The 56,526-nt window shown below is 67.6% G+C and carries 53 protein-coding genes and 1 pseudogene (2 of these 54 running past the window's edge); 24 read left to right on the top strand and 30 right to left on the bottom strand.

Going from position 1 to position 56,526, the window contains the following annotated elements:
- The 4 genes from CXZ05_RS15810 to CXZ05_RS15795 all read right to left on the bottom strand — a co-directional run.
- On the bottom strand, window positions 1–149 hold the 5' portion of the coding sequence (locus CXZ05_RS15810; protein ID WP_102973492.1) for an Ig-like domain-containing protein. It extends 1,573 nt beyond the left edge of the window; only the first 149 of its 1,722 coding nucleotides appear in the window; its start codon is at window positions 147–149; its stop codon lies off the left edge, out of view.
- A 202-nt stretch (window positions 150–351) separates the two neighbouring features.
- Complete coding sequence (locus tag CXZ05_RS15805; protein WP_102973491.1) at window positions 352–1,221, bottom strand: hypothetical protein; 870 nt, start codon at window positions 1,219–1,221, stop codon at window positions 352–354.
- Between the two features lie 202 nt (window positions 1,222–1,423).
- Window positions 1,424–2,620, bottom strand: a complete 1,197-nt coding sequence (locus tag CXZ05_RS15800; protein ID WP_102973490.1) for a Vms1/Ankzf1 family peptidyl-tRNA hydrolase — start codon at window positions 2,618–2,620, stop codon at window positions 1,424–1,426.
- Between the two features lie 5 nt (window positions 2,621–2,625).
- On the bottom strand, window positions 2,626–2,859 hold the full coding sequence (locus CXZ05_RS15795; RefSeq protein WP_102973489.1) for a hypothetical protein: 234 nt from the start codon (window positions 2,857–2,859) through the stop codon (window positions 2,626–2,628).
- A 185-nt stretch (window positions 2,860–3,044) separates the two neighbouring features.
- Here CXZ05_RS15795 and CXZ05_RS15790 point away from each other — a divergent pair, with 185 nt between their 5' ends.
- The gene (locus CXZ05_RS15790; RefSeq protein WP_102973488.1) at window positions 3,045–6,452 is read left to right on the top strand and encodes a DEAD/DEAH box helicase; all 3,408 of its coding nucleotides are present in this window, start codon (window positions 3,045–3,047) and stop codon (window positions 6,450–6,452) included.
- On the opposite strand, the gene CXZ05_RS15785 is transcribed toward CXZ05_RS15790, so the two are convergent.
- From CXZ05_RS15785 to CXZ05_RS15750, 8 genes are all read right to left on the bottom strand, one after another.
- The gene (locus tag CXZ05_RS15785) at window positions 6,442–6,906 is read right to left on the bottom strand and encodes a hypothetical protein (RefSeq protein WP_258006610.1); all 465 of its coding nucleotides are present in this window, start codon (window positions 6,904–6,906) and stop codon (window positions 6,442–6,444) included. The genes CXZ05_RS15790 and CXZ05_RS15785 overlap by 11 nt on opposite strands.
- Window positions 6,907–7,157: 251 nt before the next feature.
- The gene (locus tag CXZ05_RS15780) at window positions 7,158–9,506 is read right to left on the bottom strand and encodes a bifunctional SulP family inorganic anion transporter/carbonic anhydrase (RefSeq protein ID WP_102973487.1); all 2,349 of its coding nucleotides are present in this window, start codon (window positions 9,504–9,506) and stop codon (window positions 7,158–7,160) included.
- A 368-nt stretch (window positions 9,507–9,874) separates the two neighbouring features.
- Window positions 9,875–10,735: a phosphogluconate dehydrogenase C-terminal domain-containing protein gene (locus CXZ05_RS15775; RefSeq protein WP_102973486.1), complete on the bottom strand. Its 861-nt coding sequence runs from the start codon at window positions 10,733–10,735 to the stop codon at window positions 9,875–9,877.
- Window position 10,736: 1 nt separating this feature from the next.
- Entirely contained in the window at window positions 10,737–11,555 is an 819-nt protein-coding gene (locus CXZ05_RS15770; RefSeq protein WP_102973485.1) for a sugar phosphate isomerase/epimerase, read from the bottom strand.
- Entirely contained in the window at window positions 11,552–12,403 is an 852-nt protein-coding gene (locus tag CXZ05_RS15765; protein WP_102973484.1) for a triose-phosphate isomerase family protein, read from the bottom strand. The genes CXZ05_RS15770 and CXZ05_RS15765 overlap by 4 nt, the downstream gene beginning before the upstream one ends.
- Window positions 12,387–12,857, bottom strand: coding sequence for a ribose-5-phosphate isomerase (locus CXZ05_RS15760; RefSeq protein WP_102973483.1), 471 nt, complete (start codon window positions 12,855–12,857; stop codon window positions 12,387–12,389). The genes CXZ05_RS15765 and CXZ05_RS15760 overlap by 17 nt, the downstream gene beginning before the upstream one ends.
- Window positions 12,854–14,623 (bottom strand): dihydroxyacetone kinase family protein, encoded by a 1,770-nt coding sequence (locus CXZ05_RS15755; RefSeq protein ID WP_102973482.1) that lies wholly within the window; start codon window positions 14,621–14,623, stop codon window positions 12,854–12,856. Before CXZ05_RS15755 ends, CXZ05_RS15760 begins: the two co-directional genes overlap by 4 nt.
- A 98-nt stretch (window positions 14,624–14,721) precedes the next feature.
- Entirely contained in the window at window positions 14,722–16,086 is a 1,365-nt protein-coding gene (locus CXZ05_RS15750; RefSeq protein ID WP_102973481.1) for an MFS transporter, read from the bottom strand.
- Between the two features lie 213 nt (window positions 16,087–16,299).
- On the opposite strand from CXZ05_RS15750, the gene CXZ05_RS15745 reads away from it, so the two are divergent.
- The 4 genes from CXZ05_RS15745 (at window position 16,300) to CXZ05_RS15730 (ending at window position 18,751) form a co-directional block, all read left to right on the top strand.
- The gene (locus CXZ05_RS15745; RefSeq protein ID WP_102973480.1) at window positions 16,300–17,043 is read left to right on the top strand and encodes a FadR/GntR family transcriptional regulator; all 744 of its coding nucleotides are present in this window, start codon (window positions 16,300–16,302) and stop codon (window positions 17,041–17,043) included.
- 73 nt (window positions 17,044–17,116) lie between these two features.
- Window positions 17,117–17,332 (top strand): sigma factor-like helix-turn-helix DNA-binding protein, encoded by a 216-nt coding sequence (locus CXZ05_RS23130; RefSeq protein ID WP_180987416.1) that lies wholly within the window; start codon window positions 17,117–17,119, stop codon window positions 17,330–17,332.
- Between the two features lie 130 nt (window positions 17,333–17,462).
- Entirely contained in the window at window positions 17,463–17,825 is a 363-nt protein-coding gene (locus tag CXZ05_RS15735; protein ID WP_102973478.1) for a cupin domain-containing protein, read from the top strand.
- A gap of 68 nt (window positions 17,826–17,893) precedes the next feature.
- A complete protein-coding gene (locus CXZ05_RS15730) occupies window positions 17,894–18,751 on the top strand; it encodes a prephenate dehydratase (RefSeq protein ID WP_102973477.1) in 858 nt (285 codons plus the stop codon).
- Here CXZ05_RS15730 and CXZ05_RS15725 read toward each other — a convergent pair.
- Window positions 18,748–19,980, bottom strand: coding sequence for a benzoate/H(+) symporter BenE family transporter (locus CXZ05_RS15725; protein WP_102973476.1), 1,233 nt, complete (start codon window positions 19,978–19,980; stop codon window positions 18,748–18,750). The two genes, CXZ05_RS15730 and CXZ05_RS15725, sit on opposite strands and share 4 nt — an antisense overlap.
- A gap of 110 nt (window positions 19,981–20,090) precedes the next feature.
- Here CXZ05_RS15725 and CXZ05_RS15720 point away from each other — a divergent pair, with 110 nt between their 5' ends.
- From CXZ05_RS15720 to CXZ05_RS15705, 4 genes are all read left to right on the top strand, one after another.
- A complete protein-coding gene (locus CXZ05_RS15720) occupies window positions 20,091–20,942 on the top strand; it encodes a Rieske 2Fe-2S domain-containing protein (protein WP_102973475.1) in 852 nt (283 codons plus the stop codon).
- Window positions 20,943–21,051: 109 nt separating this feature from the next.
- Window positions 21,052–21,420 carry a DUF4440 domain-containing protein gene (locus CXZ05_RS15715; protein ID WP_258006609.1) on the top strand — a complete coding sequence of 123 codons (369 nt, stop codon included), beginning with the start codon at window positions 21,052–21,054 and terminating at the stop codon, window positions 21,418–21,420.
- A 156-nt stretch (window positions 21,421–21,576) separates the two neighbouring features.
- Window positions 21,577–22,005, top strand: coding sequence for a YciI family protein (locus tag CXZ05_RS15710; RefSeq protein WP_102973473.1), 429 nt, complete (start codon window positions 21,577–21,579; stop codon window positions 22,003–22,005).
- A 55-nt stretch (window positions 22,006–22,060) separates the two neighbouring features.
- A complete protein-coding gene (locus CXZ05_RS15705) occupies window positions 22,061–23,317 on the top strand; it encodes an RNA polymerase sigma factor (RefSeq protein WP_258006608.1) in 1,257 nt (418 codons plus the stop codon).
- Between the two features lie 21 nt (window positions 23,318–23,338).
- Here the strand turns inward: CXZ05_RS15705 and CXZ05_RS15700 are convergent, their stop codons facing one another.
- Both CXZ05_RS15700 and CXZ05_RS15695 read right to left on the bottom strand, forming a co-directional pair.
- A complete protein-coding gene (locus CXZ05_RS15700) occupies window positions 23,339–23,893 on the bottom strand; it encodes a cysteine hydrolase family protein (RefSeq protein ID WP_102973472.1) in 555 nt (184 codons plus the stop codon).
- 23 nt (window positions 23,894–23,916) lie between these two features.
- Window positions 23,917–24,207 carry a hypothetical protein gene (locus CXZ05_RS15695; RefSeq protein WP_102973471.1) on the bottom strand — a complete coding sequence of 97 codons (291 nt, stop codon included), beginning with the start codon at window positions 24,205–24,207 and terminating at the stop codon, window positions 23,917–23,919.
- 151 nt (window positions 24,208–24,358) lie between these two features.
- Between CXZ05_RS15695 and CXZ05_RS15690 the strand changes: the two genes are divergently transcribed.
- Complete coding sequence (locus tag CXZ05_RS15690) at window positions 24,359–24,940, top strand: adenylate kinase (protein WP_102973531.1); 582 nt, start codon at window positions 24,359–24,361, stop codon at window positions 24,938–24,940.
- A 31-nt stretch (window positions 24,941–24,971) separates the two neighbouring features.
- On the opposite strand, the gene CXZ05_RS15685 is transcribed toward CXZ05_RS15690, so the two are convergent.
- Window positions 24,972–25,640 carry a response regulator gene (locus CXZ05_RS15685; RefSeq protein WP_102973470.1) on the bottom strand — a complete coding sequence of 223 codons (669 nt, stop codon included), beginning with the start codon at window positions 25,638–25,640 and terminating at the stop codon, window positions 24,972–24,974.
- A gap of 12 nt (window positions 25,641–25,652) precedes the next feature.
- Window positions 25,653–27,227 (bottom strand): sensor histidine kinase, encoded by a 1,575-nt coding sequence (locus CXZ05_RS15680; protein ID WP_102973469.1) that lies wholly within the window; start codon window positions 27,225–27,227, stop codon window positions 25,653–25,655.
- Window positions 27,228–27,504: 277 nt separating this feature from the next.
- Here CXZ05_RS15680 and CXZ05_RS15675 point away from each other — a divergent pair, with 277 nt between their 5' ends.
- The 6 genes from CXZ05_RS15675 (at window position 27,505) to CXZ05_RS15650 (ending at window position 32,500) form a co-directional block, all read left to right on the top strand.
- Window positions 27,505–28,515 (top strand): tripartite tricarboxylate transporter substrate binding protein, encoded by a 1,011-nt coding sequence (locus CXZ05_RS15675; RefSeq protein ID WP_102973468.1) that lies wholly within the window; start codon window positions 27,505–27,507, stop codon window positions 28,513–28,515.
- On the top strand, window positions 28,512–29,015 hold the full coding sequence (locus tag CXZ05_RS15670) for a tripartite tricarboxylate transporter TctB family protein (protein ID WP_102973467.1): 504 nt from the start codon (window positions 28,512–28,514) through the stop codon (window positions 29,013–29,015). Before CXZ05_RS15675 ends, CXZ05_RS15670 begins: the two co-directional genes overlap by 4 nt.
- Entirely contained in the window at window positions 29,016–30,701 is a 1,686-nt protein-coding gene (locus tag CXZ05_RS15665; RefSeq protein WP_102973466.1) for a tripartite tricarboxylate transporter permease, read from the top strand.
- A complete protein-coding gene (locus CXZ05_RS15660; protein ID WP_102973465.1) occupies window positions 30,698–31,093 on the top strand; it encodes a universal stress protein in 396 nt (131 codons plus the stop codon). Before CXZ05_RS15665 ends, CXZ05_RS15660 begins: the two co-directional genes overlap by 4 nt.
- A gap of 103 nt (window positions 31,094–31,196) precedes the next feature.
- A complete protein-coding gene (locus CXZ05_RS15655) occupies window positions 31,197–31,508 on the top strand; it encodes a hypothetical protein (protein WP_102973464.1) in 312 nt (103 codons plus the stop codon).
- A 29-nt stretch (window positions 31,509–31,537) separates the two neighbouring features.
- On the top strand, window positions 31,538–32,500 hold the full coding sequence (locus CXZ05_RS15650) for a D-2-hydroxyacid dehydrogenase family protein (RefSeq protein WP_102973463.1): 963 nt from the start codon (window positions 31,538–31,540) through the stop codon (window positions 32,498–32,500).
- Between the two features lie 92 nt (window positions 32,501–32,592).
- Here the strand turns inward: CXZ05_RS15650 and CXZ05_RS23470 are convergent, their stop codons facing one another.
- From CXZ05_RS23470 to CXZ05_RS15615, 8 genes are all read right to left on the bottom strand, one after another.
- On the bottom strand, window positions 32,593–32,766 hold the full coding sequence (locus CXZ05_RS23470; RefSeq protein WP_374754664.1) for a PEP-utilizing enzyme: 174 nt from the start codon (window positions 32,764–32,766) through the stop codon (window positions 32,593–32,595).
- A gap of 653 nt (window positions 32,767–33,419) precedes the next feature.
- A complete protein-coding gene (locus CXZ05_RS15645; RefSeq protein WP_258006607.1) occupies window positions 33,420–35,306 on the bottom strand; it encodes a PEP/pyruvate-binding domain-containing protein in 1,887 nt (628 codons plus the stop codon).
- Window positions 35,307–35,446: 140 nt separating this feature from the next.
- The gene (locus tag CXZ05_RS15640; RefSeq protein ID WP_102973530.1) at window positions 35,447–35,869 is read right to left on the bottom strand and encodes a heat shock protein transcriptional repressor HspR; all 423 of its coding nucleotides are present in this window, start codon (window positions 35,867–35,869) and stop codon (window positions 35,447–35,449) included.
- Window positions 35,870–35,884: 15 nt separating this feature from the next.
- Complete coding sequence (locus CXZ05_RS15635; RefSeq protein ID WP_180987415.1) at window positions 35,885–36,859, bottom strand: DnaJ C-terminal domain-containing protein; 975 nt, start codon at window positions 36,857–36,859, stop codon at window positions 35,885–35,887.
- Between the two features lie 180 nt (window positions 36,860–37,039).
- Window positions 37,040–37,711 (bottom strand): nucleotide exchange factor GrpE, encoded by a 672-nt coding sequence (locus tag CXZ05_RS15630; protein WP_102973462.1) that lies wholly within the window; start codon window positions 37,709–37,711, stop codon window positions 37,040–37,042.
- A 2-nt stretch (window positions 37,712–37,713) separates the two neighbouring features.
- Window positions 37,714–39,576: a molecular chaperone DnaK gene (gene dnaK, locus CXZ05_RS15625; RefSeq protein WP_102973461.1), complete on the bottom strand. Its 1,863-nt coding sequence runs from the start codon at window positions 39,574–39,576 to the stop codon at window positions 37,714–37,716.
- Between the two features lie 235 nt (window positions 39,577–39,811).
- Window positions 39,812–40,198, bottom strand: a complete 387-nt coding sequence (locus tag CXZ05_RS15620) for a hypothetical protein (protein WP_102973460.1) — start codon at window positions 40,196–40,198, stop codon at window positions 39,812–39,814.
- A gap of 128 nt (window positions 40,199–40,326) precedes the next feature.
- Window positions 40,327–41,049 carry a TetR/AcrR family transcriptional regulator gene (locus CXZ05_RS15615; RefSeq protein ID WP_102973459.1) on the bottom strand — a complete coding sequence of 241 codons (723 nt, stop codon included), beginning with the start codon at window positions 41,047–41,049 and terminating at the stop codon, window positions 40,327–40,329.
- A 151-nt stretch (window positions 41,050–41,200) separates the two neighbouring features.
- On the opposite strand from CXZ05_RS15615, the gene CXZ05_RS15610 reads away from it, so the two are divergent.
- The gene (locus tag CXZ05_RS15610) at window positions 41,201–42,181 is read left to right on the top strand and encodes an NAD-dependent epimerase/dehydratase family protein (protein ID WP_102973458.1); all 981 of its coding nucleotides are present in this window, start codon (window positions 41,201–41,203) and stop codon (window positions 42,179–42,181) included.
- Here CXZ05_RS15610 and CXZ05_RS15605 read toward each other — a convergent pair.
- Entirely contained in the window at window positions 42,178–44,358 is a 2,181-nt protein-coding gene (locus CXZ05_RS15605) for an efflux RND transporter permease subunit (protein WP_102973457.1), read from the bottom strand. The genes CXZ05_RS15610 and CXZ05_RS15605 overlap by 4 nt on opposite strands.
- 153 nt (window positions 44,359–44,511) lie before the next feature.
- Here CXZ05_RS15605 and CXZ05_RS15600 point away from each other — a divergent pair, with 153 nt between their 5' ends.
- The 5 genes and pseudogenes from CXZ05_RS15600 (at window position 44,512) to pabB (ending at window position 49,446) form a co-directional block, all read left to right on the top strand.
- Entirely contained in the window at window positions 44,512–45,027 is a 516-nt protein-coding gene (locus CXZ05_RS15600) for a MarR family winged helix-turn-helix transcriptional regulator (protein WP_102973456.1), read from the top strand.
- A gap of 52 nt (window positions 45,028–45,079) precedes the next feature.
- Window positions 45,080–45,892, top strand: coding sequence for a methyltransferase domain-containing protein (locus CXZ05_RS15595; protein WP_102973455.1), 813 nt, complete (start codon window positions 45,080–45,082; stop codon window positions 45,890–45,892).
- 55 nt (window positions 45,893–45,947) lie between these two features.
- Window positions 45,948–46,571 carry a LysE family transporter gene (locus CXZ05_RS15590; protein ID WP_102973454.1) on the top strand — a complete coding sequence of 208 codons (624 nt, stop codon included), beginning with the start codon at window positions 45,948–45,950 and terminating at the stop codon, window positions 46,569–46,571.
- A 116-nt stretch (window positions 46,572–46,687) separates the two neighbouring features.
- Window positions 46,688–47,215, top strand: a pseudogene (locus CXZ05_RS15585) (low molecular weight protein-tyrosine-phosphatase); the annotation flags it as partial.
- 128 nt (window positions 47,216–47,343) lie between these two features.
- The gene (pabB, locus tag CXZ05_RS15580) at window positions 47,344–49,446 is read left to right on the top strand and encodes an aminodeoxychorismate synthase component I (RefSeq protein WP_102973453.1); all 2,103 of its coding nucleotides are present in this window, start codon (window positions 47,344–47,346) and stop codon (window positions 49,444–49,446) included.
- Between the two features lie 91 nt (window positions 49,447–49,537).
- Here the strand turns inward: pabB and cls are convergent, their stop codons facing one another.
- On the bottom strand, window positions 49,538–51,010 hold the full coding sequence (cls, locus tag CXZ05_RS15575; RefSeq protein ID WP_102973452.1) for a cardiolipin synthase: 1,473 nt from the start codon (window positions 51,008–51,010) through the stop codon (window positions 49,538–49,540).
- Window positions 51,011–51,106: 96 nt separating this feature from the next.
- Between cls and CXZ05_RS15570 the strand changes: the two genes are divergently transcribed.
- Together CXZ05_RS15570 and CXZ05_RS15565 are read left to right on the top strand one after the other, a co-directional pair.
- Window positions 51,107–52,039 (top strand): aminodeoxychorismate lyase, encoded by a 933-nt coding sequence (locus tag CXZ05_RS15570; RefSeq protein WP_102973451.1) that lies wholly within the window; start codon window positions 51,107–51,109, stop codon window positions 52,037–52,039.
- A gap of 163 nt (window positions 52,040–52,202) precedes the next feature.
- Complete coding sequence (locus tag CXZ05_RS15565) at window positions 52,203–53,303, top strand: EAL domain-containing protein (protein ID WP_102973450.1); 1,101 nt, start codon at window positions 52,203–52,205, stop codon at window positions 53,301–53,303.
- A gap of 1 nt (window position 53,304) precedes the next feature.
- On the opposite strand, the gene CXZ05_RS15560 is transcribed toward CXZ05_RS15565, so the two are convergent.
- The 3 genes in view from CXZ05_RS15560 to CXZ05_RS15550 are tightly spaced (at most 52 nt apart) and all read right to left on the bottom strand, a layout consistent with a single transcriptional unit that may run on beyond the window.
- Entirely contained in the window at window positions 53,305–54,354 is a 1,050-nt protein-coding gene (locus CXZ05_RS15560; RefSeq protein WP_102973449.1) for a PLP-dependent cysteine synthase family protein, read from the bottom strand.
- On the bottom strand, window positions 54,351–56,024 hold the full coding sequence (locus CXZ05_RS15555; protein WP_258006606.1) for an aromatic amino acid ammonia-lyase: 1,674 nt from the start codon (window positions 56,022–56,024) through the stop codon (window positions 54,351–54,353). Before CXZ05_RS15555 ends, CXZ05_RS15560 begins: the two co-directional genes overlap by 4 nt.
- A 52-nt stretch (window positions 56,025–56,076) precedes the next feature.
- On the bottom strand, window positions 56,077–56,526 hold the end of the coding sequence (locus tag CXZ05_RS15550) for an NtaA/DmoA family FMN-dependent monooxygenase (RefSeq protein WP_102973448.1). It continues 846 nt past the right edge of the window; 450 of the gene's 1,296 nt are visible here — the last part of the coding sequence; its start codon lies beyond the right edge, outside the window; it ends in the stop codon at window positions 56,077–56,079.

Raw genomic sequence — 56,526 nt, 5'->3', positions numbered from 1 at the left:
TCCCGTTCCGGGAAAACGGTGATGATGTGTGTACCCGGGTCGCTGATGACGGCGAAAGCCGGAACAACCGTGGTCGGAACGGCCAGCGCCACCAGCGCGCCAGCCGTGATGGCGGCTGCCAGACGCGGACGATTTCTTGCAGGTTTCATGGAAAGCTCCCCTCAAAGGCCCCAGACTTCACCCGGCCGAGACCCAGCGAGGTGATCCTCTTCAGGTCCATGGTCTGAAGAGGATGCCAGTATCCGGACGCCACGCTGGGGAAACCTTTAACCAAAAGCTGCGGGACCCCTCAACGAGGGGTCCCGCAGGACCGGGGTTCGACAAGGCACCCGCCCGGTTTGCCCCGCGGCGCTACGCCTCCACGAGGTCCTCGTCCAGTTCTCCGCCCAGTTCTTCGAACTCGACGGCGGCCACGATTTCCTTGGTATCCGGGTTGAGCATGAAGGCCTCGTCGTCGTCCTCGATCATGAGAAAGTCGCCGTGGTCGGTGCTGAAGCACCACGCGAGCACCTTCTCGCCGTTGTGGTCGTAGTTCGGATCGCCCATGGTGATTTTGTGCAGCTCGTACCCGGCGATGTCGCACAGCTCGCGGATGATGACCTCGAATTCCGGGGCGTTTTCCAAGGCCTCATCCTCGGCCTCGGCGCGCCGCTCTTCGAGGTCCGGCAGCGCCGCCACACGCTTGGCGATGTGTGCGGTGAGCTCGTCATCGTCCAGGACCAACAGGTCTTCCTGTCCACGCAGCCACGCCGCGTTGAGGGCCACAATGTCTTCCGCTTCGAGGAGCGATTCGAATTCGGCGTCGAGGTCCTCCATGGCCTGCACGCCTTCCGGGAGCTCGGCGCCGGCCTCGCCGTCCAGGTAAATGTCCGCTTCCTCCTCCGACAGGGAGTCGAATGCCTCCACGGTGCGGTCGAAGAGGTCAACGTTCCCGGCGGCGCCCATGCCTTGCAGGCCCTCGCGGATGTAGGCGTCAAGCTCCTCACGGTCCGGGGCCGTGAAGACGTACTGCGCAAAGCCTCCGCCCAGGGACTGCGTCAGGTAGAAGTCCACGAAGTAGCTGCGCAGGGCGTTAGGCGCGATCTCCCCCGGGCCGAGGAGCTCCCGGTACATGGCGTTCACCACGGCGACGTTGGAATCAACGACCTCTGCGTCACTGGCACTGCCGTCGCCTGCTGCGCCTTCGACGGTCAGGACAACGGGGTATTCACTGGAAGTCATGGGAAATCCTTACTGCAGAAAGCCGGTGATGCTCAGGACTCTCTCAACGTACGCGCCACCGGCAGCCCGCAGGTTGAGGGCGAAGTGAACGTCAGGCGAAGTTTGCGCCGTGGCCTTTCGGGGGAGCCCCGCCTGCAGGGCAGCACGACGGCGGGAGGCCCCCTTGAGAGGCGACCTCCCGCCGTCGGACTTGTCTTTCGTCTTATTGCCCGCCGGGAACAGCGGGGCCGGTTTCCCAACGCAGCAGGGCAGCAGCAGGGGCTCCGCCGGGAATGGCGGCCGCGGGCACGAACTCCACTTCCGCGTCTGTGAGAACCGCAGCCCTGATGAGGGCGGCGGGCGCCGGAGCCTCACCCAGGACGTCAGCGCCCACAGCTTCTTCCGGTGCCGTGGCGATCCACGGGCTCGCCCCGAGGACCAGCATGCTCCGCGCCGGGCGGCTTTCCGGATCCGTGGCTGTGTTTCCGGCCCCGGGATCCGCTGTCAGCTGGTCGCTGAGCACCAGGGTCTGGACTTGCGCCTGCTGCAGCGCCTGGACCACGCGTCCGACGCCGAATGCCGCTCCGGCGCTGTTCTGCCCCTTTTCCTCCGACAGCTTTTCCAGCAGCTGCTGCTGGGAGCGCGCCTGGGCTTCGGCCAGCGACTTTTCGACGGCGGTGTTCATCGCTTCCGGGTCCGCGCCGGACGCCCGGGTGTGCGTTTCGACGGTGGTGGCGATGGCACGGCTGCGCTTGGACAGCTGGTCGAGAACCAGGTCGCGCGCGCGGATGTCCCCGCCGATGACCACTACAGCGGGACGTTCCTTTTCCACGAGGCGGTCTATTTCCGCAGCCACCTCCTCGGTGTTCCTCCGCCAGATCTCCTCGGTGCGATGCTGGAACCTGCCTTGCGCCCAGCCCCCGCCGGGGACCTTCTTGATGTTTTCCGTGCTCCCCTGAGTGGTTTCGCTGAATGCCTTTCCCCCGCCGCCGGCAGCATGCCTGCCGTAGGACAGGGTGATGTCCGCACCCGTCCGGTCCACACTGGCCGCCACAGCGGCAACGCCGAGGTCGGCATGGCGGATGAGTGGCAGCAGGTCCGGAATGATGCCGACGTTTAAATACGGATTGTCCACGCGCTCCCCGGGGAGCACCTCGTCGACTTCCACGCGCCCGTCATGCGCTATGAGGAAGCGTGCCACAGGATTCGGCACTCCCTCCACGGGCTGCACGGCCTGCTCAACGGCCTCCGCGTCCGCTTTCGACGCCCCGGCGGCAAGCAGGTCATCCCTGATGCGCTCCGGCCTGGCGTCCGCAGCCTGAAGGGAATCCACTGTGCCCGTGCCGGCATCCGTCAGCACGGTGCACCAGGCTCCGTTCCCGTCAAAGAGCTTTGAGTACTTGGACAGCGCCACAGCCATTACGCTCAGGCCTCCCGGTCAGGTACGCTGCCGGTGTTGCCCGCCTCCGGGGCTTCCGGCGGCAGGTTTTCACGCACGGCCTCCCGGACCTCCTGGCTGTCGGTGTCGTCCGGAAGCGGTTCGGTCTCCCGGAATTCCTCGACGTGGCCTGAACGGCTGCCTTGGCGCAAGGCCTGGGTCTCGTGCTTCATTTGGTCGTCCAGTTCGGACCCGTGCTTAGCGTTGCCTCGCTCAACCATTTCGATCTCCTATCCCTTTGAACCGTGCTCAAACCGTGGATGAAATGTGCCGTAAATCACTTCCCACCGTAGCACCGGGGCCATTCCGGGTGAACCGCTCTGCGAAGTTTCAGAGGCTCTCCCGGCTGACTAAGATGGATCAGATAACCTGCAGATTTTCGACCTGCCGAAAGTAGCGCGCACCCATGCCTTCCCAACCGGACGACAGTGCGGCACTGGCAATCCAGACCCCCGCGATCAACGACCGCTCCCTCGCGGCCGGGCTCGCCTATGCCATGGGCGGCCGTGTCTCCGGGATCTCGTTCGACTCCGCCACCGGCCTGATGCTCGGCAAGGTCCGGGGCGGCTCCGAGGTGCCCTACTCCACGACGGCCAAGCTGGTCCGAAAGGGCGGCGGCTGGAGCTGCACGGTGGGCGTCTGCAGCTGCCCGGTCCGCAAGGACTGCAAGCACGTGGCCGCGCTCCTGTTCGCGGCCGAAGACAACCCTGCCGTGAGGGTGCAGCTGCTGTCCCCCGCCGACGTCTCGCGGGTGTCGCGGGAAAAGTCGGTCCCAGCACTCTCGGACTGGGAGCAGGCGCTCAGCCCCCTGATTTTGCAGGCCGGCCCCGCGCTGCAGGGCGGCGGCACTCCCCTGGCCCTGCAGTTAGAGGTGGAGGAACCGGCCCCGCACTTTTCCTACACGGGCCGCCGGGATCCGCTCCGCAGTGTCCGCCAGCTAAAGGCCCGCCCCGTGATCATGGGTGCCAAGGGCAAATGGATCCGCGGCGACGTCTCGTGGAACACGCTGAGCTACTTGAGCTTCAAGCGCGAATGCAACCAGGCGCATGTCGAGTGGATGCAGGCCTTCCTCGCCGCGCACACCGCCGGCGCGAACCGCGCCTACTCGTCGTCGTCCCTCTGGCTGGGGCTGAACACCTTTGCCGGCAAAAACATGTGGGGCCTGCTGGAAGAGGCCAGGCAGATCGGCGTCGCGCTGGTCCACAGCCGCGGCCAGGAACCGGTGAAGGTGGCGGCGGAGCCGGCCGCGGTCGGACTCAACCTGGGCCGCTACGGAAACGACGGGCAGGAAGGGGGCCTGGAGCTCGCGTCCACCATCACGGTCGACGGCACCGAGGTTGATCCGGCGTCGGTGGGCACCATCGGGCGCCCGGCGCACGGCATTTTCCTCACCTCCAGCGGGGACGCGCTGCCCGGGGTCGCCGCGGACGAGACCATCACCCTCGCCCCGCTCGAGAGCGGACTCAGCGAGGAGCTGCTGGCCTTCGTCACGGCGGGGAGCACGCTGCACATCCCGGCACGGGATGAGGGCCGCTTCCTCACCGGCTTCTACCCCAAGCTGAAGCAGACCGCGCGCGTGACGGCGGCGGACGAATCCGTCGAGCTGCCCGAGCTCGCCCTGCCGACGCTCTCGCTGCTGGCCAACTACGGCGCCGACCACCGCGTGCGCCTGCACTGGGAATGGCACTACAAGTCCGGCACCATCGTTACGGCCCAGCCGCTCTGGCGCCACCCCGGCGACCACGGCTACCGTGACGATGCGGCCGAGGCCCGGATCCTGGAGGCGGTGGGCCAGCCGTGGGACGCGGTGCCCAAGCTGGGCGAGTCAGCCACCGGCGGCTGGGGCACGCCGCGGCTCGCGGCCACCGCGGAGCTGAGCGGGCTGGACACGCTCGCCTTCACGGAGGAGGTGCTCCCCCGGCTGCGGAACACGCCCGGCGTCGATGTGGACACCTCCGGTGACATCGCGGACTACCGGGAGGCCGAAGAGGCGCCGGTGGTGGCGATTTCCACGAAGGCCACAGACCAGCGCGACTGGTTCGACCTTGGCATCGTGATCACCCTCGAGGGCCAGCCGGTGTCCTTCGCGGCCCTCTTCTCCGCCCTCGCCGCAGGGCAGACGCGAATGCTGCTGCCCAGCGGCGCGTACTTCTCCCTGGACCTGCCGGAGCTGCACCAGCTGCGGGCATTGATCGACGAGGCCCGCTCCCTTCAGGACAACCCCGGCGACAAGGACGCTCCCCTGCAGATCAGCCGGTTCCAGGCCGGCCTCTGGGATGAACTTGCCCAGCTGGGAATCGTGGACGAGCAGGCGGCCGCCTGGCGCGTAGCGGTCGGCGGCCTGCTGGAGGAGGGCGTCCAGGGCCTGCCGCTCCCGGCCACGCTGAACGCTGAGCTGCGCCCGTACCAGCTGGAGGGCTACAACTGGCTGAGCTTCCTGTACCGCCACGGTCTGGGCGGCGTGCTCGCCGACGACATGGGCCTGGGAAAGACCGTGCAGGCGCTGGCCCTGATGTGCGCGGCCAAGGAGCACGCCGCGTCTTCCGCCGAGGTTAAGGAAGGGGACGACGGCGGGACGCCCTTTTTGGTGGTGGCGCCCACCAGCGTCGTGGGTAACTGGGAGGCCGAGGCCGCGCGGTTCGCGCCGGGCCTTACCGTCCGCGCCATCGGTGAGACGTTCGCCAAGAGCGGCGCCGATCCCGCCGAGGCCATGGCCGGGGCGGACATCGTCATCACGTCCTACGCGCTGTTCCGGATCGACTACGAGTCCTATGCGGGACGGCACTGGGCCGGACTGATGCTGGACGAGGCCCAGTTCGTCAAGAACCACCAGTCCAAGGCCTACCAGTGCGCCCGCAAGCTTCCGGCAGCGTTCAAGCTGGCCATCACGGGAACCCCGCTGGAGAACAACCTCATGGAGTTCTGGGCCCTGACGTCCATCGTGGCGCCGGGGCTGTTCGCGAGCCCGTCACGGTTCGCCGAGTACTACCAGAAGCCGGTGGAGAAGAACGGTGACAAGGGGCAGCTGGACAAGCTCCGCCGTCGGGTCCGCCCGCTCATGATGCGCCGCACCAAGGAGCAGGTCATCAAGGACCTGCCGCCCAAGCAGGAACAGATCCTCGAGGTGGTGCTCAATCCGCGGCACCAGAAGGTCTACCAGACGCACCTGCAGCGCGAGCGGCAGAAGATCCTGGGCCTCATCGAGGACGTGAACAAGAACCGCTTCACCATCTTCCAGTCCCTGACGCTGCTGCGCCAGCTCAGCCTGGACGCCTCACTGGTGGACGAGTCGCTGTCCGGCGTGCGGTCAAGCAAGCTGGACGTGCTGTTCGAGCAGCTGGAGGACCTCGTGGCCGAAGGCCACCGCGCCCTGATTTTCAGCCAGTTCACCGGCTTCCTGGGCAAGGTCCGCGAGCGCCTCACCGAGGAGAACATCGAGTTCTGCTATCTCGACGGCGGCACCCGGAACCGTACCGACGTCGTCAATGAGTTCAAGAACGGCACGGCGCCCGTGTTCCTGATCAGCCTCAAGGCGGGCGGGTTCGGCCTCAACCTGACCGAGGCCGACTACGTATTCCTGCTCGATCCGTGGTGGAATCCCGCGTCAGAGGCGCAGGCGGTGGACCGCACGCACCGCATCGGCCAGGCCAGGAACGTCATGGTCTACCGGCTGGTGGCCAAGGACACCATCGAGGAGAAGGTCATGGCGCTCAAGGCGAAGAAGTCCCAGCTGTTCGCCGACGTGATGGAGGGCGATGCGCTCTCCGGTGGTGCACTCACCGCGGAGGACCTGGCGGGGCTCTTCAACGACTGACGGCCACGGTGGGGCACGTCTCCGGCTGACGCCCGCTTGGCCGTCCGTCGAGGAATAGCGCCGCGGCGGGGGCGGGGCGCAACCCGAATGCAGTCCGCTTACTGAACCACCGCCCAAGCGCCTTTCCCTTGCCCTTCCACCAGCTGTCCTCGTCCGTGTCGGTGCGCCACCGGTAGATCAGGACCACCAGCACAAACATCCCGGCCGTGACGTTTGGCCAGGCGCCGGAGGCCGCGTCGAGCAGCGCCTTGAGCGCGGCGGCCAGGATAGCCGGCAGGGCCAGGGTGCGGAAGACAGTGTTGGCCAGGTACCGCCGGTGGGAGCGCGGCACTGAGAGCAGACGGACCATGTCGGAGCAGGCGCACACCACCACCACGGCCTGTCCCAGCGTGAGCAGGATGGACCCCGGCAGGGACCCGGCGAACTGTACCGCTGACGCCAGCCCGGAACTCATGGCCTGCACCCTTCCATGCCGTCTCCTCCGTCGCTTGCGCTGTTCCTTGCACTGTTTCCTGTACCCCGGTGTGGGTCAGACCATTCAACGGCTTCCGTCCACCTTGAGTCACGGGGGTCGGCTACCCGTCTTTGCCGCCGGCATCACTCGCCTCTACACAGCGGTACGCAGTTCGGCGGCTGGTCGTTGCGTGGCCGCCGAACTGCGTACTCTGTTCGGATGTAAACCAGGTCAGATGTGAATCAGGCCCGTCAGGCCGGGGCCAGCTCTCCGGCCCGCGGCAGCGGATCCAGGTGGCTGATGCCCGTGGGCGTGATCTGCAGGACCCGGGCCGTGGCGATGTCATAGAAAAGGCCCGTCACATGGACGTCACCGCTCCGGACGGTGTCCTGCAGGCTGGCGTGCTGCTGCAGCCGTTCGAGCTGGACGGCCACGTTGACCATGGCCAGCTGGTCCACCGCGCCGTACCCGGCTTTCTCGGCTGCAACCTGGACGGGGTGGCCCGCATGGAACGACTCCAGGCTCGGCCGTCCGTGGTCCAGCCAGGACTCGACGGGGCAACGTTCTTCCTGGCCTTCCGGACTCTGGTCCGAGGCTTTCTGGTCTAAGCCCTGCTGGTCTGCGGCAGGTCCGGCGAGCAGGGCGGTCATGGCGCCGCAGCCGGAGTGGCCGCAGACCACCACCGATGTGACCGACAGCTCGTCGAGGGCGAACTTCAGGGAAGCCTCGACCGACGGTTCGAGGCGGTCGCTTCCCACCATGTTGCCCACGTTCCGGACCGTGAACAGGTCCCCCGGGCCGCTGCTGGTGATCAGGTTGGGCACCAGCCGGGAGTCGGCGCAGGTGATGAACAGCGTGTCGGGGTCCTGGAACGTGGACAGCTCCTGGACGTGCGGACGCAGCAGGTGGGCGTGGCGGCGGTGGTAGCTGTCCACGCCGTTGAGCACCGAGCGCACGGGGGCCGGGACGTGTCCGGCTGCCTCTGCGGCCAGCGGCGCAGCGTCCCGCTGCCAGCTCCGCCACGGCGCGAAGCCGCCGCGCAGTGCGGAGCGCGACGAGCCGCGTGTGGGAGTTCCCGCCACGGCGGCGTGGAGCGTGGCGGTGCCGGTTTCCTCGATCTCGACACTGCCGCCGTTGTTCACGTGCCGCACGCGCCAGGCCTCGAGGGTGTCATGCACCGGGTGGTCGAGGTAGTCGACATCGAGCTCCACCGTGACAGGCGCCGCCGGCGGCACCGCGGCCAGCACCTTGCTCAGGCGGGGAAGCGACAGGAACGTGCAGGAGCCGTCGATGACCACGCGCCAGCGGCCCTCAGCTGTTCCGCCGAGGGGCTCCGCGTGGATGCTGGCCCGGACCACACGCCACAGGACCAGCAGCACTGCCAGCGCAAGCCCGATCAGCACCCCGGCCAGGAGGTTAACGAACACCACCGTGAGCAGCGTCGCGGCATAGACGGCCAGGTCACCGGTGACGCGTGCCGTCTGGAAATCGGCCACCTTCACGAGGCGGATGCCGATCATGATGAGCAGCCCGGCAAGCACGGCCTGAGGCACCAGCTGGATGACGCCCGCCAGCAGCAGGGAAAAGACCAGAACCCAGATGCCGTGGAGGACGGCGGACTTGCGGGTGTGCGCCCCGGCCTCGACGTTGGTGGCACTGCGGACGATCACACCGGTGACCGGCAGGCCGCCCAGCATGCCTGACGTCACGTTGGCAGCACCCTGGCCGAGCAGTTCGCGGTTGAAATTTGTACGCTCGCCGTGGTGCATCTTGTCGACGGCGACGGCGGACAGCAGCGACTCCACGCTCGCCACCAGGGCGATGGTGACGACGCCGACGGCAATGGCGGTCCACTCCCCCTGCGGCAGGTGCGGGAGGGCGAGGGCGTCCAGCAGCGAACCGTCAAAGGTGATCCGGTCGACGTCGGAATTGAACGGGAGGGACAGCAGCGTCGCGGCCACCACGGCCACCAGCGGGCCGGGCACGCGCCGGACGGCGGCCGGCATGTGCTTCCAGCCGGCCAGCAGCGCGATCACCACAGCCCCCAGGAACGCGGCCTGCGGATCCACGGCGGCCAGGCTGTCCGGCAGCGCCACAATATTGTGCAGCGCCGCCTCGCCGGCTTCGCTGCCGAGCATCACATGCAGCTGCTGCAGGACGATGATGATGCCGATCCCGGCAAGCATCGCATGCACCACCACCGGCGCAATGGCAAGCGCCACCCGCCCCACCTTGGCCATGCCAAGCAGTACCTGGAGGACGCCGGCGGCCACGGTGATGGCGCAGGTGACGGGCCAGCCGAACTGCTCAATGAGGCCGGCGACGATGACGGTAAGGCCAGCTGCCGGTCCGCTGACCTGCAGCGGCGAGCCGCCAAGGCTGCCGGCAACGATGCCTCCCACTGCGGCCGCGATCAGTCCCGCCATCACCGGTGCACCCGACGCCGCGGCGATGCCGAGCGACAGTGGAACGGCAACGAGGAACACCACGAGGGACGCCGGCAGGTCCCAGCGGAGGCCCGATGCCAGGCGTCCCAGGACTGGTATGCGGCTCCTGCCGGGGTGGATGGGTTGTGGATCCGTGGCGGCTGGCGAGGGCATATAAGTCCTTAGCTCGTTCGAAGGGTCCTTATCCACGCTATTGACGCCCCGATAGGGGCCGCAAGGATACGGCCCGTGAGAAGAAACACGAGGTCAGGTGGGTCATAATGCGAAAACTAGGGCACTAATCCATTCGTTTGCATAAAGGCCGTGCTGCTTTGCCAGGGGTGGTCCCCCATGCCGCAAGGGGTCCCGGCCGGGCAGGAAAACGGGTCGCCGTTCAAGTCACATTGGGGCCGGACATGCCCGACGGCGGATCAGCCGGCAAAGATTTAACATGCCGGAAATCTTTGGCGGCAGCGCTTAAATGGCAATGGATCCATCCGGGGATGGATCCATTGCCTAAGCCGGTTTGCCGGCTGGCAGTTTTAGCGCTTGACGGCGTCCAGCTTCAGCATCTTGGCGATAACGCTGTCGAGCTCGGAGTCGTCGAAGATCTTCTTCCAGTCGTCCTTGATGATGGTGTCCTTGCCGTACTGGATGGCGATTTCGCAGGCCTCGGAGAACGGGTTGGAGCCGCGCAGGGCGTTGGTGAGGGCGATCTGCACGTGGCCGAACAGCATGGCCTTGGCAGCTTCCTCGGGCACACCGGCGGTGTGGACGGTCTCGTGCAGCGCCTCGTTGAGCAGGGTGCCGATCATGCAGGCAACGGTCTCCACGAGGGTGGGCTCGAGGATGGCGAGCTGCTTCACGGTGACCCAGTGGACGTCGATCACGGGGGCGTAGATGACCTTGACGGTCGCCTCGGCGGCGGCGCGGGCGGCCTCAGTGGCGTCCTCGTCGATCGCGGCGACGACGTTCTGGGGGGCGCCCTCGCCGCCGAAGGTATCGGCCCATTCCTCCTGGGTGGTGCGCTCCAGGAACACGGACGGGTGGCAGGGGTGGGCCACGGCCTGGACGACGTCCTCGCGCTGGGCGAGCAGGCCGGCGTAGGCGGCGGCCGGGTCGAGCGTGAGGAGGATGGCGCCGGCCTTCATCTGCGGGACGACGCCTTCGGACACGACGCCCAGGACGGTGTCCGGAACGGCGAGGATCACGACGTCGGCGCCCTTGACGGCCTCGTCGGTGGCGGTGATTTCACGGCCTTCGGCGCGGACGCGGTCCTGGCCGGCCGGTGAGTTCTCGGAGTAGAACACGGTGTGGCTGGACTTCTGGAGGTTGCGGGAAACGCGCATCCCCATCTTGCCTCCGGCTCCGATAACGGCGACGGTCAACTGTTCTGCAGACATTTCATTTGCTCCTTAGGAAATCGAGGCTTTGCTGGGTCCACTGGTTTTCGAGGCGGATGGTTTCGTCCTCGGAGTCCTGCCACGGCAGCCAGTGTTCGACGATCTGATTGATGTTTCTTTCTTTGGGCTGAAGTTTCCGGGCCATGTAGTCGTAGTCCAGAAGGCCTTCGCCGAGCGGCGCGCCGGAGTATGTGAACCCGACCCACCCCTCCTTGCGGCTGAACGCAAAGTCTTTGATGTGCATGTTCAGGACATGGGGTGCGACGGCGTCAATCACCTCACGCGGCGGCTCCAGGGCCGCCACGGTGTTGGCCGGGTCACTGCACACGCCCAGGTACAGGCTTCCGACGCGCTCCACGACCTCCAGGATCCGGGACGTGGGCACCTGCTCATAGGTCTCCACCGCGATCCGCACCCCGGCCGCCTTGAACTCGGGCAGGACCTCGCTGAAGATCTCCACGGCCTCATCCGCCGTCGGGGTGTGGCCCGGGACGTTGAACATGGTCCGCAGCAGCGGCGCACCCAGGATCTTGGCGATGTGCAGGAACCGGCGCAGGTGCTCCGGCCGGATGCCCTTGGTGCCCAGCTCCAGGCTGATCCCGAGCGAGTCCGCGGTGGCCCGCACGGCCCGCAGGTCGTCGTCGGTCATGGTTTCCAGCGGCGCGTAGTCGCAGATCTGGAACAGGTCCACACCCAGCGCCGCGGTCCGCTCGAGCGCCTCGTGGATGCTCAGCGGACGGGAAACCCGGTCCGAAAGCTGCCAGAAGAAGGCGTAGCTGCTCAGGCCAATCCTTGAACCCTGGCCAGCCGTGGCGCTCATGCCCGGCCCCCAACGGGTTCCAGCGGGCCGGGTTCCGTGAGTCCAAGACGCGCTGCGGCCTCGTCCAGGATGTCCCGCACCGCGGACGGGTTGTGGGCGAAGCGGCCCAGGAACAGTCCGCTGACGGCGGGGCCGAGCTGGCTGATGAGGCCGGGGCCGGCGCTGCCGCCGTAGATGACCCGGCTGTCTTCCTGGCCCGCGCGGCTGCGGAGGTGGGCGTCCAGTCCGGTGATGACTTCGCTGATGAACTCCGGCGTGGCCGGTTCGGCTGCCCCGATGGCCCACTGTGGCTCGTAGGCCACGATGGTGCGCCCGGTGCTGCCGAGGCTTCCGGCCCGGTTCAGGACGCCGTCGATTTCACGGATGCAGTGCTTGATGGCGTCCGCCGCGGTGCCGCTGTCGGGTTCGCCCACGCACAGCACCGGGGTGAGGCCGTTGCGGTAGGCGGCAGCGGCCTTCAGTCCGACCACGTCGTCGTCCTCGCCGAAGATGCGGCGCCGTTCGGCGTGGCCAACCTCGGCGTACCGGCCGCCGGTTTCGGCCACCATCTTGCCGCTGACCTCGCCGGTGAAGGCGCCCTCGTCCTCCCAGAACATGTCCTGGGCACCGGCGGCCGCACCGGCGGCGGACAGGATCCGCGCGCACTCGGGCAGCACCGGATGGGCCGGCAGTGCGAACAGTTCAATGTCGCCGCTGCGGACGGCAGGGTGGGCCGAGGCGATCGCGGCCACGTCCCGGCACCAGTCCAGGGTGCGCTCGTAGCCGAAGTACATCTTCAGGCTGACGCCGATGATCGCCTTTGGCTGCGCAGTGCCGCCGGCGGCGGAGGGGTTAGCAGGAAGTGACACCTTCGTAGTCCTTAATCAGGGTGACTTTCTCGGCGGAGGCCGAGGACTCGTCAAAGGTGTAGGTCAGCCATTCCTTGGCGAGGCGGCGGGCGAGTTCCAGGCCCACGACGCGCTGGCCGAAGGTGAGGACCTGGGCGTTGTTGGACAGGATGGAGCGTTCAACGGAGAAGGAGTCGTGCGCGGTGACGGCGCGGACGCCGGGGACCTTGTTCGCGGCGATCGCCACGCCCAGGCCCGTGCCGCAGACCAGCAGGGCGCGGTCGGCCTTGCCGGCGGCGATGAGTTCGGCGGCGGCGATGGCCACGGACGGGTATGGCGTGTGGCTGGTGGCGTCCACTCCGACGTCCTGCACCGACTCGACCAGTTCACTGGCTTCCAGGTCCGCCTTCAGGGCTTCCTTGTACTCGAATCCGGCGTCGTCGGAACCGACGATCAGGCGCAGTTTGGCGCTCATGCGTTCTCCTTAGTGGTGGTTGCTGCAGCTTTCGCCTCGGCGAAGGTGTTGTGGATTGCGCGGACGATCAGGGCCATGGATACGGCGCCCGCGTCCGGGGTGCCGAGGCTCTTCTCGGCGTGCGGGCGCGCCCTGCCCATGAGGGGCAGCAGGTTGGCGGTTTCCTCGGCGGCCTGCTGGGCCACGGCGGCTGCCGCGCCCCAAGCGTCCGTGAGGGACTGCCCGGAGCCGACGGCGGCGGCCAGGGCGTCGCGGAACGGAACCAGCACGTCCACGAGGGTCTTGTCTCCCACCTTGGCCTTGCCAAAGCCCATGATCGAGGCGGCGGCCTCCGCCACTCCGGCAGCGACAGCGCCGGCGTCGGGCGTGCTGCTGTCCCCGATCGCGTCCCCGACTGCCCGCAGGGCCATGCCCCAGAGCGCACCGGAGGTACCGCCGGCCCGGTCGGACCAGGCGTCGGCGGCCAGGTGCAGGGTGCTGGCCGCGCCGGCACCGCGTTCGACGGCGTCCGCTGCAGCCTCGACCGCGGCCCGGACACCGCGCTCCATGCCGATGCCGTGGTCGCCGTCGCCGGCGATCGCATCGATACGGCCCAGTTCCTCGACGTTGGCGTCGACTACGTCCTTGGCGGCGGAGAGGGCGGCAAGGACGCGGACCGCAGCTGCACGCGACTCGTCCGTCGCTTCCGGGATCACCACGTCTTCTGCTTCCGCGGACAGTTCCTCGGCGTCCAGGGCAGCAGTGTCGAGGGCAGCGGCCGTGACGGCACCGCGGCGGAAGGCAGGCGCGTCTGCGGGTGCATTCCAGAGGGTTTCAAGTTCTTCGTCCAGCCAGAACAAGGTCAGCGAGGTGCCCGCCATGTCGAAGCTGGTGACGAGCTCGCCGACCTGAGGATCAACGGCTTCCAGGCCGGCCTCGGCGAGGAGCTGGGCAACGCGGCGGTAAACCACGAACAGTTCCTCGTACTTGACGCTGCCCAGGCCGTTGAGGATCGGCACTACGCGTGACCCCCGCGCCTGAAGGCCGTCCGGAACCTCCGTGAGCAGCTTGCCCACGAGCAGTTCGGCGAGCTCATCCGCCGTCGGGATGCCGGTTTCACCGATGCCGGGTTCGCCGTGGATGCCCATGCCCACGGCCATCCGTCCCTCGGGGACCGTGAACAGCGGATTCTCGGCCCCGGGAAGGGTGCAGCCGGTGAACGCGACGCCGAAGGAGCGGGTGCGGTCGTTGGCGCGTTCGGCGATTTCAACCGTGGCGTCCATGCCGTAGCCGGCCTCGGCAGCGGCGGCCGCGACCTTGAAGACCGTCAGGTCCCCGGCGATGCCGCGCCGCTTGGCGCGCTCCTCCAGCGGGGCGGAGGAGACGTCGTCGGTGACGGCGATGCTGCGGCAGTCGATGCCCTCACGGCGGAGGCGCTCCTGTGCCTGGGTGAAGTGCAGGACGTCGCCGGCGTAATTGCCGTAGCCCAGCAGGACGCCTGCGCCGTTGTTGGCGGCCTTGGCCACGCTGTAGACCTGCTGCGCCGAAGGGGACGCGAAGAGGTTGCCCATCGCGGCGCCGTGGGCCAGGCCCTGGCCCACCAGCCCGGCGAACGCCGGATAGTGCCCGGAACCGCCGCCGATCACCAGTGCCACCGTGTCCGGGGTGCTCTTCGTGCTGCGGGCCACGCCGCCGGAAACACGCCGCACCCACCGGCCGTGCGAGGCAACAAAGCCCTCGATCATCTCATCAGCGAACGCTGCGGGTTCATTGAACAAGCGGGTCATTGCGGTTTCTCCTGGGCCTATCAGTGGAAATCGTGGGGGTGGGGCGGGGGCGCCTCCGGGCAAGGGAGGCGCCCCCGGGTCATACGGCTGTCCGGGTGTTACGGCTCGGAGTGGTGTCCGGCGCCCGCGGGGTCCAGCGCCTCGGCGGCGATGCCCTCGCTGACCTTGCCGGAGCGGCTCAGCGCGACCATCAGGATGCAGGACAGGAGCATGAAGCCGCCGACGACGAACATCGGGACGGTGTAGCCGCCGGTCCAGTCCTTGAGCCAGCCGGTGATGTAGCCGGCGCTGAAGCCTGCCAGATTGCCCATCGTGTTGATCAGGGCGATGCCTGCCGCGGCAGCCGCACCGGTGAGGAACTGGGTGGGAACGGTCCAGAAGTTCGGCAGTGCCGCGAAGATGGACATGGCCGTGATGGTGATGACGGCGATGGTGGCTGCCGGGGAACCGGCGAACAGGGCCAGCGGGATGCTCAGGCCGCCCACCAGGGCAGGGATGGCGATGTGCCAGGTCTTGACGCCGCGCTTGGTGGCGTCCTTGGACCAGAAGTACAGGGCGAAGGCTGCCGGCAGGTACGGGATCGCGGTGATGAGGCCCTTCTGGAAGACATCGAACTTGGTGCCGTAGATGCCTTCGAAGCCGGAGATGATGGTGGGCAGGAAGAAACCGAGGGCGTAGAGGCCGTAGATGAAGCCGAAGTAGATCGCGGACAGCATCCAGACGCGGCCGTTGCCGAAGACGGTGCGGACGCTGACGTGCTTGTTGCTGGCGGCGGTTTCCTTCTTTTCCTTCTCCAGGGCACCGGTCAGCCAGGTCTTCTCTTCGGCTGTGAGCCACTTGGCCTTGGCCGGGGAGTCAGCGAGGTAGAACCAGGCAATGATGCCGATGATGATGGCGGGGACGGCAACGCCGAAGAACATGACCCGCCAGCCGGCGAGGCCAAAGAGGCCATGCTGCTGGATGAGAAGGCCGGCGAGCGGGGCACCGATGACGGTGGTCAGCGGCTGGGCCAGGTAGAAGAGGGCAAGGATCTTGCTGCGGTGCCGGGCCGGAACCCAGAGGCTCAGGAAGAGGATGGCGCCCGGAAAGAAGCCAGCCTCGGCAACACCGAGGATGAAGCGCAGGATATAGAGCTGCTCAACGTTGCCGACCCAGGTGAACAGGAGCGAGACGATGCCCCAGCTGACCATGATGCGGGCCAGCCAGCGCCGGGCGCCGAACTTGTGCAGGGCCAGGTTGCTGGGGACCTCGAGCAGGATGTAGCCGATGAAGAAGACGCCGGAAGCGAAGCCGAACTGCGCCGCGCCGAGGGCCAGGTCCGTGTTCATGCCGTTGGGGCCGGCGAAGGAGATGGCCGTGCGGTCCAGGTAGTTGATGAAGAACATCAAAGCGACGAACGGCACCAGCCGGATTGACACTTTCCTGATTGCAGATCTTTCGACCACCGATTGTGTGGTGTCCACATTGACTCCTAGATGTTGGTAGCCCCGACTGCGTCCTGCGCTGGATGCGTGGGGGTTGTCTCAATGCCCTCCGCCGGCTGGAGACCGGCATTGGCTACGCGTTGTGAGACAACCATACGACCGGCAAGGCAAATTGGTCAACCGGTTGACGTGTTTCTTTTGACCGCGGGCATCGGGCCCTGAAATTGGTCAGCCGGTTGCTACCCTTTGAAGATGCCTGATAACTCCGCAGCCGCCGTGGCCAAGATCAGCGCCGCCCTTGGCCCCATGGAACAGGGGTCGGTGGTATCCGAGGTTGCGGAGCGCCTGCTGGCCTACTTCACCAGCGGAGACATAGCGCCCGGCACCAGGCTCCCTGCCGAACGGACGCTCGCTGCATCCCTCGGCGTGGGCCGGTCGGCCGTCCGGGAAGCCTTGGCGGCCCTGGAGATACTGGGCATCGTGATCGTTAGGCCGGGATCCGGAACGTACCTGCGGGACGGCATTTCGGAACTGTTGCCCCGCACCCTGAGCTGGGGCCTCATGCTGGGCGCCCCCCGCACCCGCGAGCTGGTGGAGCTCAGAAGTGGGCTCGAAGTACAGGCAGCGCAACTGGCCGCTGAACGCATCGATAATGCGGCGCTGGACCGCATGCGCGCCAACCTGCTCACCATGGAAGACAACCTCGAGGACCTGGCCGCGTTCGTCGAGGCGGACGCCGCGTTCCACCGGGAGATCGCCGTCAGTTCGGGCAACCAGGTGCTCCGCGAGCTGCTGCAAAGCATCCGCTCGCTGCTCCGCATCTGGGTGGACCGGGCGCTGACCGACGAAGGCCATGCGGCGGCGGCGCTGAAGGAACACCGCGAAATCTTCGCGGCCCTCGAAGCGCATGATCCCGCTGCCGTCACCGCGACCATGCGGTCACACATGCAGACTGCCACCCGGCGCCTGCTCGCGGGGTTCGACGCCGCCCAGTAGGGCGCGCGATGCTGCCCAACTGTGGGGGTGCGTTCCTAGGAATTCTCGAAGGCCGCGACGGGAGTCTGACTCCATGCTCAATGACCACGGAATCCGGGAAGCCCTGACCAAGCTTGAGAGCGAGCAGCGGGACGTCCTGGTGGCACTTCACTACTGCCGGCTCACGGTGGCCGAAGCGGCAGTGCAGCTGGGCATTCCCGCCGACTCGGTGAACCACCGGGCGCTTGCCGCGCTGCGGACCCTGCGCCGGCTCCTTGACCAACGCAGCGCCGCCCAGAGCCTTCCGTAGCGGAAGAGGCCTATGTTTCCGGTCCTTGACATGCCGTCCGGGCAGGCCTACAACGTGGCATAACAAGCAGCAGCAACAGCAATTCAAGCCTTCATCCCCGGAACAAAAATATCCACAGCAGGAGGTCCAGATGCCAGGTTTAATCCGCAAGAGTTTCGACTCCCCCGAGGAGACCCGGCCGTTTGAGGACGGCAAGGGTCAGCTCCAACTGGTCAACATGGAGGGCGGCGGCGTCGGCCGGGCCACGTTCGAGCCGGGATGGCGGTGGTCCGAGCACGTAAAACCGATCGCCAAGACGGACAGTTGCCAAGCGTCCCACATGGGGTACTTCATCTCCGGCCGGATGAAGGTCGTCATGGATGACGGCGAGGAGATGGAGTACGGGCCCGGCGATTTCGCCATCATGGCGCCCGGACATGATGCCTGGACCGTTGGCGATGAAGCCTGCGTGGTAATCGACTGGCAGGGGTTCTCGGACTACGCGAAGAGGTGAGCAGCACGCCGGTGCCGCGCCAACCCGCGTTTGGGTGAGGCGGCGCCGGGCGTGACATCATACGGAGCATGGCCCAGAAAATTGCGTTCCAGGGTGAGCCCGGCGCCAACTCAGATATAGCCTGCAAGCAGATGTACCCCGGCCTGGAGAGCGTTCCCTGCGCCAGCTTCGAGGATGCGTTCGAGCTGGTGTCCAGCGGCGAGGCGGATCTGGCCATGATCCCGATCGAGAACTCCATCGCTGGCCGGGTGGCCGACATCCATCTGTTGCTGCCGCACTCGGGCCTGCAGATCGTGGGAGAGTTCTTCCTGCCCATCCACTTCGATTTGCTCGGCATCCCGGGCAGCAGCATCGAGGGGGCCACCGAGGTCCACAGCCACATTCACGCCCTGGGCCAGTGCCGGAAGCTGATCCGCGAGGCCGGGCTCAAACCCGTGATCGCCGGTGACACCGCAGGGTCAGCCCGCGAGGTGCGCGAGTGGAACGATCCCACCAAGCTGTCCCTCGCGCCGCCGCTCGCTGCCGAGCTCTACGGCCTTGAGGTCCTGGCCTCGGCGGTCGAGGACGACCCCTCCAACACCACCCGCTTTGTGGTCCTGGCCCGGGAGACGGAACTGCCGGCCCGGGAAGCATTGCCCGGACCGGCAGTCACCAGCTTCGTGTTCCGTGTCCGGAACGTCCCCTCCGCGCTCTACAAGGCCTTGGGCGGCTTCGCCACGAACGGCGTGAACATGACCCGGCTTGAAAGCTACATGGTGGGCAACGAATTTGCCGCAACCATGTTCATGGCAGATGTCGAAGGCCACCCCGAGGACCTGCCGCTCAGCCTGGCTTTGGAGGAGCTGGGCTTCTTCACCACCGAGCTGTGGATCCTCGGGGTCTACCCGGCAGCTGAACACAGAACGCAGCGGGCGGCCAGCAACTAGCGCCGGGTTTTGGCCTGGGGAGTGTTCCGGTCCTGGAGGACCGCCCGGACCAGGAGCCCTGCCAGCAGGGCCCAGAACGCCGCTCCGATGCCCAGGAAACTCAGCCCTGAGGCGGCGACGAGGAAGGTCACCACGGCGCCGGTCCGCTCACCCGGTTCTGCCAGCGCCGAGGCGGCAGAACCGGCGAGTGTGCCCAGCAGGGCCAGTCCGGCGACGGCTTCCAGCACCCCCGGAGGAGCGGCAGCCACCAGGGCGGCGAGCCCCGCGGAGAAGGCTCCCAGGAGCAGGTAGGCCAGACCCGACACGAAACCTGCCACCCAGCGCCGGCCGCGGTCCGCGCCTGCTTCCTCCCCGGCGGCCAGCGCGGCGCTGAGCGCGGCAAGGTTGATGGCGTGGCCGCCGAACGGCGCGGCCAGCAGCGTGCCGGTACCGGTGACCAGCATGGAGGCCCGCCACGGAGCCTGGTAACCGAAGGACCCCAGCACTGCCACGCCCGGAACATTCTGGGACGCCATGGTGACGATGTACAGCGGCAGGGCGATGCCCGCCACCGCGCCCAGCGACCAGGATGGCGTGATCCACTCCATCGCCGGCAGCAGGCCTCCCGCCGGCAGCGTCTGGCCTTCGGCAACCAACTGGACCACTATGCCGATCAGCCCTACGGCCAGCGCGCCGGGAACCGACCAGCGCGGCGCGAACCGTGACAGCACCAGCCAGCAGAGCAGTACCGGAACCACCAACAGCGGAGCGCTCTGCAGGCCCTCCACCGGGGCAAGGCACAGCGGCAGGAGAACTCCAGCCAGCATGGCCTGTGCCAGGGATGTCGGAATGCTGCTGATGAGCCGCCCCAAAGGGCGGACGAGCCCGGTCACAGCGATCAGAAGACCGGTCACCAGGAAGGCGCCGACGGCGGCCGGCCACCCGCCGTCGGGAACTCCCGCGACGGCCAGCAGGGCGGCACCCGGCGTGGACCAGGCCAGGGTCACCGGAAGCCGGCTCCGCAAGGCGAGGAACATGACGCCCGCACCCACCGCCAGGCAGAGGGCCAGGAGGCCGCTCGACGCCTGCTGCGGGTTTGCCCCCACGGCACGGAGGCCGGAGAGGACCACGGCGAAGGTCGAGGTGAAGCCGACGAGCGCCGTCACTATGCCCGCCATGACCGGCCTTACCAGCCCCTCGGAAACCGGGGTAGCGGGGGCACGGGAGATTCGGGGCGATGACAGCGGCATGTGAGAGTACGTTACCGGAGACTGCCCGGCCAATACCTTGTCATCGTGTCCCCGGCGATGCAGACTTTGGTGCACCACCTGTCCTGACTGCCAGGCCGAAGGAGTCCGCCGTGAACCCGTTGCACGCGCTAGTTGATGCCATTGAACACTTCGACCGGCTGGACGGGATGGCCTCCGCCGTCTCCAAGGCCGTTGGAAAAGCCGTCCAACCGCGGCCGGTCCGCAACACCCTCAGCGGCACGCCGCTGGGCCATCCGCTGCATCCGGTACTGACTGACTTTCCTATCGGCGCCTGGAGCATGGCAACTGTCCTGGACACCTTGGGAGGGCCAGCCTCCGAACCGGCCGCCGACATCCTGGTCGCCGTGGGAATCGCAACGGCCGTTCCAACCGCAGCCGCCGGGCTCAACGACTGGTCAGACACGCAGGGAAAGTCACGGCGGGTGGGGCTGGTCCACGCGGTCGCCAACGGAACGGCGCTTTGCCTGTTCTCGTCTTCGGCCGTGGCCCGGGCCTCCGGCAGCCGGGCCCTCGGAAAGGCTCTTGGCCTGGCCGGCTTCGGTGTCCTGATGTTTGGCGGCTTCCTCGGCGGCCACCTCAGCTACGGCAACGCGGTCAACGTCAACAAGACGGCGGGCAGGACGGGCCCCCGGGAATGGACGCCCGTCATGGCAGAGTCCGAACTGGCGGACGGGGAGCACCGGAGGGCCGAAGCGGGAAGCGTCTCGGTCCTGCTGTACCGCTCCGGGTCCCGGGTCCTGGCTCTGGACAGCGTCTGCAGTCACATGGGAGGTCCGCTCGAGGAGGGAACGATCGCCGACGGCTGCGTCACCTGCCCCTGGCACGGCAGCACTTTCCGGCTCGAGGACGGGCACATAGTCCGGGGGCCGGCAACCACGCCCCAGCCGAGCTATGAAGCCAGGGTGAACGACGGTCAGATTGAGGTCCGCCGGCGCGGTTAGGGCGCCGATATAGGCGCCGCCCTGGTGTATGCAGTTTCCCTCTAGCTTCCGCATCCGGCTGCTGATAGATTGCACACCTCAGACCGGCAGGACTCCTGGGGAGGGCACCGTGGGAATAACGGATCCGGACGCCATGCAGATGGCCTGGGCGGCGCGCTTCAACGCCAGGGACGTCGACGGAATGCTGGAAATGTTCGAGCCGGATGCAGTCTTTGTCCCCCAGCCGGGCATGCCCACCACGGGCGAAGACAGCGTCAACGCCATGATGGGATTCCTCCAGGTAGGGCTGCCTATCAGTCTGACCCCGCGCCATGTCTACGTCATCGGTGACCTTGCCCTGGCAATCGCCGACTGGGCCATCAAAGGCACAGCGGCCGACGGCAGCGAGGTCGATCTCCACGGCACCACGGCCGACGTCCTGCGCCGAGGAAACGAGGGCTGGAAGATCGTTCTCGACAACCCGTTCGGCACTGCCTGAATCGCAGCCCGGGTCAAGGCCGGGATCCGGCCTGCAATCCGGCCGAACCGGATCTGCAAAAAGATTTTTGCGGCGGCCTGTCGATTTCCGCAGCGCCCGTTCGACGGAACAGTAGACGGACGCACACGGCGTCCACGTCAAGGCAAGGAGAGAACCATGAAGTACATGTTCATCATGCGCGCCACGGACGAAGCCATCGAAGAGTCGAAGCAGGTTCCGTTCGAGGAGATCCTCAACCAGATGGGCGCCTACAACGAACAACTCATCAAGGCCGGAGTCATGCTCGCCGGCGAGGGCCTGACCGATCTGTCCGAGGGTTCTGCCTTCGTGGTCGATTTCGCCGAGGAACCGCCCGTGGTGACGGACGGCCCCTACGGCGAAACGCATGAGCTGTTCAACGGCTTTTGGATTGTCCAGGTGGCCTCCAAGGAAGAGGCGAAGGAGTGGGCCAGCCGCTGCCCGCTTGGCCCCGGATCGAAGCTTGAGGTACGCCGGATAGCTGAAGCGGACGATTTCGCCGACTTCGCGGACAACGAGTACATCAAGAAGGAAGCGGTGTGGCGCCAGGAGCTGAACCAGCCCTGAGCCGGCGCGGACAACGGACGGAGCCTGGAGAACGCCCAACAGGAACGGAGCGTGCGTGAGCGAAGAGCCGGTGAGCGACGAGGCACAAGCCGCGGTACGGCGCCGGATTGATGCCCTGTGGCGCATCGAAGGCGCGCACATCGTCGCGGCACTCGCCCGTGCCACCCGGGACATAGGTTTCGCCGAGGACCTGGCCCAGGAAGCCCTGGCTGAGGCCCTGGCCCAATGGCCGGCAGCCGGGACACCTGACAACCCTGCCGCCTGGCTCACCGCCGTCGCCAAACGCAAAGCCATCGACGCCTGGCGCCGCTCCGAGCGGCTCGAGGAGCGGTACCGGGCCATCGCCCGGGACTTGGAAGACGACGACGGCGTGGCGTGGGTTCCGCTGGAGGACGACATGCTCAGGCTCGTGTTCACCGCGTGCCACCCGGTCCTCGCCCGGGAAGCCCAGATGGCCCTGACGCTGCGGGTGGTGGGCGGCCTTACCACCGAGGAAATTGCGCGGCTGTTCCTGGTTCCCGTCGCCACCGTCCAGCAGCGCATCGTGCGGGCCAAGAAAACGCTCGCGGCGGCCCGGGTGCCGTTCGAGGTTCCCGAGCCCAACGAGTGGCCCGTCCGGCTGGGAGCGGTCCTCGGCGTCGTCTATCTGATGTTCACGGAAGGGTACGCCGCCACCACGGGAGATGCGTGGATCAGGCCCGACCTGGCCCGTGAGGCCCTGCGGATCGGGCGCATCCTGGCCGGGCTGGTCCCCCGCGAACCGGAGGCCCACGGGCTGGTGTCCCTGATGGAGTTTCAGGCGTCCCGCTTTCCCGCCCGCACCACCCCCGACGGGTCTCCGGTCCTGCTGGCTGACCAGGACCGGACCCGCTGGGACTGGGCGCAGATCGGCCGGGGCCGTGCCGCCCTGCACCGCTGCGACGCGCTGGGTAGAGGCCGCGGCAACTACGCGCTGCAGGCCGCGATTGCCGAATGCCATTCGACGGCGCCCAGCATTGAAAACACCGACTGGCAGCGCATCGTGCTGCTCTATGAGGCGCTGGGCAGGATCGCGCCCAGCCCCGTCGTGGAACTGAACAGGGCCGTGGCGGTATCCATGGCAACCGGGCCGGCGGCCGCGCTGGTCATCGTGGATGGCCTCGCCTCCGGAGGCGCCCTCCGCGGAACGCACCTGCTGCCCAGCGTCCGCGGGGAACTGCTGGCGCGGCTTGGGCGAACCGAGGAGGCCCGCTCCGAATTCACGGCAGCGGCCGGGCTGGCGAGGAATCAGCGCACGCGGGCTCTCCTCGAGGAAAGGGCCGCCGCCATATGACCGCCCCGGCACCTGCCCGGCTCAACCGCTGAACGAGATGTCCTTGGTCTCTGCCACCGCGGCCGTCCGGCCGGGCCCTTCGTGGTATCTCCAGTAGAGGTTCGTGTGCGCGATGACCTGGTCCGGCGGTGGCGCGCCCCACTCGGTCTGGTCCTCCGTTGTGTGCGCATCGCTGACGAGAGTGACGTCGTAGCCCCGGACGAAGGCCCCGTGGATCGTGGACCGAATGCATTCATCCGTCTGCGCCCCGGTCACCACCAAGTGCCCGACGCCCGCATCGGACAGCACCTGCTCCAGATCGGTGTCGTCGAAGGCGTCGCTGAACGACTTGTGCACCACCGGTTCCTGTTCGCGGCGTCCCAGTTCGGGCACGTACTCCCAGGCCTCGCTCCCCTGCTCCAGCCGGTCGTCGGAATGCTGGACCCAGATGACCGGAACCCCGGCTTCGCGGGCCCTGTCCCCCAGCGCGGCGATGTTGGACACCACCGCGTCCCGCTGGTGGGCTTCGGCCACGACTCCCTTCTGCATATCAAGCACCATCAAGGCGGTGTTGGGCCGGTCCGGCAGCGTGGTCATGTGGATGTTCCCTCGCCCAGGTGTCAGGTCTGCTCTTCGTCGCCTTCATCCTCCAGCAGTCCGCGCTGGGCGGCATCGGCTGCCTCTGACGCTTCCGGCGGCAGTGGGTCAGTGGCCGGCGGTACATCGCTGGGCGCATAGTCTGTTAGACCTGCGGCGACTCGCTCCTGCTCCGCGGCCCTCTCGAACGCGTCGTCGTCAATGTCTTCCGGCATCTTCCCGTGGCCCGTGCGGGTGGGAGTGGGCAGCGCATCCTCTTGGGGAATAATGACATCGTCGATGCCGGGTGCCTGCTCTTCGTCTGGAGTGGACATTCAGGGCTCCTTTTGTTCGCTGGTGCGTCCCAGCCTAGAGGCCGTGGACAGCCTTGTGAACACCCCCGAAGATCCGGTCAGCCGTTGCAGGAGGAGCGGCCGGGACGGAAGAATGGCCCTATCCGCTTCCCCGCAGATGGGACCAAAAAGCATGACCCGCATCCTGCTCATCGGCCCGCCCGGCTCCGGCAAGGGCACCCAGGCGCACCGGCTCAGCGGTCAGCTGCACATCCCGGAGATCTCCACCGGGGACATGTTCCGCAGCCATCTCTCCGAGGGGTCGCCCCTGGGCCGGGAAATCAAGGAATTCCTCGACGCCGGCAACCTCGTCCCGGACAATCTCACCACCGCCATGCTGCGGGACCGGCTGCAGGAACGGGACGCGAGGAACGGCTTCCTCCTGGACGGCTACCCCCGCACCGTGAGCCAGATGGACGACCTCGACGGCATCCTGGACGCCACCGGGACCAGGCTCGATGCCGTGGTGGAAATTACCGCTGACGACGACGAGATCGTCCGGCGGCTGCTGCTCCGCTCCGAGGCCGAGGGGCGGAGCGATGACACCGAAGACGTCATCCGCCACCGGCTGGAGCTGTACCGGCAGGAAACGGAACCCGTCATTGCCCGCTATGGCCGGCGCAGTCTGCTGGTGAGCGTCGACGGCACGGCGGACATTGACGCGGTCACCGTGAGCGCATTGCAGGGCATTGAAACCGTCAGGGCGCAGCCCTGAACAGCCACGGCCCTCCTGAACTCCGCGCCGTTCACCCCGCCTTCCACACATACCTCCGCTCGGGGCGTCCGACGCCGTACTTGAGGGTCACGTCCACCAGCCCCTCGTCGTTGAGGTACTCCAGATAGCGCCGCGCGCTGACGCGCGACGTCCCCACCTGGACAGCCAGTTCGGCGGCCGACACGTCGCCGCCACCGGCGCGCAGCGCCTTCTCCACCACCTGGAGGGTCTCGGCGCTGCAGCCTTTCGGCAGCGGCCGGTCCGCGCGTTCCAGCCCAAACACGCGGTTGACGTCCGACTGCTCCGCCACGTCCTTGGACGAATCGAGGCTCTGGTACGTAGTGCGGTAGTGCTGCAGCCGCTCCTGCAGGTCGGTCTGGGAAAACGGCTTGATCAGGTAGTGCACGATCCCGCCGCGGAGCGCCTTCCGCACCGTCTCCACCTCGCGCGCGGCACTGATCACCAGCACGTCCAGCTCGGGCGCCACTTCACGCAGCTGGTGCATCAGGTCCAGGCCGTTGACGTCGGGCAGGTGAATGTCCAGCAGCACCAGGTCCGGCTGCAGCCGTTCGGTCTCCAGCACCGCCTGCGCTCCCGTATGCGCCACCCCGACGACGGCAAACCCCTGCGTGCGCTGGATAAAGCCCGCGTGGACTTTGGCCACCATGAAGTCGTCGTCGACGATAAGTACCTTGATCAAGGCCGCTCCTCCCTAAGCATCGGCAGTTCTGCGCATCAGCAGCGCAGTAAACACCGCACCGTGGTCGTTCCGCACCGCGAGCCGGCCGCCGCGCCGCTGGCAGACCACCCTGGCGAGCGCCAGGCCGTAGCCCCGGCCGCCGTCGGGTGAATTTTTGGTACTGAACCCCTGCCGGAAAATGTCATCCATGACCTCCACCGGGACCCCCGGCCCCGAGTCCCGCACGTCAACCCGCACGCCGCCGTCGTTCTCCCCGATATGTACCTCGACCTTGGCTTCGGAGGTGTTGGTGACGGCGTCGAGCGCGTTGTCCACCAGGTTGCCCACCACCGTGGTCAGGTCACGGGACAATTCCTCATCCACTTTGCCCAGCCGGGATTCCGCAGCTAGCTGCAGGGAAACCCCGCGTTCCGTGGCGAGGCTCGATTTTGCAATCAGCAGAGCGGCGAGGGCGGGGTCCTCGATCCTGCTGGTCACGTCGTCGTTCAGGCGGGTCCGGTTGGACGTCGTGCCGTTGACGAATTGGACGACGGCGTCATACTCGCCGATCTGGATCAGGCCCGAGATCGTGTGCAACTGGTTGGCGAACTCGTGCGCCTGGGCCCGGAGGGTGTCGGTGGCCGTCCGCGTCGTGCCCAGCTCGCGTTCCAGCGAAGCCAGCTCCGTCCGGTCGCGGAGGGTGGTGACGGAGCCGATCACACGCCCGTGCGAGCGCATCGGCATCCGGTTCAACACCACCAGCTTCTCCCCCACGAGGACCAGCCGGTCCGGGCCGGGCTGGTCCCGGGTGAGGACCTCACGCAGCGCAGGCGGGACCTCGAGAGCGGCCAGATTCTTCCCGACGCAGTCGTGCGGCAGACCCAGCAGGCTCCGCGCGCTGTCATTGACCACTGTGATCCGCTGCTGGGGGTCCAGCGCCACCACGCCTTCCTTGAGCCCGTGCAGCATCGCCTCCCGGTTCTCCACGAGGCCGGTGATCTCGTCCGGCTCCATGCCCAGCGTCTGGCGTTTGACGCGGCGCGCCAGCAAGAGCGAGCCGGCCACGCCCAGGACACTCGCCACACCCAGGTAGGTCAGCAAGTTCGGGACAGCGTCGCCCAGCCGCTCGAGCACCGAGGGATAGCTCCTGCCGACGACGGCGATCCCCACCATCTTGCCGGCGTCGTCCAGCACCGGCACATGGGCCACTACGGCCTCCTCTGCCCCGGTTCCGACCACCCCGGTCCACGCCCGTCCGGACATCACCGCACTGTCGCCGAGTTCCAGCTGGTGCCCCACCTGAGACGGATCCGACGACGTCACCATCGTCCGGTCGGACCGGGCCAGCGCAACCTGGGAGGACCCGGAAATCGTCCGCACCGCCTCGGACACTGAGGGAAGCACCGATCCGCTTTGCGGCTGGGCATCCGGCAGGAGGCTTCGCACTGCGGGGGTAGCTGCCAGCGTCTCCGCAGCAGAGAGCGCACGCCGGCCCTCGACCCGTTCAAAAGCTGCCGCCGACTGGGCCAGCGAAATCGCCACCACGGCCACCAGCACGGCCAGCACAATCAGGAGCTGCAGCCGAAGATATTGCCCCGCAAGGGACATTCCTCGCCGTCGAGTCATGTGCTGCTGTTCTTCCTGTGGGTCCGCGGGTGGGGGTGACTATACGGGACACGCTACCGGACTTTGGGCGCTGTGTTCCGCGGAGCCTGCAGCGCCTGAATCTGTACGGGACGCCTCGGTAGGCAACGTGGTTGGGAGCCGGAAACGTGAACGAAATGAACTTAACTTTCTCTGCTTACACAAGCGTGAGCCCCGTCACGTTCGGCCTTAGCATCGGAAGCACCCGATCAATACGGATCAAAACGAGAAGAGGAACAACATGCGCGGAATGAGCGCACTGCGCGTGGCCGCAGTAGCCGCAGGCATCGCCCTGATGGCGTCCGGCTGCGGAGCTACCGGCAAGACTGCCGCCGGCCCCTCCACGAGCGGAGCAAGCACCGCACCCCTTGCCGGGCTTCGCATCATGGTGCCGAACACGCCCGGCGGCGGCTACGACACCACGGCGCGCGCCGCGGCGAAGGTTCTCGAGGACGAGAAGCTTGCCACCAACCCCGAGGTCTTCAACCTGGCCGGCGCCGGCGGCACCGTTGGACTGGCCCGCATCGTCAATGAAAAGGGCAACGGCGACCTCGCCATGCTCATGGGCCTTGGCGTCGTCGGCGCCAGCTACACCAACAAGTCCGAGTCGAAGCTGACCGACACCACCCCGCTGGCCCGGCTCATCGAAGAGCCCGGCGCCATCATGGTGTCCAAGGACTCGCCGTACAAGACCATCGACGATCTGGTGACGGCGTGGAAGAAGGACCCGTCCAAGGTCAGCGTCGGCGGCGGTTCCTCAGCCGGCGGCCCGGACCACCTCCTGCCGATGCAGCTCGCCGGTGCCGTCGGCATCGACGCCAAGAAGGTCAACTTCGTTTCCTACGACGGCGGTGGCGACCTGCTTCCGGCCATCATCGGCAACAAGTTGGGCTTCGCGGCTTCCGGCGCCGGTGAATACATCCAGCAGATCAAGTCCGGGGACATTCGCGTGCTGGCAACCAGCGGCGAGAACCGGCTTGAGGGAGTGGACGCCCCCACGCTCAAGGAATCCAAGATCGACCTGGTCTTCAGCAACTGGCGCGGCATCGTGGCCCCTCCCGGCATCAGTGACGCCGATCGCGACGCCCTGATCGCCACGCTGGAGAAGATGCATGAGTCGGCATCCTGGAAGGAAACGCTGAAGACGCGCGGCTGGACTGACGCCTTCGTCACCGGTGACGAATTCAAGTCCTTCCTCACCGACCAGGACAAGCGCGTTGCCGACGTCCTGACGAAGCTCGGCCTGGCGTGACCTCCTTGGCCTCCCGCCTCAAAGGCCGCTCCGAGCTGGGCGTCGCAGCCCTGCTCGGGGCGGTCGGCGCCCTGGTCCTCATTGACGCAGCGCGCCTGGTTGTGCCGTACTCCCAGTCGGATCCGGTGGGCCCCAAGACCCTGCCGATCATCGTGGGAGGACTCCTGCTCGTCTGCGCCGTGCTGCTGGCAGTGAACGTTCTCCGGGGCGGACGCGGTGAGGCCGAGGCCGGCGAGGACGTCGACCTGACCCACCCGAGCGACTGGAAGACCGTCCTGCCTCTGGCCGGTGCCTTCATCGCCAACATCCTGCTGATCGACTGGGCCGGCTGGGTCATCTCCGGAACGGTGCTCTTCTGGGGCAGCGTTTGGGCGCTCGGAAGCCGCCACTATGTCCGCGACGGACTGATCTCCCTGGCTCTGGCGCTCCTGACCTTCTACGGCTTCTACCTCGGCCTGGGCATTGCCCTTCCCGCCGGGCTCCTTGAAGGGATTCTCTAGATGGACGTCCTGTCCTCACTCATGGACGGGTTCGCGACAGCGCTGACCCCCATGAACCTGCTGTACGCCCTGATCGGCGTCATCCTGGGCACCGCCGTCGGCGTCCTGCCCGGCATCGGCCCGGCCATGACAGTGGCACTGCTGCTCCCGGTGGCCACCGTCCTCGAACCGACCAGCGCTTTCATTATGTTTGCCGGCATCTACTACGGCGGCATGTTCGGCGGTTCCACCACCTCGATCCTGCTTAACACCCCCGGCGAATCGTCTTCGGTGATCACCGCCATCGAGGGCAACCTGATGGCAAAGGCCGGCAAGGCGGCCCAGGCATTGGCGACGGCGGCCATCGGCTCGTTCGTCGCCGGCGCCATCGGCACCTCGCTCCTTGTGGTCTTTGCGCCGATCGTCGTGCAGTTCGCCGTGAGCCTGGGCGCCCCGAGCTACTTCGCCATCATGGTCCTGGCCCTGCTTGCCGTCACCGCCGTCCTGGGCTCGTCCAAGCTGCGCGGCTTCGCGTCCCTGGGACTCGGTCTGGCGATCGGCCTCGTCGGCCTCGACTTCGTCTCCGGCCAGGCCCGCCTCACCTTCGGCCTGCCGCTGCTCTCCGACGGCCTTGACGTCGTCGTGATCGCCGTGGCGATCTTCGCCGTCGGTGAAGCCCTGTGGGTGGCGGCGCACCTGCGCCGCACCCCGCTGCAGATCATCCCGGTCGGCAGGCCGTGGATGGGCAAGGAGGACTGGAAGCGGTCCTGGAAGCCGTGGCTGCGCGGCACTGCCTTCGGTTTCCCCTTCGGTGCGCTGCCCGCCGGCGGCGCCGAGATCCCCACCTTCCTGTCCTACGTGACCGAAAAGCGGCTCTCCAAGCACCCCGAGGAGTTCGGCAAGGGCGCCATCGAAGGCGTCGCCGGGCCCGAGGCCGCCAACAACGCGGCCGCGGCCGGCACACTGACCCCGATGCTGGCCCTTGGCCTGCCGACCAACGCCACCGCCGCCGTCATGCTGGCCGCGTTCACCCAGTTCGGCATCCAGCCGGGGCCGCTGCTGTTCCAAAACGAGGGTCCGCTGGTGTGGGCGCTGATCGCCAGCCTGTTCATCGGCAACTTCCTGCTGCTGCTGGTCAACCTCCCCCTGGCCCCGGTCTGGGCGAAGCTGCTCCAGCTGCCGCGCCCCTACTTGTACGCCGGCATCCTCTTCTTCGCCACGCTGGGCGCCTACTCGGTGAACCTGCAGGCCTTCGACCTGATGCTTCTGCTGGTTCTGGGCGCCCTCGGATTCATGATGCGCCGCTACGGGCTGCCTGTCCTGCCGCTCATCCTCGGCGTGATCCTGGGACCTCGCCTCGAAAAGCAGCTCCGCCAGGCGCTGCAGCTGAGCGCCGGCGACGTGTCCGGCCTCTGGAGCGAGCCGATCGCCGTCGTGGTCTACGTCATCGTGGCACTGGTACTCCTCTGGCCGCTGGCGGCACGGCTCTGGCGCGCCCGGCGTCCCCGGACGGGCGGGCTCGTCGTGGCCGACGGACCAGCTGTTGACGGACCCGCTGGACCCGCTGCCGCACCCTCAGTCGAGGCGCCTGCTGTTGAAGGACGCCCTGTGGACGGATCCGCTGCTGAGGCACCCGCTGATCGGGGCCCTGATGCAGGCCGCCACCGCGCGGACGCCCATGCCAACCACGGACAGGAGAAATCGTGAGCATCATTGTCGGCTATATCCCCACAGCCGAGGGCACCGCAGCCTTGGACCGGGCCATCACCGAGGCGCAGAAGAGCCAGAGCCGGCTGGTCATCATCAACTCCTCCCGGGGAGACGCCATCGTTGACAAGCGCTACGCCCAGGCTGAGGACATCTCCTCATTGACGGAGCGGCTGGACCGGGAAGGGATTGAGCATCTGGTCCTGCAGCCGGTGCGCGGCAACGATGCGGCCAACGAGGTGCTGGAGGCGGCGGAAAAGTACCGGGCTGAACTTATTGTGATCGGCCTCCGGCGCCGCACTCCCGTCGGCAAGCTGATCATGGGCAGTGCTGCGCAGCAGATCCTGCTGGAGGCATCCTGCCCGGTGCTGGCCGTCAAGGCCAGCGCCTGAGCCTGCGCCACTAAGCGGCTCTCGCCACTAACAACGCCACGGGCCGGTGTCCGGATCCATCGGGATCCGGACACCGGCCCGTGGCATATTGAAAGGACCACCCATGACCGTTTACGCCCCCAATATCCAGGCCCGTCCACCGTGGCCCGCCCGCGAACCGGTGGTCAACTGGGCAACGCTGTCCCCCGCTGACGAGGTAGAGATCCGCCGCAATGGGCGCACGGTCGCCGCTGGCTGCGTCGACATGCGGGCCCCGGACGGCAGCGTCATCTGGCTCATCCAGGACGGCGGTCGCGGGCGTGCGCTGTTTCTGCAAGGCGACGGCATAACGGTCTTCCGGCGCACCCGGAGGCACATCGCCGGCATGGGCCGCACCCGGATTCACGGCTGGGCCGGCCAGGCCCGCCGGCCCTGACCTCCGCAACCGTCAGATACCGTAAAGCCATGAACCAGTACCGGCTAGCCATTCTGGACGACTATCAAGGAGTCGCGGAGGACTTCGCACCATGGAGCTCCCTGGCGCAGCGGGGCGTCGCCGTCACGGCGTTCGGCGCGCATTTTGGCTCGGAGGCCGAAACTGCGGCGGCCCTCGCGGACTTTGACATCGTCATCGCCATGCGGGAGCGGACGCCGTTTCCCCGCAGCGTCATCGGGCAGCTGCCGCGGCTAAAACTGCTCGTGACCACCGGCGCCGCCAATGCGGCCATCGATCTGCAGGCGGCAGCCGACCACGGCGTAGTGGTGTGCGGGACAGGCGGGTCACCCACAGCCGCTCCGGAACTGACGTGGGCACTTCTGCTGGCTTTCGCCCGGAACCTGACTGCGGAAGGGGCCTCCTTGCGCTCCGGCCACTGGCAGACAGGCCTCGGGTTCGAGCTGTCCGGGAAAACCCTGGGAATCGTAGGGCTGGGAAAGATCGGGAAGCGCATCGCCGCCTACGGCCGCGCCTTCGGGATGGACGTGCTGGCTTGGAGCCAGAACCTAACGGATGAAACCGCCGCAGCGGCCGGCGCCCGCCGAGTCAGCAAGGAAGAACTCTTCACAGAGTCCGACGTCGTGTCCCTGCACCTGCGCCTATCGCCGCGTTCGGAGGGGACAGTAGGAGAACGGGAGCTGCAGCTCCTCGGCCCCGACGGCGTCCTGGTGAACACCGCCCGCGGCCCGCTGGTGGACCAGCAGGCTCTGGTTACTGCCCTCCAAGAGGGCTGGATCCGTGGCGCCGCGATCGACGTGTTCGACCAGGAACCCCTTCCGGCAGGGCATCAGCTGCTGGCCGCGCCCCGGACACTCCTGACGCCCCATCTGGGCTACGTCACACAGGAAAGCTACCGGGCCTTCTTCGGCGGCGCGTTCGAGGACGTCACTGCGTGGCTGGACGGCTCCTCAATCCGGGTGCTGACGCCGTAGGAGGAAGCTGACCCGGAGACAACGAGAAGTGGGTAGCAGCTCAGGGCGTTCCCAGCCCTGAGAACGCCCTGATGTGCTACCTGGATGAGCATTTAGTTGTCGAGCGTGACGGTGCCGGCGTCGCCGTCGACCGTCACCTGCCGTCCGCTGGACACGCGCTGGGTGGCCACGCCCGTTCCCAGGACGGCGGGGATGCCGTACTCCCGGGCGACGATCGAGCTGTGGCTCAGCGGGCCACCAACGTCCGTGACGACGCCGGCCGCCATCGCAAACAGCGGTGTCCAGGCGGGGGTGGTCATACGGGCGACCAGTACCTCGCCCGGTTGCATGCTGGCGAAATCGTCGGGGCCGTGCAGCAGCCGGGCCGGTGCGCTGACGTGTCCGGAGCTGGCGCCGACACCGGTGATGACGTCGCCCGCCTGTTGCTGGGTTCGTGCGGGCATCATGCTGCCAAACGCACGCTCCATCCAACGGCTCTCAGGCAGCAGCTGCGGGGCAGCCGCTTTCCGCTGGCCCCGCCACAGCATCTTGCGCTGTTCAACGGCCTCCGCCCGCACCGGCAGGTCGGTGCCGGTGATGGCCGCGCCGGGCGTAGCCAGCCCAAAGTCGATCGCGTTGCGGAGTTCGTCGAGACGGAGCCAGAAGATGTCCGGCGGTGCGGCGATGACGCCCGAGGCCGTGAGCCGCTTTCCCAGTTCCAGCAGCATGCGTCTCATCAGCGGCCAGGCCAGTCCGACGTCGGCCAGCGCGTCCTCACGGACGGGCGCCGCTTTCTGCGCCCAGCGCAGCAACCTGCGGAAGACTGCACGCCGGCGCGGCCCCAGCCTGGCGCTGATCAGCCGGCCCTGCTCCTCCCGCCGGTCGGCAGACCGCTGCTGGCGCTCGTGCGGATCCTTCCCCTGCCCCCGCACGAAGTACCTCAGGGTCTCGAGCAGGGCAGAGGGGTCATCGGCCGGCACAGGGTTGACGAAGTCCAGGTTGTAGACGGCATGCCCGTACCGGGCCAGGTGCTGCTGGAGGCGGGAACGCCACTCGTCCCACTGGTCCTGATCCACGCCCGCAGTCCCGTCCCCGCCCGCGTCCACACCCGCCGGAGGCGTGCCGCTGCGGAGAGCTTCGGCAATGCCGGCCGCTGATCCCTCCGTGATGGCCGAGGCAAACTGCGGCCTTTCGCGGGTCCACACCGCCAGGTCATACAGGGATTTCTCCGCGCGGATGGGTTCGCTGTCGTAACCGAGCAGGAAGACCTCCGCGGACGGGTCGCCGGGCCGCCGGACGAGCTTGTCGTAGTAGCCCCGGAACATGATTTCGCTGGTTGCGGCGATGGGGATGATGGACTGCACAGCGGTGTAATACGCCGCGCCCGCGTCCAGCAGCGCGGAAATGCCCTCCAGCAGTTCGGGAGCAGGACGGTCCGACGGCGGTTTGGCGCCCAATACTTCACGAGCCCGCGGTACTTCGGGTGCGAGTGGTCGCGCCATCCCTTGATGCCCATGTGCGCCTTGCCTTGGGCCAGCGCGCGCATCGCCGTCAGCGACTTGCCCATGACCCGACGCATCCCGGCGTTGCTGTAGTAGTAGTAGGCATAGCCGTTGACCGTGGGCAGCGAGACGTCCCCGGGCCGCACTACATTGCTGTTTCCCACCGCCTCGGCCAGCAGGGCGTTCAGCGACCGGGTTACCGAACCGTCGATGAGGTCGGCGAACAGGGGCGACAACGGGTCCGGCAACTGCTCGACGATGCTGGCCCGGAAGTACATCCCGTTCGGATAGGGGAGCGGCCACTCCGTCGGGGCGTCGGCCGAGGGCTCGGGCAGGGCGGTGATGGGACGGGCCTGCAGGATGAAGAAGTCCCCTGCCGCCTGTGCCCACTCAATGTCCTGGGGCTCCCCGAAGTGCTGCGCAATGGCCGTTCCCTGCCGGGCCAGCGCGGCCGCCGCATCGTCGTCGAGCACGGGCGCCCGGCGTTTATCTTCGGGCACCGGCTGCTCCCTGGTGCCTGTTCCGTCGTAGACCGTCATGACGTCTTTGTCCGCCGTCCGGCGCTGCCCTACCCGGCCCGTCGCGGCATCCACAATGACGTCGTCCGTGGTGACGGCCCCGCTGACCACGGACTCACCCAGGCCCCAGGCGGCGCTGATCACCACCTGATCGCGGCGGCCGGTAGCTGGGTTGGCGGTGAACAGCACGCCGGCGGCCCCGGCGTCGACCATTTCCTGGATCACCACGGCGAGGCTCAAGGTGGCGGAGTCGAAGCCTTTCCCTGAGCGGTACGCCATGGCACGGGCGTTCCACAGCGACGCCCAACAGTCGATGACGGCCGCGGCGACGGCTTCGGGTCCGGAGACGTTCAGGTAGGTGTCCTGCTGGCCGGCGAAACTGGCCGAGGCGAGGTCCTCCGCGGTGGCCGAGGAGCGCACCGCCACCCGCGCGGCGTAGTCGCCGCTGGACTCTGCACCGTCCTCCTCGCCCAGGGCTGCGGTCTGGTGACTCAGCCGCCCGTACGCAGCGCTGATTTCGACGCCAATCTCATCGGGCATCGTGCTTTCGGTGAACAGGGAGCGGATCTGCCGCGCGGCGGCCTCGTAGTCGTCGTTCGAAGCGGCGGCGGGAAGGGCGGCGAGCTCGAGAATGCGGCCGGCGATCCCGGTGGCGTTGACGAAGTCCTGGTAGGCCGGCGTGGTGAGTACGAAACCCTGCGGCACCGGGAAACCCGCCCGGGCCAGCTCGCCGAGGTTGGCGCCCTTGCCGCCTGCCTCGTCCACATCGCTGCGTCCCAGCTGGTCAAAGTCCTTGATGTAGGTCATGACCCTGCGTCCCTTCTGCCCGGGAGCCGGGACCGCGGCATTGCGGCTGGTGACCCGTTCCGTCGCTGCACCCTATTTTGGCACCGCACGTGATTCTGGCAATGGGGAAGGCCAGCGGGAATGGCTACCGAGGCAGCCGGCTAGACGTCGCCGCGCGGGCGCCACACCACCACGGCCTGCGAACGGGGCCGGGGGCGCTGGCCGCGCGCCAGGCTCACCACGTCGCCGGCGGTGCCGGCAGCGAAGATTCGGGATTCCAGCGGCTCACGGCGGCGGGCCAGTTCCTCGGTCAGTTCGATCACACGGTGCTGCAGGGCAGTAACCTGGTTTTCGAGCTCCAGGATGCGTTTGATCCCCTCGAGCGAGACGCCCTCTTGGGATAGCCGCTGCACCTCACGGAGCCGGTTCACGTCCCGCTGGGAGTAGCGGCGGGACTTGCCCGGCGCCCGGCTGGGCGAGACGATGCCCAGCCGGTCGTACTGGCGCAGTGTCTGCGGGTGCATGTCGGCGAGCTCGGCGGCCACCGAGATGACGAAGATCGGCTGATCGAAGTTGATTTCCACGGCCGGCACCCGTCGCTAAAGCCGGGCCTTGGCTGCCAGGCCCTGGCGGACGTCCGCACCGGTGGTGGCGGCCGCAAATGCTTTCACGGCCTCCTCGGCTTCCTTGCTCAGGTTTTGCGGTACGGCGACGTCGATGGTCACCAGCAGGTCACCGGTAGCCTTTGACGTCTTTACGCCGCGGCCCTTCACCCGGAGCGTGCGCCCCGACGGAGTACCGGCGGGAACGCGGACCCGGACGTGTTCGCCGTCGATCGTGGGAACCTCGATGTCGGCACCCAAAGCAGCTTCGGGGAAGCTGACGGGCACGTGGATCCGAAGGTTGTCGCCGTCGCGGGTGTAAAAGTCGTGGGCCTTGACGTTGACCGTGACCAGCAGATCGCCGTTGCCCGCAGGGCCGTACTGGCCCTTGCCGCGGACGCGCACCTTCTGGCCGTCCTTGATGCCCGCAGGCACCCGGACGTCGATGACCTCACCGTCCGGTTCACGCAGCCCGATGGTGGTGCCGCGGATGGACCCGGCGAAGGAGATGCTGGTGCTGGCCGTCCGGTCGGCGCCCTTCTGCGGGGCGCGTTGGTAGCCAGCCGGGCCGCCCCCGAAGCCGCCGCCAAACAGGTCAGCGAACTCGGGCGGGACGCCGCCAGCGGTGCTGAACCCGCCGGGCTGCCGGCCGCCGCCGGTGAACAGGCCGCCGAAGAGGTCCTCGAAGCCGCCGTTCGCTGTGCTGCCCGCGCCGTGCGGGGCAAAGCGCGCGCCGCCGCCCATTGCCCGGATGGCGTCATACTGCTGCCGCTCATCAGGATCCGACAGCACGGAGTACGCTTCGGAAATGTCCTTAAACTTCTTCTCCGCAGTAGCATCCCCGGAGTTCGTATCGGGGTGGTACTGCCGCGCGAGCTTCCGGTAAGCCTTCTTGATGTCAGCGTCGGAAGCGTCCTTGGCAATACCAAGGATCTTATAGAAGTCCTTGTCCACCCAGTCCTGGCTAGCCAATGGCGTTTCCTTTCAAAAGTGCAAAACGATAAGGCGAGACTACCGCTGAACGCCGCAGCGGATGAGGGGGCCCGGGAGTGGCATCGGGCCTGCCGGAGCGTGGCGGCTTCGGTCCGTAGGACCAAAGCCGCCACGCGCAGGGGCGGGGCCCCCTCATCCGCGAAGGCGTGGAGGTGAGACCTACGCCGGGACCGCGACGATCACCTGTGCTGCGCGGAGGACCCGCTCGCCTGACTTGTAGCCGGAGCGGAGCACCTGGCTGACGGTGTCCACTTCGATGTCATCGCCCGGCTGCTGGATGAGGGCCTCGTGGATGGTCGGATCGAACTCCACGCCGGTCTCATCGATGCGGGTCAGGCCGTACGTCTTCAGCGCATTCTCCAGCTTGGTGGCGATCGCGGCGAACGGGCCGTCCGCGAGGTCACCGTGCTGGCGGGCGGCGTCGACGTCGTCCAGCACCGGGAGCAGGGAGTTCAGGACGCCGATGACGGCCATTTCCCCTGCCACGGCGCGGTCACGTTCAACGCGCTTGCGGTAGTTGACGTACTCCGCCTGCAGGCGGAGCAGGTCGTTCTTCAGCTCCGCCGCCGCGGCGGCCTCAGTGCCCTGAGCCACGGACTCGTCGGCGGGCACCTCAACCTGGTTGAGGATTTCCTCAGCCTGGGCGAGGGCGTCACCGTCGGAATCCGCCGAAGCGCCGGCTTCCGGAGCGGAGGACTGTGCGCCCTCCGGATGCCGGGCCTCACCGGTCACCGGGTCCACCTTGCGGTGGTCCCGGATGACGGGCTCGTCGCGGTTGCTGCCCTGGTCTCGGGAAGAGTTGTGCTCTTCTTCGTTACCGTGATGCGGCATGGTTACTTCTTCTCTTCTTCGTCGACGATCTCGGCGTCGACGATGTCCTCGTCAGCCTTGTCGCCAGTCGGGGCACCCTCTGCGCCTGCTGCACCCGTGGCACCGTCCGGGGAACCGGCCTGTGCGTAGATGGCCTCGCCGAGCTTGGTCTGGGAAGCCTGTAGCTTCTCAAACGCGGTCTTGACGGCGGCGTCGTCAGTGCCTTCGAGGGCCTTCTTGAGGGCGTCGACGTCGGCCTGGACCTCGGTCTTGACCTCTTCGGGCAGCTTGTCGCTGTTGTCGGCGATCAGCTTGTCCACGGAGTAGGCGAGCTGCTCGGCGGTGTTGCGGGTGTCGGTGGCCTCGCGGCGTGCCTTGTCCTCGGCTGCGTGCTCCTCGGCGTCCTTGACCATGCGGTCGATGTCTTCCTTGGAGAGTGCGGTGCCGCCGGTGATGGTCATGGACTGTTCCTTGCCGGTGCCCTTGTCCTTCGCCGAAACGTGCACGATGCCGTTGGCGTCGATGTCGAACGTGACCTCGACCTGCGGGACGCCCCGCGGGGCCGGCGCGATGCCGGTCAGCTCAAACGTGCCCAGCGGCTTGTTGTCGCGGGTGAACTCACGCTCGCCCTGGAAGACCTGGATGGCCACGGACGGCTGGTTGTCGTCAGCGGTGGTGAAGGTCTCGGACCGCTTGGTGGGGATGGCCGTGTTGCGCTCGATCAGGTGCGTCATGACGCCGCCCTTGGTTTCGATGCCCAGGGACAGCGGGGTGACGTCGATCAGGAGAACGTCCTTGCGCTCACCCTTCAGCACGCCGGCCTGCAGGGCTGCGCCCACGGCCACAACCTCGTCGGGGTTGACGCCCTTGTTGGGCTCCTTGCCGCCAGCCAGTTCCTTCACGAGTTCGGAGACGGCAGGCATGCGGGTGGAGCCGCCGACAAGCACGATGTGGTCGATGTCGGAAAGCTTGATGCCGGCTTCCTTGATGACGTCGTGGAACGGCTTCTTGGTGCGCTCGAGCAGGTCCTTGGTCAGGTCCTGGAACTTGGCGCGGGTCAGCTGCTCGTCCAGGTGGACCGGGCCGTCCGGGGTGACGGAGAGGTACTGGAGCGAGACGTTGGTGCTGGTGGAGGAGGAGAGCTCCTTCTTGGCCTGCTCGGCAGCTTCGCGGAGGCGCTGGAGGGCGATCTTGTCCTTTGACAGGTCGATGCCCTTGACCTTGAGCTGGTTCAGCAGGTACTCGACGACGCGGTTGTCCCAGTCGTCGCCGCCGAGGCGGTTGTCACCGGCGGTGGCGCGCACCTGGATGGTGGAGAAGTCGTCTTCGTCCTTGCCGACTTCCAGCAGGGAGACGTCGAACGTGCCGCCACCGAGGTCGAAGACCAGGATGAGCTCGTCTTCCTTGCCCTTGTCCAGACCGTAGGCCAGGGCGGCCGCGGTGGGCTCGTTGACGATGCGCAGGACGTTCAAGCCGGCGATCTCGCCGGCTTCCTTCGTGGCCTGGCGCTCGGCGTCGTTGAAGTAGGCGGGAACGGTGATCACAGCGTCGGTGACCTTTTCGCCAAGGTAGGACTCGGCGTCGTTCTTCAGCTTCATGAGGACACGAGCGGAGATTTCCTGCGCGGTGTACTTCTTGTCGTCGATCGGCACGGACCAGCCGGTGCCCATGTGGCGCTTGACGGAGGCGATGGTGCGGTCGATGTTGTTGACGGCCTGGCGCTTGGCGATTTCACCGACCAGGACTTCGCCCGACTTGGAAAATGCAACGACCGACGGCGTGGTGCGGCCACCCTCGGCGTTGGCAATAACGGTGGGCTCGCCACCTTCGAGAACGGAGACGACGGAGTTGGTGGTTCCGAGGTCGATACCTACTGCACGTGACATGTGTTGCTTCCTTCTTTCCGTGGAACTGGGGCTCGCCCACTTCCTTGAGCGATCTGCACTCAACTTTACTCAGCGCGGAATTTAAGTCAATCCAAACTTGAGTCAAGTACGCTCAACTTCGCTTCGGCCCGACGCTCTCCGGAGGCAGGAGACCCCCGGTACCCCGCGGAATTCCGCGGAGAACCGAGGGTCTGATGAGCCGGGGAAACCTGATTTCGCCCAGCGTGAACGCGTCTTAGCCTCCCGAGGAGGTGCCGCCGTCGCCCTTCTTCAATTCTTCCGCGGCACCGTTTTCGGGGGTGGTTCCGGCAGCACCGTAGTCGCCCTCCGGATATTCACCCTCTTCATCCCCGGGCAGTTCCTCACCCACGGTGCCGGCGCGGCCATAGTCGCCTTCCGGGTACTCGCCTTCGTCCCGCTCAGCGGGGGCTCCGACCGCACCCGCCTCACCGTAATCACCCACCGGATACTCGCCCTGGGGCTCGGTGCCTGCCTTATCCCCCGCCACGCCGGCATCGCCGTAATCACCCTCCACGTACTGGCCACTGTCCCCCTCGAGTGCCGGATTCCTGGAGCTGTTGTGCGTCTTGCCCGCGTCGCCGGACTCACTGTTTTCGGTCATCGGTTGATCACTCCTTCGAAAGGACCGGGCGCGCCTGGTTCGGGCGCAGTGGCAGTCTACTCAGCTGGCTCGGGCGGCAACAGGGGTCAGGCATGGTGCCACCCGGCCCGGGGCCAAACCGGCCAAAACTACAGCCCGGCGAGATCTGCCAGTACGGCTATGTGGTGCTCGAACAGTTCATCCGGCGCGGAAAAGGTGCCGGCGCCATACTGCCCGAACACTTCAAAACTGACGGCTCCAAAGAGTGAGGTCCACACGAGGGTGCCGCGGGCCAGCAGGGCGTCCGGGACTTCCACGTTCAGTTCACGCCGGATGGCCTCGAGATCGGCGGCCAGGGGCACCGGTAGGGAGGAAGGCCCGCGTTCGGCAAGCCGTCCGGCCCGGTGCGCCGCGTTCAGAATCTCCACCAAACTGTTGACCACCCGCGTGCCGGGTGCCGTGGTCCGCTCCGCCGGAGCCTGATAGCCCGGCACCGGACTGCCGAACAGGAGGCCGTAGCGCGCCGGCTCCCGGAGGGCCCACCCGCGGACAGCGCGGGCCAGCGCAGCGAACCGGCCCCGGGACTCTTCCGCCGGGACGGACCCGACGGCGGCATCCACCGTGTCCCCCAGGTCGTTGTAGGCATCCACGAGCAGGAGGGTGAGCAGCTCGTCACGGCTCCCGACGTACCGGTAGACGGCGGAGGAGACCACGCCCAAGTCACGGGCGACGGCGCGGAGCGACAGGGCCGCGGCCCCATGTTCGGCCAGGTGCTGCCGGCCCAGCCGGATGATGTCGGCGATGGTCTGCGCCCGGGCACGTTCACGCGGCGTGCGGATTTCCCCGCCGACAGTCTGGGAGGTGGCTCGCATCAGCCCAGCATGGCATGAATCAGAGCGGTGTCAACAATTGAGAGCACTGCTCTTGACTTTGCCGGACGGCCGCAGGATCCTTGCTCTGAGAGCAGTGCTCTCAAAACCACGCCTGGCCCTCCGGGACCATCCGCACGAAGGAGAAAATTCAATGTCCGGCCTTTATGTGGTCACCGGCGCCGGCCCCGTGGGCTGGACGGTGGCAGAGCAACTTGCGGAGCGGGGCGAGCGGATCCGGGTCCTGACCCGCTCCGGCAGCGGCCCGGAACATCCGAACATCGAGAAGCTGAGGATGGATGTCTCCAACCCCGCCCTGCTGGGTGACGCTTTCGAGGGCGCGGCGGCGGTCTTCCACTGCATCCACGGCTCCTCCTACAGCGCCGCAGCCTGGGAACGGGAACTGCCGGCCGCCGAACAGGCGGTCCTGGCGGCGGCAGGCGAGGCGGGCGCCGTCGTCGTTTTTCCGGAAAGCCTTTACTCCTACAGCAATCCGGAGCGGGTAATGACCGAAGACAGCCCGCGGGAGGCGGAGGGCGGCAAACGCGGCACCCGCGCGTCGCTGCTGCGGGCACGGGAGGCGAGCGCCACTGACACGGTGTCCGTGGTGGCGGGCGATTTCTTCGGCCCCCGTGTCCGGATGGCCCACGCCGGCGAGCGCATGGTGCTGGCCGTCCTCGCCCGGCGCCCGCTACAGGTAGTGGGAAGCGCGGACCAGCCGCATTCCTTCACCTTCGTTCCCGACCTGGCGGCGGCAATGATCATGGCCGCGGGGAAGCCCGAGCTGTGGAACCGCGTGCTGCACGCGCCCACCAATCCGCCGCTCACGCAGCGTCAGATCGCTCAAGCCTTCGCCGCGGCTGCCGGCGTGCCGCCCGCGAAGGTCCATGCGGTTCCGGGATGGGTCCTGCGCACCCTCGGGCTGTTCTCCGCCGACATGAGGGAACTCGGCGAGACGCTCTACCAGTTCCTGCAGCCGTTCGTGATGGATTCAACGGCCAGCGAGGAGCAACTGGGTGTTCACCCGACTCCCCTGCATGTGGCAGCCAAGGAGACGGTGGAGTGGTGGCGCTCAGAACTCGCTACGGGTCCGGGGACGGGACGGGCCCCGGCGGGAACGCCGGCCGGAACCTAGCGGACGAAAACTTCCGCAGGGCCCTCCAGTTTGCTGGCTTCCTCTGCCTCGAGCCGGCTGAGTTTACCCGGCCACCAGATGCGCCGGCCCAGGTCGTAGGCCAGGGCGGGAACCAGGAGCGAGCGCACCAGAACGGTGTCCAGTAGCACCCCGAACGCCACGATGAACGCCAGCTGCACCAGGAACATGATGGGGATGACGCCAAGGGCCGCGAACGTGGCGGCCAGGACCACCCCGGCCGAGGTGATCACCCCGCCGGTCACGCCCAGTCCGCGCAGAATCCCCGGCCGGGTCCCGTGCTTCAGCGACTCCTCGCGGACCCGGCTCATCAGGAAGATGTTGTAGTCCACGCCCAGGGCCACGAGGAACACGAAGCCGAACAGCGGCACCGTGGCGTCGGCTCCGGGGAAGCCCAGAACGTTGTTGAATACGACGGCGGAAACGCCCATGGCGGCCGCATAGGACAGAACCACCGAGGCGACAAGCAGGACGGGTGCGAGGACGGACCGCAGCAGCACCATGAGAATGAGCAGAATGACGGCCAGGACAACGGGGATGATGACGGCCAGGTCGCGTTGGGCCGTGGTGTTCGTGTCCAGCGCGGTGGCGGTCACGCCTCCGATCAGGGCGCGGGGGTCCACACTTTTCACACTGGCCCGCATCGCTGCCACGGCATCCTCCGCCGCGTCAGAATCGGCTGCGAAGTCGAGGGTGGCGTTGAGGAGCACCCTGCCGTCGCGCACGGCCGGGCTGGCCGGCGTTCCTGGAGCTTCCGTGATGGGCACGCTCCCCTCTGCCAGGAGGTAGGCGGCCCCCACGCCGCTGGTGGCCTTGACCGCTTCGAGGACTTCCCCGGCGTTCCCCTGGCTGGCGACGATGACCGCGGGGCTGCCGCTACCGGCGTCGAAATGGCGTGCCAACGCATCCTGCCCGTCGACGGCGTTGGAGGCGCTCAGGATGACGGCCGTCTGCGGCACGCCGTTGGCCTTCAGCTGCAGGACCCCGGCCGAGGCCACAACCAACAGGAGCACAGAGGCCACCCACACCGTGCGGGGACGCCGCGACACCAGGATTCCAATGGCACGCCAGAGCCCCCGCTGGCCCTCCAGCCCGGTCGTCAGCTGCGGCTCACGCGCCTCTTCGGGCAGCAGCCTGGGCCGGAACGGCCAGAACGCGGCACGCCCCAGGAGTGCAGCGAAGGCCGGGAGCAGGGTGAGCGCCGCGAAAAGGGAGCAGACTATGCCCGCGGCCGCCACCGGGCCGAGCGCCTTATTGGAGTTGAGGTCGGAAAACAGCAGGCACAGCAGGGCGATGGCTACCGTTGCCCCGGATGCCAGGATCGGCGCGAAGGAGGCCCGCCAGGCGGTGAGCGCGGCGGCAGCACGGTTCGCCGTGTGCTCGAGTGCCTCACGGAAGCGGGCCACATAGAGCAGGGCGTAGTCAGTGGCTGCGCCGATCACCAGGATGGAGAGGATGCCCTGGCTCTGGCCATTGAGCTGAATCCAGCCCGCCTTCGCCATGCCGAACACGACCAGGATGGCGGCGCACAGCGCAAACACCGAGGTCAGCAGCACGGCGAACGGGAGGAGCAGGGACCGGTAGACAACCAGCAGGATGACAAACACCGCGGCCAGCGCCACGAGCAGCAGGATTCCGTCGATGCCGGCGAAAGCCCCCGTGAGGTCGGCCGCAAGCCCGGCAGGACCGGTGACGAACGTCTGCGTCCCGTCCGGCGCGTCCGCGCGGATCTCGCTTCGCAACTCTTCGACGGCGTCCGCCGGTTCCGATGCCGCAACGGACACGATGTACTGCACGGCCTTCTGGTCCTGCGACGGCACCGGGCCCACTACCGCGCTGCCCACCCGAAGGTCCTCCAGCCTGGTTTTCAGGCCGGCGGCCGCTGCCAGCTGGGCAGGGGTGAGGGCACTGTCGCTTTCAATCACGACGACGGCGGGCACCTCACCGGAGTCCTGGAACTTTTGCTGCCACTCGCGGGCCTCGGTGGCCTCCGCTCCGGCCGGCAGGAAGGATGCCTGGTCGTTGGACGAGACCTCATCCAGCCTGCCGAATGTGGGCCCGCCAACCCCGGCAATGGCAACCCAGCCGACGACGAGGACCACGGGAATGAGCCACCGAAGCCAGAACGGGATGCTCGGGGTGCGGGCTGCCTGGTTCATGGGAAAGACCTCCTGGGCGTGACAGCCGCAGGGGCCGCCGTCGATATTGGTTCCAGCATAAACTATCTCTACCATGGAGATATATACCTTGCCCGCGATGGCAGCTCCCGGGCGGTAAACTCCGGAAGGCAGCACCGAGCAGAGGAGGCGGACGTGGCCGAGAAGCCTGGCACCCCGCGGCAGCCCGACGGGCCGGCCGCCTCCGCCCCTGGGACGCAGCATCCCCTGGTACGGCTGCTTCAGGAGTTCACCCTGGAGGCCAACCGCTATGTGGACTCCGCAGGCGGCCGGAACGACATGCACAGGACGGACCTCAACGCCCTCGCCGCCATAATGAGGCACGCAGCGAATGGCGACGTCGCAACTCCCGGAACCCTCCGTAAGGAGCTGAACCTCAGTTCTCCGGCCACCACGGCGCTGATTGACCGGCTGTGCGGCTCCGGACACCTGGTCCGCGTCCGCGAAGGCCAGGACCGGCGGCAGGTGCAGCTCCGGATGACGGAAAAGGCGTACCGCGACGGCTCCGCCATGTTCCTGCCCCTGGCCCGCCACATGGGCAGGGCCATGGCCGGGTTCACGGCGCAGGAACTGGAGACGGCCGCCCGGTTCATGGACGCGATGATCGCGGCCACGGTCCAAGCCAGCCAGGAGGCCTCCGGCACGCCATAACGCCCCCCTCCTGCCACCTGCCCGAAATGCGGAGAAGGAGTAGCGTTTCCCTATGAGCACCCAGCCGGAAGATGTCTACACTCACGGCCACCACGAGTCCGTGGTCCGGGCCCACGCCTCGCGGACAGCGGAGAATTCGGCCGCGTTCGTCATCCCGCACCTCACCCGGGGCGTATCAGCGCTCGACGTAGGGTGCGGGCCCGGCAGCATCACGTGCGACTTCGCGGTTCTCGTGGCCCCAGGGAATGTGACGGGATTGGACCGCTCCCCCGACGTGATTACCCACGCCCGCGAGCTGGCGGCCGACCGCGGCGTGGAGAACGTGGAGTTTGTAGCGGGCAACATCTACGACCTTGACTTCGAGGACGACACCTTCGATGTGGTCCACGCCCACCAGGTCCTGCAGCACCTGACGGATCCGGTGGAGGCGCTGCGGGAAATGCGGCGGGTGGCCAGGCCCGGCGGCATCGTGGCGGTCCGCGATGCGGATTTCCACGGCATGAGCTGGTATCCCGCCATTCCCGAGCTCGACGAGTGGATGGAGCTCTACCAGCGGATCGCGCGCCGGAACGGTGCCGAGCCCGACGCCGGCCGCCGGCTGGTCTCGTGGGCCCAGGCCGCGGGCTTCACGGACGTTGCGCCCACCAGCAGCAACTGGCTCTACGCCACCGGGCAGCAGCGCCGCTGGCAGGCACGGGTGTGGGGCGAACGGGTGCTGCATTCGGCCTTCGCGGAGCAGGCCCTCGAGTACGGCTTCGCGCAGGAGGCCGACCTCACGCGCATCTCGGCCGGCTGGCACCGCTGGGGCTCCACGGACGACGGCTGGTTCCTCATTCCCAACGGTGAGGTCATCGCCCGGGCCTAAGGCCAGCAGTCGCGGCGCGGCGCAGCCCACCCCGCAGACCGACTAAACTTGATGGGTGCAATTCTCCCTGTGGCTGGCCCTTGCGGGCGCCGGCGTCCTCATCAGCTTCACTCCGGGCGCAGGCGCCATCAACACCATGAGCAACTCGCTGACGGCGGGGTTCAAGCGCTCCATCTGGGGCATCCTCGGGCAGCAGGCCGCCCTGGTCCTGCACGTCATCGTCGTGGCCCTCGGCGTCGGCGTCCTGGTTGCCGGCTCCCCGGTCGCCTTCAATGCGATCCGCTATGCCGGGGCCGCGTACCTGGTATACCTCGGCATCAGGCAGTTCCTGCGCAAGCCGGACCTGGACCAGGAGAAGGTCGCCGCCCTCCGGAACGAGCCCGCGTGGTCCATGTTCCGCCGGGGCCTGTGGGTCAACCTGCTCAACCCCAAGGCCATCGTGTTCTTCCTGGCCTTCATGCCGCAGTTCATCCGGCCCGCCAACCCGCTCCTGCCGCAGTACGCCGTGCTTGCGGCAACCGTGGTCCTCATCGACGTCCTCGTCATGTGGTTCTTCTTCGCAGCGGCGGCAAAATCCTTCCAGCGCTTTACCCACAACGCCCACGGCCAAACCCTGCTCAACAGGATTTTCGGCGTCCTGTTCGTCGCCGTGGGCGTGCTGCTGGCGCTCATCCACTAAGCCCCGCCCCGCTCCATGGCAATTTTGTGACAGCAAGACCGACAAACTTTACGCGGCTTGTCGATAATAAGCTCACTTACTAGCCAAGCGGGGCTGCCATCCTCCATGCTTAGCCCATGAACTCAACGACGAGCCCATACCGCCTCATCGCCGTCTGTACCGGCAACATCTGCCGCTCACCCATGGCCGAGCTGATGCTGAGCGCCGCCTTCGCTGAAGCCGGGCTCGGCGACCTCGTGATCGTCGATTCCGCAGGCACCACCGCCTACGAGGCCGGGCGCCCCATCGACCCCCGGGCGGCACGGAAACTCACCACCCACAACCTTTTGTCGGACCGGCACGTTGCCCGGGAATGGCGCTCCGAATGGTACACCGAGCGTCACCTGATACTGGCGCTGGACGTGGACCACTACGGGTGGCTCCGGGCCTCCGCCCCGGATGACCAGGCGCTCTCCCGGATCCGCATGCTCCGCAGCTTCGACCCCGCCCTGGCCGACGGCGATCCCCTGGAGCAGGGCATCGAGGACCCCTGGTACGGCGGCCACGCGGACTTCGAGGCCGTGTGGGACCAGGTCCAGGCGGCGGTCCCGGGAATCGTCCGCTACGTGCAGGACGCCATCGCGCAGGATGCGATCGCGAACGGAGGTAACCAGGCGGCCCCGGTCCGGATAGATGAGCACCGGGCACGCAACGGCAAGCGTCACAGCCCCGCCGGCGGCAGCCCGCTTCACAACGTCCAGGTTCAGGACAGCCAGCAGGTACGCTCTATTTCATGACCCCCGCTCCTGTGATCATCGCCATTGACGGGCGGTCCGGCGCAGGTAAAACCACATTGGCCATCGAGCTCGCGGCCACGCTGCGGAACCACCACAAGGTCTCACTGTTCCATCTGGAGGACATCTATCCCGGCTGGGACGGACTGTCCGCCGGCGTCGAGCGCTACGTCACCACGGTACTGGCGCCCCTGAGCCGCGGCGAAGCGGCGTCGTGGGTCAGCTGGGACTGGAAAAACCATAACGACGGCGACCCGCGGGTCACCCTTCCCGCCGAGATTGTGATCGTCGAAGGCGTCGGCGCAGCGGCTGCTGCCGCCAGGCCGCTTCTGGACGCCGTCATCTGGGCGGACGCCCCCGACGGCGAGCGCCGCACCCGCGCGCTGGCACGTGACGGCGAGACGTACGAGCCGTTCTGGGACCAGTGGGCGAGCCAGGAGGCAGAACTGCTGGGCACGGACGACATCCCGCAGCATGCCCATGTGCGGGTCCTCAACCGGGCGGACGGCACCGCCCCCGCGGACGCCCTGCAGGCACTGACCTACCTCCCGGCGCTCACCACGGCATTGGTTCCCGAGCTGTCCTCGCGGCGCGGCCTGCGGCTGCTGTCCGAACGGATCGATGCCAGCCCCGATCCCGCCGCACTCTTCCGGGCGCTGTACGGCGCGTCCGCCAACGCGGTCTGGCTGGACTCCTCCCTGCGTCCGGCCGGAGCGGCTGACGCAGCCGGTCGTGGCCGGGAGACTCCGGCGACGGAACGCAGCCGCTTCAGTATTCTGGCGGACGACGGCGGCACGTTCGGCCAGTCTGTCCTGCACAGTTCCGGCGTCACCCGGGTCACCGCCGGGTGCGCCACGGCCAACGTGTCCGGCCCGTTCTTCCGCTGGCTGGAGACGGTGTGGGGACGGAAGGCGGTGCGCGGCCCGGAAGACTACCCGTGCGACTTCGCGCTGGGCTGGCTGGGTTACCTCGGCTATGAGCTGAAGCGTGAAACCGGCGGCGAGGACGTCCCCTCGGACACGCCTGATGCGGCCCTGATCTTCGCTGGCCGCGGCGTGGTCCTGGACCACACGGATAACACGGCGTGGCTGCTTGCCCTCGACGCCCCGGACGCCGCGGACTGGCTCGCCCAAGCCCGCGAGGCGGTGACCGCCGCACCTGTTGCCGGCGGCAGCAACGGCGTCGTACTTCCGGCGGCAAATGCCGCTGTGCCAGCCCAAACCACGACGCCAGCCCGCAACGCTGCCCCGGCATTTGCCGGCCGCGACAGTGAGGCGGGCTACAAGCGGAAGATCGCCGAAGCCCAGCACCAGATTGCCGAGGGGAACACCTACGAGGTCTGCCTCACCACCACCCTCGCGGCGGAGGTGCCGGCGCTCGACGCGTGGGCGGCCTACCTTGCCCTGCGCCGGCGGAACCCGGCGCCGTTCGCAAGCTACCTGCGGTTTGGCGGGCTCACGGTGGCCAGCACCTCGCCGGAGCGCTTCCTGCGGATAGCGTCCGACGGCGGCATGCGCGCCGAGCCGATCAAGGGCACCCGCAGCCGGGCTGCTGACCCGGACGCCGATGCCGCCCTCCGCCATGATCTGGCCACGTCCCTCAAGGACCGGGCGGAGAACATCATGATCGTGGACCTGCTCCGGAACGACCTCAGCCACTTCGCCGAGCCGGGGTCGGTCACGGTCAGCCGGCTGTGCGAGATCGAAAGCTACGCCACGGTCCACCAGCTGGTGAGCACCATCGACGCCGTTCTCCTGCCCGGGTCGCCGCGGGCCGAAGCGGTGGCCGCATGCTTCCCGGCCGGCTCCATGACAGGGGCGCCGAAGATCAGCACCATGGCCATCCTGGACCGGCTGGAGGGGGGCCCGCGCGGCGTCTATTCGGGGGCCATCGGATACTTCTCGCTGAACGGTGCCACCGATCTGGCCGTGGCCATCCGCACCCTGGTCGTTCAGGACGGCGGCGAAGGTTCAACGGTCCGGCTCAGCCTCGGCGTCGGTGGCGCCATCACCGCCGATTCCGTGGCCCAGGACGAGTACGAGGAGATCCGCACCAAGGCCTACGGCGTGCTCTCCACCCTGGGTTCCACCTTCCCGGATTGAGTTTTTGTCCATTTGTCACGACTTCGAGGCCTTCTAAGTCGTGACAAGTGGACAAAAACTCCAAAGGCTTGGGGTGGTTGAGGGCTGAGACTTACTGGACCGTGGCCGTCAGGCGGGCGACGTTGTCCACGTACCTTGCCGCGAGGGGCCGGCGCATCCAGTCCTCGAGCCGGAGCTCATGCGAGATGTCGCGGTAGGTGTCCTCCACCGCGCGCATGCTGTTCACGATGTCCGCGCCCAGGAGCATCACCGACACTTCGAAGTTCAGGGAGAAGGAGCGCATGTCCATGTTGCTGGAGCCCAGGACTGCCACTTCGTCATCGATGGTGAAGTGCTTGGCGTGGAGCACGAAGGGCGCCTTGTAGAGGTAGATCCGAACGCCGGCCCGCAGCAGTGCCTCGTAGTAGGACTGCTGGGCGTGGTGGACCAGGAACTGGTCGCCCTTCTTGGAGACGAACAGTTCCACGTCCACCCCGCGCTGGGCAGCGGTGGTGATGGCGTAGAGCAGGGAATCGTCCGGCACGAAGTAGGGGCTGCAAACGGAAATCCGGTGCTGCGCCGAGTAGATCAGCGTGTTAAAGAGCCGGAGGTTGTTCTCGGTGGTGAAGCCGGGGCCGCTGGGCACCACCTGGGCTGTGACTCCGCCCGGCGATGGCTGGGCAGACTGCTGCAACTGGTCTTCGAGTGACTCGTCGGTCTCGCTGAGCCAGTCGGTGGCAAAGACAACATTGAGCGTGGGAACGATCGGACCCCGCAGGCAAGCCATCAGCTCGATCCATTCCCGGCCGGCCTTGCGGTGCTTGGGGTTGTTGTAGGAGGGTTCGATCAGGTTCTGCGACCCGGTGAATGCGACTTCGCCGTCGATCACCATGATCTTGCGGTGGTTGCGCAGGTCCGGCCGGCGCCACTGGCCGTGGATGGGCAGCAGCGGCAGCATCCGCCGCCACTGGATACGGCTCGCCTTGAGGCGTTTCAGGAGCTTGTTGTACCCCTTCACGCGCAGGGTTCCGATGTGGTCGAACAACACGCGGACCTGGACGCCGCGGTCCGCCGCCTCCTCGAGGGCCGTGAGCAGGTCGTCCGTGACGTGGTCGGTGCTCATGATGTAGAACTCCGCGTTGACGAAGCGCTTGGCATTCCGCACGGCCTCCGTCATGGCGCGGATGGAGTCCGGGTAGCCGGGTATCAGCTCCACGTGGTTGCCGTCCACGAGGGGGATCGACCCGAGCCGGCGGTTGAGTTCGGCCGCGGACCGGACCCATTCGGGGCCGGAATACTCACTGGCGACGTCGGAAAGGGCCGCGCTGCCGGCACGGACCCGCTCGTTGACCAGCTGCTGCTGCTCGGTGCGGCGGCGCGACAGCTTGAAGTTACCGAAGAGCAGGAAGAGGATCAGTCCCACGGCCGGGACGAAGAAAATGCCGAGCAGCCAGGCCATGGCTGTAGTGGGCCGCCGGTTGCCCGGGATAATGCCCACTGCCAGGACCCTGATAACCAGATCCACGCCGCTGAGCAGCAGGATCAGCCATGCCGGCAGTGTTTCCGCCAGCGGAAATGGCCACAACACAGTTGAAACCCCCGTTATTTCTTACCCTCGCAGCCATTCCGTTTGGAGCGGCGATGCCAGCCTATCGGGCACCGGCCGCACTAAGCTTGAGGCATGAAGTCTCGCACCTCCCACACCGTGCTGGTGTTCCTGGATCCGGACTATGAGAACGGAAGGATTGCCGACCCCGAAAAGCCGCAGCTGATGGCCACTGATTTGGGTGCCACCCGCGGTGATGGCGTGTTCGAGTCCATGCTCGCCGTCGCCGGCCACACGCGGAAGATCCAGGCCCACCTGGACCGGCTGGCCCGCTCGGCGCAGGCATTGGACCTTGAGATTCCGGGGCCGGACGGCTGGCGCCGTGCAGTCGAGACGGGCATCGCGGCGTTCCGCTCCGATAACCCGGCACCCTCCCCGGAGCTGGACGAGGCCGTGGTCAAGCTTATGGTCACGCGCGGCGTCGAGGGCGCCTCCGCCCCCACCTGCTGGGTTCAGGTCTCCCCCGTAGCCGTGGCCGGACGGCGCCAGCGCGAGACTGGAATCGACGTGATCCTCCTTGACCGCGGCTATGACAGCGACGCGGCCGAGCGCGCCCCGTGGCTGCTGCTAGGCGCTAAAACCCTGTCATATGCGGTGAACATGGCAGCGCTGCGCCATGCCCACAAGCAAGGGGCGGACGATGTCATCTTCACGTCCTCGGACGGCCGCGTGCTGGAGGGCCCCACGTCCACCGTGCTGCTGGCGAACGTGGAGAAGAACGACGCCGGAACAACAGTCAAGCGTCTCGTCACGCCGCAGCTGGACAGCGGCATTCTCCCAGGAACGTCGCAGGGCGCCCTCTTCGCCGCGGCCAAGGCCGCCGGCTGGGAACTGGGCTACGGCCCGCTGAAGCCCCAGGACCTGGCGGACGCCGACGCCGTCTGGCTGATTTCCAGCATCCGTCTCCTGGCGCCGGTCAATCACGTCGACGGCCGCGAAATCGGCACGCCGGCACTCCGCAAGCAACTGACCGCCGAGCTGAACGAACTGTTCGCCGGAATCGAGTAACCCGTCCCGCATAACGAAAAGGCACCGTTCCGAAAAATGCGGGACAAGCCGGTGCCCTGCGTTGTAGTCTTCTTCCACGGCAACTGCCCACGCCCCGCGGCGGTGATGGCACGTGGCTTGGTTCCGGGCTCAGCCGGAATGAGTACTTAAAAAGGAATAGCCGATGTCTTGGGATGACAACTCCCTGCACGCATTGACAAACTCACTACCCACGGGCTGGGGGGCCCAGGCAGCGCTGCCGGGGAACGTGGGGGAGATTACTGTGCGCTGGCAAGCCCGCCAGATCATTACCGAACTGCTCGCCGAAACAGATCCGGTCAGCGAATGGCCGCGAGCCCAGCTGCGCGCCCTGTTCGAAGCCCATCCGGATAATCCCGAACACGTGCTGCTCGAGCACCTCACCGCCACCACAGAGCTGGCCAACGCCGAAAACGGCGCCATCCCGGTGGGCGTCTCCGCCCGGAACCTGGCCGCACCCGAGCCGGTGCCCTTCACCCGGCGCAGCAGGAACCGGATTGAAGCCATCCTTGTCGACAAGATGCTGATGACCGCGTTCCAGCCGATCCGCCGGCTCCCGGAGGGGCACGTGATCGGTGTCGAGGCCCTGACCCGGTTCGTCAGCGACGACGGTGCCAGCGCGGACCACTGGTTCAGCGAGGCCGAATCCGTGGGGCTGGGCACCGACCTTGAATTCGCGGCGCTGCACCGGGCCCTTGCTGCGGCGCAGGCCGTGCCCGACCACATGTTCATCGCACTGAACCTGACACCGGCAACGTGCGCGGACCCAAGGATCCCGGGGCTGCTGGAGCATTCCCAGCTGGCCATGGACCGGATCGTCATCGACCTGAATGGCGCGGTTCCCCTCGAGCAGTACGCGTCGCTGACTTCCGCCATCGCTCCGCTGCGGCGCCGTGGCCTGCGGATCGCCGTGAACGGTGCCGAGGTCGGCTTCACGTCGATGGACCAGGTCCTTGAGCTTCACCCGGACATCATCAAGCTGGACCGGAGCTTCATCGCCGGCATCGAGGATTCCCCGGGCCAGCGCCTGAGGGCCGCCGCCATGGGTGAACTCGCCCGCCACGTTGACGCCGTCATCGGCGCCCAGGGCGTCGAGACTCCCGGGGAACTCGAGGCCGTGACCGAACTTGGCATGACGGCTGCGCAGGGCTACCTGCTGGGCCGGCCCTCCGTCCACCCGCTGGACTGGAATGCCTGGATCCGCTCGGAGAGCGAGACGGCCGCCAGCGGCGGCCCTGCCTCCTGAGCTAGTCCTCCGCCAGGTCGGCGGCCAGGCGGATGTGGTTGTCCGCCAGCCACACCGGGTTGAAGGCCTTGCTCTGGTAGTTGCTGCCGGTGTCCGGGGCGATCGCCACCACCACTGACCCGTGCGGTGCCGCCCTGGCCACCCGGACCGCTGCCGCCACGGTCAGTCCCGACGACGGCCCGAGGGACAGGCCTTCATCGTTGAGCAGCCGGTGCAGCGTGCTGTACACCTCGTCATTCGGAATCCGCAGGAACCGGTCCAGCAGTCCGCGGTCGAAGACCTTCGGCCAGTCGGGCTTGGGCCAGGAGTTGCCCACACCGTCCACCAGAATCGGGCCCGGGTGCCCGCCGCTGTAGACCGAACCGTAGGGGTCCGCGCCGATCACCTCCACGTGCCCGCCGGACTTCTCCTTGAGGTACCGTCCGTTGCCGGTGATGGTTCCCCCGGTGCCCACGCCTGCGACGAAGTGCGTCACCCGGCCGGCCGTCTGCGCCCAGATTTCCGGCGCCGTCCCCTCGTAGTGCGCCCGCGGGTTGGCCGGGTTGTCGAACTGCAACGGACGCCACGCGCCGGGAATTTCGGCCGTGATCCGGGCCGCGACCGCCCGTGCATTTTCCGGTGAATCCGAGGGCGCGCTCCAATCCGTAAACACCACCCGCGCCCCGTACCTGTTGAGGGCCTCCAGCTTTTCGGAGGAGATGGAATCACCGGTAACCACCACCACCGGGTGGCCGGTCAGCGCCCCGATCAGGGCGAGCCCGATTCCCGTGTTTCCGGAGGTGCTTTCCACGATGGTCCCGCCCGGTTGCAGCTCTCCGCTCTGTTCGGCCGCCCGGACCATGCTCAGCGCGGTCCTGTCCTTGATGGAACCGCCGGGATTCTCCGATTCAAGCTTGACGAACACGGTGCTCCCCAGCCCGCGGCTCAGCACGTTCAGCGGCACCAGCGCAGTGTTCCCCACCCGCGCCAGCACCGCGTCAGCGTCCATGCCCGAATCCACGATCGGCGCCACATGCCTTGGCTGGCGGCCACTTCCCGTCACGGTGGTCATGATTCTCCTCCCCCGTCGTCCGGGCCGCCGATATTCGGAGCACCGGCATTCGGGCCCGCACCATTGGGGCCTGCTTGGTCCGAACCGTCCAGATCCGGTGTCCTCAGTTCCGGCAGTCCCGCCAGCAAATCAGCCAGCGCTATACGAGCACTCTCAACCAGCACCGCCGCTGGCAGCTGCCCGGCCAGTAGCCCCGACAGCCGTGCGACTACGGTGGCGGTGCCTGTTCCGAGCTCCCGGATTTCCATCTCCCGCAGGTCCGTGTCCTGCGCCTCCGCCAAAAGGTAGGAGGCCGTCAATGCCTCGATGGTGAGGAGTTTGGCGGCGGCCTCCACCGAGCGCTGCAGCTGCTGGAGGGCAAGTGGGGCCAGCGTGGAGTGGTCTTCCACGTCCGCGGACAGGGTGGGTGCACCCAGCGTGGCGGGTGCCGCCAAAAACTTCAGCTCCGCCAGCAGGCCCGCGGCCGAGTACCAGAGCAGTCCCGGCAGGTCCTCGGACGCGAGCGGCGTGCCGGCCCGTGCCGCCTCGAGGTTGAGCTGCCGAATGAGGCGCTGCGGCGGATAGAGCTTGGCGGTCCGCCGCTCGCTGCTGATCCCGACATGGGCAAGTCCCAGCCGCAGCGCCTCGAACGCCAGGGCCAGCTGCATGGGCTGGAAGTTTCCGCCGGATACCATCCGGCCCGAGGCCACATCCGTCAGCGGGTTGTCGCCCCGGCCGTTGAGTTCCACCTCGAGCGCCTCGGCCAGGGCGGTCACCTGGGCCCGGAACGCGCCGTGCGTCTGCGGCGCGGCCCGGAAGGACAGTGCGTCCTGGACTGAAACCTGCCGCCGTGGGTCTTCGAGCCAGCCGCCGCGCACCAGGCGGCGGACATTGGCCGCCGAGACGCGCTGGCCGTCCACCGCCTTGGCCGACTGCACGGCCGCCGAAAACGGGCTGAGGTTCCCGCCGCCGTCGTACCTTGCGGTGGCCTCGAGTGACAGCGCCAACGCCGTGTCCGCCAGGTCCGCCAGCCACCGGATGCGGCGGAGTTCCAGCGCGCCGGCACCGATCGAATAGGAGTTGGCGCTGACCAGCGCCAGCGCCTCGCCCGGGGCCAGGACCAGCGGTTCCAGCCCGGCAGCAGCGAGCGCCGCCGCGCCATCCTGCAGGCCGCCGTCGGGAGCAAGGGCCTGTCCCTCCCCGATGGCGACGGCGGCAACCGCCGCCAGCTGGGTGAGGTCCGACGAGCCGACGGACCCGTCGCGCGGTACGCCCGGCACCACGCCCCTGTTGAGCAGTTCGGCATAGAACCGGGCAGTTTCCGGGCGCACCCCCGAGCCGCCCCGTGTGAAGCCGACGAGCCTGGCCAGGATCAGGGCCCGAACTTCATCCCGGTCCAGCAGCGCGCCGACGCCGCTGTGGTGGTAGCGCACCACCTGCAGCTGGAAGTCGAGGATGGATTCCTGCTCCACATCGGTGTCCCGCCCGGAGCCGAGCAGGGTGTTCAGGCCGTAGACCCGGTGGCCGGAATCGATGGCCGCCTGCACCACCTCTCGGGACAGGCCCACGAGCTCGAGGGCTTCGGCGCTGAGGACCACCTCCACTGCGGGATCGGCCGCCGCGGCAGCCACGTCGTCGGCACGGATGTGGGCCGTCCCGATCAGGAACGTGCCGCGCCGGACGCCGGGCATCGGTCCGCCCTGTCCCCCGGTCCCTGCCACTGCACCAGCCCCGGCCATGGCGTTAGAAATCCAGCAGGTTCCGGCGGAAGCCGCCGTCGCCGTAGCTCGTGCGCAGCAGCCCCCGCCGGCGGAGCACCGGTGCCAGCCTGTCCAACACCCCGTGAACGGTCGACGGGTCGACGAAGCCGGAGAAGAGGAACCCGTCTCCGCCCACTGCAGCCCCGGTTTCCTCGAGGTGGTCGGCGATTTCCTCGGCCGTGCCGATGATGCTGTCGCCCGCGCCACCGCTTCTGGCCTGCAGGATCTGCCGCAGCGTGGAACCCGGGGGCGCAGCCTTGGAGAAGTGCTCCAGGGTGCCCTGGTTGCTGTTGGTGCTGAGCTCGGGGAGGGGCGCGTCGAGGTCGAACTGCTTGAAGTCGATGACGGACAGGTAGGAGATCGAGTTGAGTTGGCTGTCGATGTCCCGCTGGGTGAGCTCCCGGCGTGCGGCCCGCAGCTCCTCCGCTTCAGC

The sequence above is a fragment of the Arthrobacter sp. AFG20 genome (assembly GCF_002892795.1).
Taxonomy (GTDB): domain Bacteria; phylum Actinomycetota; class Actinomycetes; order Actinomycetales; family Micrococcaceae; genus Arthrobacter.
This window is presented reverse-complemented; position numbering and strand designations above follow the sequence as displayed.

Coding starts and splice junctions, on each gene's coding strand:
- CXZ05_RS15680 (WP_102973469.1), bottom strand. CDS start 27,227: ATGTCCCTTGCGGGGCAATATCTTCGGCTGCAGCTCCTGATTGTGCTG.
- CXZ05_RS23470 (WP_374754664.1), bottom strand. CDS start 32,766: ATGGCGGCCGGCGTCGTCACGGACGTTGGTGGCCCGCTGAGCCACAGC.
- CXZ05_RS15725 (WP_102973476.1), bottom strand. CDS start 19,980: ATGCCGCTGTCATCGCCCCGAATCTCCCGTGCCCCCGCTACCCCGGTT.
- CXZ05_RS15650 (WP_102973463.1), top strand. CDS start 31,538: ATGAACCAGTACCGGCTAGCCATTCTGGACGACTATCAAGGAGTCGCG.
- CXZ05_RS15695 (WP_102973471.1), bottom strand. CDS start 24,207: ATGTCCACTCCAGACGAAGAGCAGGCACCCGGCATCGACGATGTCATT.
- CXZ05_RS15610 (WP_102973458.1), top strand. CDS start 41,201: ATGTCCGGCCTTTATGTGGTCACCGGCGCCGGCCCCGTGGGCTGGACG.
- CXZ05_RS15675 (WP_102973468.1), top strand. CDS start 27,505: ATGCGCGGAATGAGCGCACTGCGCGTGGCCGCAGTAGCCGCAGGCATC.
- CXZ05_RS15700 (WP_102973472.1), bottom strand. CDS start 23,893: ATGACCACGCTGCCGGACCGGCCCAACACCGCCTTGATGGTGCTTGAT.
- CXZ05_RS15805 (WP_102973491.1), bottom strand. CDS start 1,221: ATGACTTCCAGTGAATACCCCGTTGTCCTGACCGTCGAAGGCGCAGCA.
- CXZ05_RS15595 (WP_102973455.1), top strand. CDS start 45,080: ATGAGCACCCAGCCGGAAGATGTCTACACTCACGGCCACCACGAGTCC.
- dnaK (WP_102973461.1), bottom strand. CDS start 39,576: ATGTCACGTGCAGTAGGTATCGACCTCGGAACCACCAACTCCGTCGTC.
- CXZ05_RS15710 (WP_102973473.1), top strand. CDS start 21,577: ATGAAGTACATGTTCATCATGCGCGCCACGGACGAAGCCATCGAAGAG.
- CXZ05_RS23130 (WP_180987416.1), top strand. CDS start 17,117: ATGCTCAATGACCACGGAATCCGGGAAGCCCTGACCAAGCTTGAGAGC.
- CXZ05_RS15785 (WP_258006610.1), bottom strand. CDS start 6,906: ATGAGTTCCGGGCTGGCGTCAGCGGTACAGTTCGCCGGGTCCCTGCCG.
- CXZ05_RS15790 (WP_102973488.1), top strand. CDS start 3,045: ATGCCTTCCCAACCGGACGACAGTGCGGCACTGGCAATCCAGACCCCC.
- CXZ05_RS15770 (WP_102973485.1), bottom strand. CDS start 11,555: ATGAGCGCCACGGCTGGCCAGGGTTCAAGGATTGGCCTGAGCAGCTAC.
- CXZ05_RS15605 (WP_102973457.1), bottom strand. CDS start 44,358: ATGAACCAGGCAGCCCGCACCCCGAGCATCCCGTTCTGGCTTCGGTGG.
- CXZ05_RS15615 (WP_102973459.1), bottom strand. CDS start 41,049: ATGCGAGCCACCTCCCAGACTGTCGGCGGGGAAATCCGCACGCCGCGT.
- CXZ05_RS15655 (WP_102973464.1), top strand. CDS start 31,197: ATGACCGTTTACGCCCCCAATATCCAGGCCCGTCCACCGTGGCCCGCC.
- CXZ05_RS15555 (WP_258006606.1), bottom strand. CDS start 56,024: ATGCCCGGCGTCCGGCGCGGCACGTTCCTGATCGGGACGGCCCACATC.
- CXZ05_RS15730 (WP_102973477.1), top strand. CDS start 17,894: ATGGCCCAGAAAATTGCGTTCCAGGGTGAGCCCGGCGCCAACTCAGAT.
- CXZ05_RS15565 (WP_102973450.1), top strand. CDS start 52,203: ATGTCTTGGGATGACAACTCCCTGCACGCATTGACAAACTCACTACCC.
- CXZ05_RS15780 (WP_102973487.1), bottom strand. CDS start 9,506: ATGCCCTCGCCAGCCGCCACGGATCCACAACCCATCCACCCCGGCAGG.
- CXZ05_RS15760 (WP_102973483.1), bottom strand. CDS start 12,857: ATGAGCGCCAAACTGCGCCTGATCGTCGGTTCCGACGACGCCGGATTC.
- CXZ05_RS15620 (WP_102973460.1), bottom strand. CDS start 40,198: ATGACCGAAAACAGTGAGTCCGGCGACGCGGGCAAGACGCACAACAGC.
- CXZ05_RS15800 (WP_102973490.1), bottom strand. CDS start 2,620: ATGGCTGTGGCGCTGTCCAAGTACTCAAAGCTCTTTGACGGGAACGGA.
- CXZ05_RS15775 (WP_102973486.1), bottom strand. CDS start 10,735: ATGTCTGCAGAACAGTTGACCGTCGCCGTTATCGGAGCCGGAGGCAAG.
- CXZ05_RS15665 (WP_102973466.1), top strand. CDS start 29,016: ATGGACGTCCTGTCCTCACTCATGGACGGGTTCGCGACAGCGCTGACC.
- CXZ05_RS15645 (WP_258006607.1), bottom strand. CDS start 35,306: ATGACCTACATCAAGGACTTTGACCAGCTGGGACGCAGCGATGTGGAC.
- CXZ05_RS15570 (WP_102973451.1), top strand. CDS start 51,107: ATGAAGTCTCGCACCTCCCACACCGTGCTGGTGTTCCTGGATCCGGAC.
- CXZ05_RS15735 (WP_102973478.1), top strand. CDS start 17,463: ATGCCAGGTTTAATCCGCAAGAGTTTCGACTCCCCCGAGGAGACCCGG.
- CXZ05_RS15755 (WP_102973482.1), bottom strand. CDS start 14,623: ATGACCCGCTTGTTCAATGAACCCGCAGCGTTCGCTGATGAGATGATC.
- CXZ05_RS15745 (WP_102973480.1), top strand. CDS start 16,300: ATGCCTGATAACTCCGCAGCCGCCGTGGCCAAGATCAGCGCCGCCCTT.
- CXZ05_RS15795 (WP_102973489.1), bottom strand. CDS start 2,859: ATGGTTGAGCGAGGCAACGCTAAGCACGGGTCCGAACTGGACGACCAA.
- CXZ05_RS15690 (WP_102973531.1), top strand. CDS start 24,359: ATGACCCGCATCCTGCTCATCGGCCCGCCCGGCTCCGGCAAGGGCACC.
- CXZ05_RS15630 (WP_102973462.1), bottom strand. CDS start 37,711: ATGCCGCATCACGGTAACGAAGAAGAGCACAACTCTTCCCGAGACCAG.
- pabB (WP_102973453.1), top strand. CDS start 47,344: ATGACCCCCGCTCCTGTGATCATCGCCATTGACGGGCGGTCCGGCGCA.
- CXZ05_RS15560 (WP_102973449.1), bottom strand. CDS start 54,354: ATGACCACCGTGACGGGAAGTGGCCGCCAGCCAAGGCATGTGGCGCCG.